Consider the following 57095-nt stretch of genomic DNA (forward strand, 5'->3'; position numbering starts at 1 on the left):
ACCGTGTCGGTCGTCATAATGGCCACCGCCGCGTCTGCCCATGCATTCGCGCGCGCGTCAGCCAGCGCCGCAGGCAGCCCGCCAACGAGCTTGTCCACCGCAAGCGGCTCCAGAATGACCCCTGTGGAAAACGGCAGCACTTCTTGCGCCGGCACGCCCACAAGCGCCGCCACGGCCGCGCAGCTTTGGCGTGCGGCAAGCAGGCCTGGGGCCCCGGTGCCTGCGTTGGCGCAGCCCGTATTGACAACCAGTGCGCGCACCGGCCCGCACTGCGCTGGCCCCAGATGTTCACGACAAACCTGTACCGGCGCCGCACAGAACCGGTTGCGCGTGAATACACCCGCAACCTGGGTGCCCGCGTCGAACAAGAACAAGGTCAGATCGGTGCGGCCCGCCTTGCGGATGCCGGCTTGCGACACGCCGATGCGCACTCCCGGCACAACATGCAAGGCAGCGGGATCGGGAGGGAGAAGGTTCACAGCCATGGCGCGCACTCCATCAGGGCCTAGGTCATCGGATCATCAGGTGAGACGGGTTTGCACGGTCGCCCAAAGCACACTCCAGGTGGCGAGAACCATGCCGCCGAGTACGCTCGTCGCAACTCAGCTCAGCTTACCGTGGCAATGCTTGTATTTCTTGCCACTGCCGCACGGGCAGGGGTCGTTGCGACCGACTTTGGGCAAGGCGTTGACGATCGGTTGCATCACCGCGGTGCCTGCGGCAGCCGCGGCCACCGCTGCATCCGCGCCTTCCAGCCCTCCATCGGCCAGCACCGCGCTCCCCGCCTCGGGATGCTGATACACGACGTTGATCAAACTCTGCGCTCGCTGCTCAATCTGCTCAGCCGCAGCGTCCGCCTGTTCCTGAGACTGCACCTGTACCGTCATGAGGGTGCGCGTGACATCGTTCTTCACGGCGTCGAGCATTTGCCCGAACAGTTCGAAAGCCTCTCGCTTGTATTCCTGCTTGGGCTGCTTTTGGGCATAGCCACGCAGATGGATACCCTGACGCAAGTAATCAAGCGCGGAGAGATGCTCGCGCCAGTGCTGGTCAAGCGACTGCAGCAACACCATGCGCTCGAAGCCAGCAAAGTTGGCCGCACCCACGCTGTCGACTTTGGCCTTGTAGTGGGCGTTGGCAGCCTCCAGGACACGCTCCAGCACATCTTCATCCGTAATGGTCTGGTCCGCCTCGATCCACTCCTTCAGGCTCAACTCGACCTGCATGTCGTCGCGCAACGCGCGCTCCATGCCAGCGACATCCCACTGCTCCTCCATGCTCTGCGGCGGCACAAACATGTGCACCAGATCCGTGACGCTGCCTTCGCGCAAGTCGGCGATTTGCGCACTCACATCCTGGTTGTCAAGAATCGCGTTGCGCTGCTCATAGAGAATCTTGCGCTGCTCATTGGCAACGTCGTCATATTCCAGGAGCTGCTTGCGCACGTCGAAATTGCGGGCCTCGACCTTGCGCTGGGCCGATTCGATCGACCGCGTGACCATGCCAGCCTCGATCGCCTCACCCTCGGGCATCTTGAGCCGATCCATGATCGCGCGCACGCGGTCACCGGCAAAAATGCGCATGAGTGAATCGTCCAGCGAGAGGTAAAAGCGCGACGAGCCCGGGTCGCCTTGGCGACCCGACCGGCCGCGCAACTGGTTGTCCACCCGACGCGACTCGCTGCGCTCGGTGCCGACGATGTGCAGGCCGCCCTCGGCGATCACATGATCGTGCAGCGCCTGCCACTCCTCGCGCAGTTGCGCGACGCGTTGGCGCTTGTCTTCATCGGCAAGATTGGCGTCGGCCTCGATGATCTCGCACTGCTTCTCCACATTGCCGCCGAGAACGATGTCGGTGCCTCGACCAGCCATGTTGGTGGCGATCGTGATCATCTTCGGCCGTCCGGCCTGCGCAACGATCTCCGCCTCGCGCGCGTGCTGCTTGGCGTTCAGCACCTGGTGCGGCAGTTTTTCGTTGTTCAGCAGCAGCGAGAGGTGCTCGCTGGCCTCAATGGAGGCCGTGCCCACGAGCACGGGCTGACCTCGCTCGTAGCACGCCTTGATATCGGCCACCACCGACAGGTCACGCTCGCGCGCGGTCTTGTAGACCTTGTCCTGATGGTCCTTGCGCTGACTGGGGCGGTTCGTGGGGATCACCACGGTTTCCAGCTTGTAGATTTCCTGGAACTCGTAGGCTTCTGTGTCGGCTGTGCCCGTCATACCCGCGAGCTTGCCGTACATGCGGAAATAGTTCTGGAACGTGATCGACGCCAGCGTCTGGTTCTCGTTCTGAATCCCGACCCCTTCCTTGGCTTCGACGGCTTGGTGAAGCCCATCCGACCAACGGCGCCCGACCATGATGCGACCGGTGAATTCGTCGACGATGATGACCTCGCCGTTCTGGACCACGTAATGCTGGTCGCGGTGATAGAGGTGATGCGCGCGAAGCGCTGCATACAGGTGATGCATCAGCGCGATGTTGGATGCGTCATACAGCGAACTGCCTTCGGGAATCAAGCCCATCTCGCCCAGAATGCGCTCGGCCTTCTCGTGGCCGGATTCGGTGAGGTAGACCTGATGACTCTTTTCGTCCACCGTGAAGTCACCGGGCTTTTCCACGCCCTTGCCTGTGATCGGGTCTTCCTCGCCGATCTGGCGATCGAGAAGCGGAACCACCTTGTCAAGCTTGATATACAGCTCAGTGTTGTCCTCGGCCTGGCCCGAGATGATGAGCGGTGTGCGTGCCTCGTCAATCAGGATCGAGTCGACCTCGTCAATCAACGCATAGTTCAGCCCGCGCTGCACGCGCTCACCGGGCTCGAAAACCATGTTGTCACGCAGATAATCAAAACCGTATTCGTTGTTCGTGCCGTAGGTCACATCCGATGCATACGCCGCCTGCTTTTCCTCCCGCGGCATATTGGGCAGGTTGATGCCCACGCTGAGTCCCAGAAAGGTGTAAAGCCGACTCATCCATTGCGCGTCGCGCTGGGCCAGGTAGTCATTCACCGTGACCACATGCACACCCTTGCCGGACAGCGCGTTGAGATAGACCGGAAGCGTGCCCACTAGAGTCTTGCCCTCACCGGTGCGCATTTCGGCGATCTTGCCGTCGTGCAGCGCCATACCCCCGATGAGTTGCACGTCGAAGTGGCGCATTTTGAGCGCTCGCTTGCCACCTTCGCGGACCACGGCAAAGGCTTCTGGCAAGATCTCGTCGAGGGAACGGCCGTTCGCGACCTGCTGCTTGAACTCAGCTGTCTTGGCGCGCAACTCGTCGTCGGAGAGTCCTTCAAACTGCGACTCCAGCGCGTTAATGCGCTGCACAACGCGGCGATATTGGCGGAGCAGGCGCTCGTTGCGGCTGCCAAAGAGACGGGTCAGGAAGGTTGCAGGCATGGGTCGTTTTGGATGCGGCACGCCGGGCAGGCCAAAGCGGCCAAACCCTGGACGGTGGAACAATCGGCGCGCATCACGCCCCGGTTGTCAGCGCAAGTCAAACTTGCATTCTACCCAGCGCTCCCACAAGACGATGCTGTCGGGCATTGCGGGACAATGGAGCCAAATCGCCACCATGTCCACCAACGCCCCCCACTGCGCAAACCCCGCAGATCCGTCACTCCTGCGCCAACGGGCCCCAGCATGGCCGCGCTGCCCCTGTGGATGCAGCGCACGCAAATCCTGGTTTCGCTCAAGGAGCAAGCACTCACGTCGAAACAGATGTGGGCGATGCTCCAGACAACGCTGCCTGCCGAACTCGCCAGTGCCGTGCAACCTGGCAAGTGGGTCGACGGGGTGTGGGCACTCACCGCATCCTCGCCTGCGGTGGCGGCCAAGCTCAAACTCTTTGGGCCGTTATTGCTGCGCCAGTTGCAAAAAGCCGGTTGGCCGCTGGTGCGCATTGCAGTGCGGGTCAAGGAACCAGGGAGAGAGCTGGGAAGCACCACTCCGGCCCCCCGGATCGCGACCGGTTCACCGGCTCCGGCCGACGTGCGCGCTCGCCTGCGCGAATTGCGCAGGCGCCATGCGAAGGCTGGAGGTTGATAAGCGTGGCGTGCGCGGCGCGTCCAGCCCTACTCAGGCAGCCACTTTGAGCGTGCTGCGGTAGCCGATGGGGGCGTCCTCCGCGTGCGCAAAACTGACCACTTCGAAAGCATCTGGATCGGCCATGACGGCGCGTAGCAGCGCGTTGTTGACTGCATGACCGCTGCGATACGCGCTGTAGGCACCAATGATGGGATGCCCCGCGACGTAAAGGTCTCCGATGGCATCGAGCATCTTGTGCTTGACAAACTCGGCGTCAAAGCGCAGCCCCTCCTGGTTCAGGATCCGCGACTCATCCATCACGATGGCATTTTCCATGCTGCCACCCTGCGCCAAGCCCCGCTCGCGCAGCGCATCCACATCGCGCATAAAACCGAATGTTCGGGCACGCGCGATTTCGCGCACGTACGCCGTCATGCTGAAGTCAAACGCGTAATCCTGCGCCGTCTGGTCAATGGCGGGATGGTCGAATTCGATGGCGAAGTGAAGGCGAAAACCATCGTAAGGCTCCAGGCGCGCCCATTTATCGCCATCACGATCGTGCGTGCGCACCTCGACCGGCTTGCGCATTCGAATGAAACGCCTTGGCGCAGGCTGGTCCTGCAGGCCCGAGGACTGCAGCAGGTAGACGAAGCTCGAGGCCGATCCATCCAGAATCGGAATCTCCTCCGCATCCACATCCACCAGCAAATTGTCAATGCCGAGACCTGCGCAAGCCGACAGCAGATGCTCGACCGTGTGAATTTTCACGTCACCCACGCCCAGCGTCGTGGCCATGCGCGTGTCCACGACCGCGTCGGGCTGCAACGCGATGCTCACCGGCATGGGCAGATCGACGCGCCGAAAGACGATACCCGTGTCGACAGCAGCTGGGTGCAACGTGAGCTCGACGCGCTCACTGCTGTGCAAACCCACGCCAACGGCGCGGTTGGTCGAGCGAATGGTGCGCTGGGACAACATGATTACCGGCTTTCCGATCAAACCTGTATTTTTTTCAATGCCACAGGACCATTTTAGGGAGGCCTCGATAACCCTGCACGCCACCGCGCGCGGGAGGCAACGCGCGCGGTGGCGTGTGGCGTGCCGCGGGCTGGGCAAGCCGCGGTACGCACCAGTGGAACGGGGTCATCCACCGGTGCTACGCCCACATCTCGACGGCGGAACCGTCGTCTTCAGTCAGCTTGCTTGCGCAGGAAGGCCGGAATCTCCATCTCGTCCATGCCGCTTTGCATCAGCGCATTGACGTGGGCAGAGGGCGCGTTGCCGCGGGGGTTGCGCCAGATTGCTGGAATCTGGGTGGAATCGATGCCCGCCCCATGACCCATGCTCAGCGGCCCCGCATCGGTGCCCGTGCGCAGAACGGTCAGGCTGGGCGCTGCCTTCACGGCGGCCTTTGCACGAGACAGTCCGGTGGCAAGAACCGTCACGCGCAGCGAGTCACCCATACTCGGATCGTTCACCGTGCCAAAAATGATGTGGGCATCGGCCGCGGCGTAGGCGCGGATCGCGTTCATGGCTTCGCGGGTTTCACTCAGTTTGAGCGAATCATCGGCGGTGATGTTGACCAGCACACCCTTTGCACCGGAGAGATCCACCCCGTCCAGAAGCGGGCAGACCACGGCCTGCTCGGCTGCCAATCGAGCGCGATCAGCGCCACTGGCCACTGCCGTACCCATCATGGCCTTGCCGGGCTCGCCCATCACCGTTTTCACGTCTTCGAAGTCGGCGTTGATCATGCCTGGCACGTTGATGATCTCGGCGATGCCGCCCGTGGCGTTTTTCAACACGTCATTGGCCTTGGCAAACGCCTCCTTCTGCGAGATGTCGTCGCCGTAAACCTCGAGGAGTTTTTCGTTAAGCACAACGATGAGCGAATCGACATTCTTCTCCAACTCCTCCAAGCCCGTTTCGGCGTTGGACAGTCGCTTGGTTCCCTCGAACTCGAATGGCTTGGTCACCACAGCCACAGTCAGGATGCCCATCTCCCGGGCGATGCGCGCAACCACCGGAGCGGCGCCGGTGCCTGTACCGCCCCCCATCCCGGCGGTGATGAACAGCATGTGCGCCCCAGCCAGCGCCTCGCGAATCTGGGCCTGGGCTTGCTCGGCTGCGTCGCGCCCCACCTGCGGCTTGCCACCGGCTCCGAGTCCCGTTTTGCCCAGCTGGATGAAGCGATGTGCGCTTGGACGCTGCAGGGCTTGTGCGTCCGTGTTGGCGCAGATGAATTCCACACCCTTCACGCCACTGGCAATCATGTGCTCAACGGCGTTTCCACCGCCGCCGCCCATGCCGATCACCTTGATGTTCGTCCCGCGGTCGAACGCGCTGTCGCCGATGTCCTCAATCATTTCAAAAGCCATGATGCACCTCCGTCGATAAAGTTGAAAAGCCCTGCCCTGCCAAACACTGCCTGCCGCCGTGAGGCTGCAGACCCCGTAAACCCGCTAAAAATTTCCCGCGAACCAATCCCGCACGCGCGCCATCAGAGTGCGGGCGCTGCCGCTTTTCTGCGCAATGCGTGCGCCGCGCTGACGCTGTGTCTGCGCTTCCACGAGCAACCCCATGGCTGTGGAGTTGCGCGGGCTGCGCACCATGTCGGAAAGCGGACCGCTGTACTGCGGCAGACCCAAGCGAACTGGCTTCAAGAAGATGTCTTCACCCAGTTCCACCATCCCCGGCATCAATGCCGCACCGCCGGTGAGCACCACTCCGGAGGACAGCACTTCCTCGTAGCCTGAGTCACGCACAACCTGCTGCACCAGGGAGAAGATCTCCTCCACGCGCGGTTCGATCACGCCGGCAAGCGCCTGGCGCGAAAGCATGCGCGGACCTCGATCACCCAAGCCGGGCACTTCAAGCCTCTCGTCAACGCCGGCCAGCAACTGCTTTGCGACACCGTGTTCGATCTTGATGTCTTCGGCATCTTTCGTGGGCGTGCGCAGCGCCATCGCGATATCGCTCGTGATGAGCTCGCCAGCGATCGGGATGATGGCTGTGTGGCGAATCGAACCCCCGGTGTAGATCGCCACGTCGGTCACCCCTGCACCGACGTCCACCAACACCACGCCGAGCTCCTTCTCATCCTCGGTCAGCACTGCGTGGCTCGATGCCAGCGGATGCAAAACGACGGCGTCGACCTCGAGCCCACAGCGACGCACGCATTTGATGACGTTCTCGGCGGCGGTTTGCGCGCCGGTGACGATGTGCACCTTGGTTTCCAGGCGGATGCCACTCATGCCCACGGGCTCCTTGACTTCCTGCCCGTCGATGATGAACTCTTGCGGCTCCACCAAAAGGAGTCGCTGATCGGTGGGAATATTCACCGCCTTGGCCGTTTCGATCACGCGCGACACATCGTTCTGCGTGACCTCGCGATCCTTGATCGCCACCATCCCTTCGGAGTTCTGACCCCGAATGTGGCTTCCGGTGATGCCTGTGATGACACGGGTAATCCGGCAATCGGCCATCAACTCGGCTTCCTTCAGCGCAGCCTGGATCGACTGCACGGTCGCCTCGATGTCCACCACCACGCCACGGCGCATCCCCGCCGTGGCGGCCTGACCCATGCCGACGACTTTGAGCGTGGCTGCCGGGCTGTCCTGTTGTGGCAGGATTTCCGCCACCATCGCAAGCACCTTGGATGTGCCGATGTCCAGCCCCACCACCAAATCTTTATAGTCCTTGGCCATTACCGAGCTCCCGTCGCCATGCCTTGTTGTTTCTTCATCGTGGTGCCGGGCTGGACGCCCGGCGCATCTACCCCTTGCAGACGCACCGCAAACCCGTTGCTGTACCGCAAATCAGCGCTTTCGATCCTGCGCCCGTAATGCGTCTGCACGCCTTGCGCCAGCGCCAAAAACCGTTGCAGCCGCTGCCGGAATGCTTGCGCATCGGCGTCGCTGCCCAAATCAAGACTGGGTCCCCCATCGATCTGCACCCGCCAGTTGCCTTCGGTGCCCAATTCCAGCGCGGAAATCTTCCATTTCATCGGGGCGAAATCCTGGGTGAGCGTGGCATACATCTGCGACACGCGCTGCTCGCTGCCTGTGGGTCCTGCAAAGCGAGGCAGGCCCATGTCCTGCACCTCGCCAAGATTGGCCTCAAATAGCTCGCCATCGGTATTGACCAGGCCTGCAGTGGTCGTGCCTTCGCTCCAGGAGGCCAACGGCTTCTGCGACTCCAGTGTGACCAGCAGGGACAGCGGCCATACCCGCTGCACCACAGCCCTGCGCACCCAAGGGACCTGGTCGAAGACCTTCTGGGCTGCGGCCAGGTTCACGGTGAACCAGTTGCCTTGCAGGCGTGGCAGGGCCTCACCGCGTAGGGCGGTCGCACTGACGTGCTGCAAGCTGCCTTCGACCTGGACGCTGCGTATGGCCCACAACGGCTGCCGCAGGAACCAGTTGCCAGCCACCAGGAACGCACCGAGCAAAAACACCCACACCAATGCGCCACTGGTGAAATTCATCAACCGGATGTCGCGCGGCAGGTCCTGGCGTGTGCTCACGAGCGTCCCCCAGATGCCGTGCCGGCGGGCGTGTCCAGACGCGCCTCGGCCAGAATGCGAAGGCACAGGTCTTCGTAGCTCAACCCGGCCACGCGAGCTGCCATCGGCACCAAGGAGTGACCCGTCATGCCCGGGCTCGTGTTCATTTCGAGCAGGAACGGCTTGCGATCGGCGGCACGGATCATGATGTCTGCACGACCCCAGCCGCGGCATCCCAGACTGCGATAGCTGGCGAGCACGAGTTGAGCGATCGCTTCCTCCTCACCTGCGGGCAGGCCCGCCGGGCAGATGTAGCGCGTCTCGTTGCTGTAGTACTTGTGCTCGAAGTCGTAATTGCCCCCGGGGGCAACGATATGAATCAGCGGCAGCGCCACGGCCGCGTCCCCCTCGCCCAGAACCCCACAAGTCACCTCGTCACCTGCGATGAACTGCTCGGCGAGAACAGCGCAGTCAAAGCGTGCCGCTTCCCGGTACGCATCGTCCACGGCGCCCATGTCATCCGCGCGTGCAAGCCCGAGCGTGGACCCTTCATGCGCCGCCTTGAACATGAGCGGCAAACCCAACTCACGCGCCGCGGCCTGGGCTTGTTCGACACTTTCGACCATGCGCCACGCCGGAGTGCTCAGGCCCTCGCATTGCCACAGGCGCTTGGTCATGTGCTTGTCGATCGCAAGCGCCGAGGCCAGCACACCGGGTCCGGTATAGGCAATCCCCAGCAGCTCCAGCGCGCCTTGCACCGTACCGTCCTCGCCATGGCGCCCATGCAGCGCGATGAACACGCGCGTAACGCCCAGTTCGGACAGCGCGCAAAGCGGTCTTTCTCCCGGGTCGAAAGCGACTGCATCCACGCCGCGCGATTGAAGCGCGGCCAGCACCCCCTTGCCTGACATGAGCGAGACTTCACGCTCGCTGGAGCTGCCACCCATGAGCACGGCCACGCGCCCGAATGCCTTCGGATTCACGATTGGAGGCTGTAGATGCGTCATGCTGCAATCTCCGCTGTGCGCGCCAGCTCCACCACCTTGTGCGGTACCGCGCCGATCGAACCGGCACCCATGCACAACACGACGTCACCATCGCGCGCGGCATCCAGGATCGCCTGCGGCATCGCGCCGATGTCGTCGACAAACACGGGCTCGGCCTTGCCCACCACGCGTAGGGCCCGTGCCAGGCTGCGCCCGTCGGCCGCCACCAGTGGCGGCTCGCCCGCTGCATACACCTCCGCCAGCAGCACGGCATCAGCCCGGCCGAGCACGGACACGAAATCCTCGAAAAGATCACGGGTACGGGTGTAGCGGTGGGGCTGGAACGCCAGCACGATGCGCCGCCCCGGATATGCGCCACGCGCCGCCTCCAGCGTGGCGGCCATCTCAACAGGGTGATGTCCGTAATCATCGATCAGCAGGAAGCTGCCGCCGGCGTTCAGCGTGATGGCCCCATAGGATTGAAAGCGCCGACCCACACCATGAAAATCAGCCAGCGCCTTGAGCACCGCGGCGTCGTCCACTCCCAATTCCGCCGCCACCGCGATGGCCGCCAGCGCGTTGCGCACATTGTGCAGACCCGGCAGGTTGAGCGTCACCGCGAGCGGCGGAAGCACCACGCCGTTGCGCCGCAGCGCCGTGAAGTGCATGCGCTGGCCTTCGGCGCGTACGTCCACAGCGCGCACCTGCGCATCCTCGCTCAGGCCATAGGGCGTGATGGGCTTGGAAACAAAGGGCAGGATGGCCCGCACCCCCGGGTCGTCCACGCAAAGGATGGCAGCGCCATAGAAGGGCAAGCGGCCGATGAACTCGACAAAGGCGTGGCGCAGCCGAGCCATGTCGTGGCCATAGGTGTCCATGTGGTCGGCGTCGATATTCGTCACCACGGCCATGACCGGTAGCAGGTTGAGGAATGATGCGTCCGACTCGTCAGCCTCCACCACGATGTAGTCGCCCTGCCCGAGCTTGGCATTCGCCCCGGCGCTTGTCAGCTTGCCACCAATGACGAAGGTCGGATCCAACCCGCCTTCGGCCAACACGCTGGCGACCAGGCTCGTTGTTGTGGTCTTGCCGTGCGTTCCAGCGATGGCAATTCCACGCTTGAGGCGCATCAATTCAGCCAGCATGACGGCGCGGGGGACGACGGGTATATGGCGCGCGCGCGCCGCGCGTACCTCCGGGTTCTCGGCCCCCACAGCAGTGGACACCACCACGGCGTCAGCGCCCGCGATATGCGCCGCGTCGTGCCCGATGGCCACACGGGCACCCAAACCGCGCAGGCGCTGCACGGCTGCGCCTTCCGCCAGGTCGCTGCCGGTGATCTCGTAGCCGAGGTTGAGCAGCACCTCGGCGATACCGCTCATCCCGGCGCCGCCGATGCCCACGAAGTGAATCTGTCGAATCGCGTGTTTCATAGCGGGCTCTCCAGGGTCTCGCAGGCGGCCACGATGCGCTCGACTGCATCGCGCCGGGCCAACCGGTGCGCCTGGAGCGCCATCGCGAGCAGGCGGGGGCGGTCCAGCGTACGCAGTTGTGCGGCGAGAGACTCAGGTGTGAAGTCAGTTTGTTGGACGAGCAAGGCAGCGCCCGGCTCCGCCAGGAAGCGGGCGTTCGCTGTCTGGTGATCGTCCACCGCGTGCGGGAACGGGACAAACAGCGCCGCCACCCCGGCGCAGGCGATCTCGCTGACGGTGGAGGCGCCAGCACGGCAGATCACAAGATCAGCCTCTGCGTAGGCCGCAGCCATGTCATCGATAAACTCGCGGCACTCGGCTTGCACGCCAAGCTGCGCGTAGCGATGTTGCAGGGCTTGCAGATGGCCACGACCGCTTTGATGCAGAACCCGAGGACGCTGCTGCGCCGACAACAGCGCCAGCGCCTGAGGTACGCGCTCATTGAGCGCCGCTGCGCCCAGGCTGCCGCCCACCACCAGCACGCGCAACGGGCCGCTGCGCGTGCCATAGCGCTGTGCTGGCGGCGACAACTCTCGAATGCTCCGGCGCACCGGATTGCCGACCCAGTCGCCGGTGGGCAGTGTGTGAGGGAATGCCGTGAGCACGCGGTCGGCCAACCGCGCCAGCAGACGATTGCTCATGCCGGCTACCGCGTTCTGTTCGTGCAGCACCAACCGGGCGCCAGCCCAGTCGCTCATCAAGCCGCCTGGAACCGTGATGTAGCCTCCCATGCCCAGCACCACGCTGGGACGCACGCGACGCAGGGCACGCAGCGCCTGCCCGAAGGCACGAAAAAGTCTCACAGGCAACAGCAACCTGGTCATCAGCCCTTTGCCACGCACGCCGCCAAAGTTCACCCAAAGCATGGGGTAGCCCTGCGCTGGCACGAGCCGCGATTCCATGCTGCCTGGCGCGCCCATCCAATGCACCGTCCAGCCGGCAGCGCGCAAGCCCTCGCCCACCGCGAGCCCAGGGAAAATATGCCCTCCGGTTCCGCCGGCCATGATGACTGCAGTCCTCGGCGCACTCATTGGCGTCCACCCGTCGGCATGATTGGACCCTGGCGGTGCATGCGCTGCACGGCAGGCCATCGGCTGTGCACGCATGCGCTCATACGTGACCTCCGCGCATGAGGACACGATTCTCGAAATCCACCCGGAGCAAGATGGCCAGGGAGAGGAGCGACACCAATGTCGCTGAACCCCCATAGCTCAGTAACGGCAGGGTCAGACCCTTCGTCGGCAAAAGACCGAGGTTGACGCCAATGTTGATGAACGCCTGCCCACCGACGAGCACTCCCACGCCCTGCGCCACGAGCGACGAGAACATGCGGTCCGCGGCCAGCGCCTGGCGACCGATGTCAAACGCGCGCTTGGTAATCCAGGCGAACACCAGGGTGACGGCCAGCACGCCTGCAAAACCCAGTTCCTCGCCGATGATGGCGAGAAGGAAGTCCGTCTGAGGCTCCGGCAGGTAATGCAGCTTTTCCACGCTCCCGCCCAGGCCCACGCCCAGCCAATGACCCCGCCCCATGGCAATGAGGGCATGCGCCAACTGGTAGGCGCTTCCCAGAGCCTGCCCCTCAGCCCAGGGATTGAGGTACGCGAAGATGCGATCGCGCCGCCATGGCGACAGCACAATCATCAGCACGAACGCGCCGATCATCACCACCGTCAGGGCGGCAAACATCTTGCCATTCACGCCGCCGAGGTACACGATGACCATGGCCACCGATGCGATGACGAGGAATGCGCCCATGTCGGGTTCGGCCAGGAGAAGCATGCCAATCACGGCAAGCGCGGCAGCCATGGGCACGAAGGCTTTGCCGAACTTCTGCTTCACATCTTGCTTACGCACGATGAAATCAGCCGCGTACAGAATGGTGGTGAGCTTGACGAGTTCCGAAGGCTGAAAATTGAACACGCCCAGCGGAATCCAGCGCCGCGAGCCGTTGACGCCCTTGCCGAGGAAGGGAACGAGCACTGCCACGAGCATGACCAGCGAGGCCACAAACAGGTAGGGCGCCCATCGCTCCCAAAATTTCATCGGAAACTGGAATACCACCCACCCGCCGATCAAGCCAAGGGCGATCGCGGCAAGATCGCGCCAGAAAAAATGAAACTGCGTCCAGTGTGCGAAGTGCGGGTCTTCCGGAATGGCCACCGTGGCCGAATACACCATGACCAACCCGAAGGCCAGGAGCAGCACGATGACCCAAAGCAAGTTTTGGTCAAAGTCCAGCATGCGGGAGGCAGCCGGGCCGACATAGCCGATGCGAACCGGCATTGGCGCGGGCTTGTCGGCGCTGCCCATGCCGCGCCACATCGGAAAGGGCAGCTTCATGGCGCCCCCTCCAGCACCACGCCATGCTCAAGAGCCCATTCGGCCACGGCCCCCGCAAAAACCTGGGCCCGGTGCGTGTAGTTCCGGAACATGTCCAAGCTGGCACACGCCGGGGACAGGAGCACGATGTCGCCCTCGCGGGCCAAGGCGGCTGCGCGTCGCACGGCCTGCTCAAGGCTCGGGGCCTGCTCGATCGGGCACACGCCATGCAATGCCTGCGCCAGACCTGGCGCATCGCGCCCAATCAGCACGGCTGCGCGCAAACGGCCCGTTGAAGCGCGCAGCAGCGGGGAGAAATCCTGGCCTTTGCCATCGCCGCCCGCAATAAGCACAACGGTACGATCCAGACCAGCCAAGGCCGCCACGGTGGCGCCTACGTTGGTGCCCTTGCTGTCTTCAATCCACTCCACGCCGGCAATCACACCGAGCGACTGCATGCGGTGCGGCTCGCCGGCATAACTACGCAGGGCATGCAACATGGGGGCAAGGGGCGTGCCCGTGCTCGCCGCCAAACCCAGCGCCGCCAGCGCATTGGCCCAGTTGTGACGGCCATGGATACGCAGTGCGTCGGCTGGCATCAGCAGCTGCATGCTCGGCGCCCCGGATGGCTCGGCAACGGTGCCCTTGCCGCGTCGCCGCGGATGATTCTGCCCCTGCTGCGCCTGACCGCGGGCAAGCCAGGACATGCCATGCTCGACCACGACTCCCCAGTCACCGGCGCGCTGCGGCGCGTCCAGACCGAAGGTCTGTTCCTGCCGGCCGGCGCGCCGCATGGCCAGAACGCGCGCATCGTCGCGGTTTAACAGCATCAGACCAGGCGACTGCCAATCGCCCACCCAGGTGCCTGCACCGTGCGTGAAGGTCTGATGACGCTCCGAAGGCGCATCGGAGCCGGGGCGCGCAGGCCAAGGCTGTGGACCGAAGATGCGTGCCTTGTCCGCACCGTACGCATCCATGCTGCCGTGCCAGTCCAAATGATCTTGTGTGAGATTAAGAACCGTTGCAGCCGTGGCGGCAAAATCATCCACGCCATGCAACTGAAAGCTCGAGAGCTCCAACACCCAGGCCTTTGGCAGACTCCCGGCGTGCATGCGCTCGCCCAGCGTGTCCAGCAAAGCGGGACCAATGTTCCCGGCGACCGCCGTGTCGACGCCCGCGCCGCGCAGGAGGTGCGCAGTCAGCGCCGTCACGGTCGTCTTGCCATTGGTTCCCGTGATGGCTAGCACCGCAGGCGCGTAGCCCCGGGTTCGGTGCAGCTCGCGTAGGGCAGCCGCAAACAAGCCGAGTTCAGTGGTTACCCTCACGCCCGAGGCACGTGCTTTGTCAAGCAACCCGGCGAATGCTGGGTCAGAGGGCGCAATGCCGGGGCTCACGCAGACACAATCCACACCGTCTGGAAGACATGTCCCGGCGCTGCCCGTGCGAACCACAACTTGCGGCAACTCGGCGCGCAATGCGGCGAGTTGGGGTGGGTCGGACCTGCTGTCGGCCACACACACCGCGGCGCCCTGGCTGGCACACCACCGCGCCATGGACAAGCCGGAGATGCCCAGTCCCAGAATCAGAACGCTATGGTCGCTTAGGCTCATCGGTGCTTCACCGCAGCTTGAGGCTGGCCAGCCCAGCGAGACACAACATCATGGTGACGATCCAAAAGCGGATCACCACCTGCGATTCCTTGACCCCAAGCTGCTCGAAGTGATGATGCAGCGGCGCCATTTTGAAAATGCGGCGTCCCTGGCCGTATTTGCGCTTGGAATACTTGAAGTAGCCGACTTGGATCATCACGGACAAGGTCTCGACCACGAACACTCCGCCCATGATGAAAAGCACGATTTCCTGACGCACGATCACGGCGATGGTCCCCAGCGCCGCCCCCAGCGCCAGCGCCCCCACATCGCCCATGAACACTTGAGCGGGGTAGGCATTGAACCAGAGAAACGCCAGACCGGCGCCGACCATGGCACCGATGAAAATGAGCAGCTCGCCGGTGCCTGGAATGTAGGGAAAAAGCAGATATTTGGAGAACACCGCATTGCCGGTGACGTAAGCAAAAATGCCCAGCGAGGCGCCGACCATGACCGTGGGCATGATTGCCAGCCCGTCGGCACCGTCAGTCAGATTCACCGCATTGCTGGCGCCGACGATGACAAAATAGGTCAGCACAATGAAACCCACGATCCCCAAGGGGTAGCTCACCGTCTTGAAGAATGGCACGATCAGGTCCGCTGCAGGCGGCAACGGCATCGAAAGCCCGCTGCGCAGCCACTCGACAAAAAGGTGCCAGACCGCGGCATTGCCCTTGCCCGATACAGCAAACGCCAGATAAAACGCTGCCAAAATACCGATCAGCGACTGCCAAAAATATTTCTCGCGCGAACGCATGCCGTTGGGGTCGCGATGCACGACCTTGCGGTAGTCATCGACCCAGCCGATGGCGCCAAATCCGAGAGTGACCAGCAACACGAGCCAGACAAATCGATTGGAAAGATCCATCCACAACACCGTGGACGCTGTGATGGCGATGAGAATCAGCACGCCGCCCATCGTGGGCGTGCCGGTCTTGATCAGATGGGTCTGCGGGCCATCCTGCCGGACGGCTTGGCCGACCTTCATGGCGGTGAGCTTTCGGATGACCCCTGGACCCGCAGCCAGCCCGATGAACAAGGCTGTCAACGTGCTCATCACCGCGCGAAACGTGATGTAGTTGAAGACGCGGAAGAAGCGCAGATCAGGCGAGGCCGTCATCAGCCACATGGCCAGGCTATGCAGCATGTGCGTCCTCCTTGAGGATCTTCGACGGTGGCTCGAATCCGCGCAGGGACTGCGCCACGCGCTCCATGCGCATGAATCGCGAACCCTTGACGAGCACGGCGTCAAAGCACCGGAGATCCTGCAGCGTAGGTGCCAAGCCCTCAATCGTTTGAGCATGGCGTACTGCCACGGCACCTCGGCCGGCAGCCTGGGCTGCATGCAGCGCCAAATCCCCCACAGCCCACAGCGCGTCGATACCACGCGCAGCAGCGTGATTGCCCGCCTCGGCATGGAACGCCGGGCCTTCGATCCCCACCTCGCCCATGTCCCCCAGGATGAGAAGGCGGCGCCCTGGCATTGCCGCGAGCGCGTCGATTGCAGCGCGCACCGAGTCCGGATTGGCGTTGTAGGAGTCATCGATCAGGGTGATGCGATGCCCATCGGAGAGGACGATTTCGCTGCGCTGCATGCGGCCTGCCACAGGTTCGAACGCCTCGAGTCCGGCGACGATCGCGTCCAGCGGGGCCCCGCAAGCCAGCGCTGTCGCAGTCGCCGCCAACGCATTGTGAGCGTTGTGCGCCCCCATGACGCGCAGGCGCAGTTGGGCCTCGCCCGCCGGGGTACGCATATGCAACCGCATTGATGATGTGGCTTCCTGCTGGGCAATCCAGCCGACGACCTCGCCCTGTGCTTGCGCCTGCCCCGGTTCGACCAACATGAACCGCATGCAGCGTCGCGTACCCGCAAGGTCGGACCAAATTGCCGTGAAGGCATCGCCGGCCGGGAACACGGCCACGCCGTCGGGCGGCAAGGCTGTCATCACGCTACCGTTTTCGCGTGCTACAGCGTCGACCGTGTGCATGAATTCCTGATGCTCGCGCTGGGCGTTATTGACCAACGCAATGGTGGGCTCGGCAATCGCTGCCAGTTGAGCCACCTCGCCGGGATGGTTCATCCCCAGCTCCACAACGCCGGCCACATGCTGCGGACGCAACTGCAACAAGGTCAACGGCAACCCGACCGCGTTGTTGAAGTTGCCCCGGGTGGCAAGCCTGCGATCGTCACCGAGCCAGGCTGCGAGGATGCTCGCGACCATCTGCGTCACGGTCGTCTTCCCGTTGCTGCCCGTGATGGCCGCAAGCGGCATGGCTGGCTGCTGGCGGCGCCAAGCACGCGCGAGCAGCCCGAGCGCCTGCAGGCTATCGTCCACCTCGACTGTGGGCAGGCCACATGCCGCGCTGCCACGCTCGGCGAGCACGGCCGCTGCACCGGCAGCCTTCGCCTGGGGCAGGAAAGAATGCGCGTCAAAGTGCTCGCCCCGAAGCGCAACGAACAGGTCACCCGGGCGCAACTGACGCGTATCGGTGCAGACGCGGGCGATCGGGGTTGCGCCATCGCCATGCAGTTGACCGCCGACCCATGCCCGCAACTCGCGCAACGCAAACAGGCCGCCAGCGCGCGCAGCGAGCGCCATGCGGGCATGGAAAACATCGGAAAACGGCGTTTTGCGCCCCTCCTGCTCCTGCATGGCCTCGTGGCCCTTGCCCGCGAGCAGCACCACGTCTTCCGCACTGGCATGCGCGATGGTCTGTGCAATGGCCTGGGCGCGATCGGCGACCACCAGCACCTGCGCTGGCGCCACGACGCCTCGCAGGAGATCGTCAATGATGGCTTGTGGTGCCTCGCTTCGCGGATTGTCGTTCGTCAGCACGACGCAATCAGCCAGGCCTTCGGCGGCGGCAGCCATCGGTGCGCGCTTGCCGGGGTCCCGATCGCCGCCGGCGCCAAAGACGCACCAGAGCTTGCCGCCGCGGCGCTGGGCAATGGGCGCAACGCCAGCAGGGCTTGCGCGATGGCGTCGGGTGTGTGCGCGTAGTCCACCACGGCAAGCGGCGCCTCGTGTCCACCCAGGCTCTGCATGCGCCCTGGCGGTGGGCTGATCGCGGCAAGCGCCGAGATGGTGGCGCCAAAATCCAGGCCGCAGGCCTGCAGCAGGCCGCAGACCACCAATATGTTGGACGCGTTGAAGCGTCCCAGCAGCGGGAGGTCCACGTCAGCTTGCCGCCCGGCGTGGCCGATGCCCAGATGCATGCCGCGGTCGTGGTGCGCGATATCCGTTGTGTGCCAGTCCGCTTCGGCCTGGAGCGACACCGTGGCAACCTGTATTTCCCGCTGGCGACAGTGCTTTGCCAGCTCCACGCCCATTGCATCGTCCACGTTCAGCACGGCAGCGGTCAGCTGCGGCCAATCAAACAGGCGGCGCTTGGCGGCGGCATAGGCCGCCATGCTTGCGTGGTAATCAAGGTGATCCTGAGTCAGGTTGGTGAACGCGGCACCATGAATGCGCAAGCCTGCCAGACGAGACTCCTCAATGCCAATTGATGAGGCCTCGATGACACAGTATTCCAGGCCCTGCGCGCGCATTGCAGCGAGCTCGCGATGCAGGCGCACGGGATCTGGCGTGGTCAGGCCCGTGAGCGTCAACTGCTCCGGCAACCCAACGCCAAGCGTCCCGATCACGCCACAGGGCCGTCCCGCCGTGGCCAACGCCTGGGCCGCCCACAATGCGCATGACGTCTTCCCGTTGGTCCCGGTGACAGCCAGCACCGTCATATGGCGCGAGGGGTGCCCGTACCAGGCATCGGCCAGCGGGCCCGCCAGCGCCTTGAGGCCACGCACGCGCACGACCTGCGCCGGCAATGCGAACGCGTCGGCTCCTTCCTCCTCCACCAACGCACATGCGGCGCCACGCGAATAGGCGTCAGCAACGAAACGCCGGCCGTCGGTGGCTGCTCCCGGCCAAGCAACGAACACATCGCCCGATCGCACATCACGGGAGTCACTGGTCCACGGCGCTGTGGCCGCCACCCCTGCTGCGCTGAGCGCATGCAGCACGGCTCCCACGGAATCCAGCGCCGCCTCGGGCCGGGCGTTCAGGGAATCCTGATCAGGATGACCCTGTGAACTCATGCTCCGCCTCCACCTGCGGCTGCGCCCTGTGTCTGCGTCATGATGGCCGGGGGCACGTCGGGTTTCACCGGAAGATCGGGTGGCACGCCGAGAATGCGCAACGCCTGCGGCACCACCTCGGCGAACACGGGCGCCGACACGTCGCCGCCGAAGTGCTTGCCGCCGCTCGGCTGATCGACCGAGATGGCCATCACGATCTTCGGATGGCTGATCGGAGCCAATCCGACGAACTGGGCCCGAAACAGGTGCTTGTCATAGCCCTTTCCTCTCCAGAGATAGGCCGTGCCCGTCTTGCCGCCCGTTGAATAGCCGGGAACGGCGGCCGCCGGGGCCGTCCCGCCCTTTTGCGTAACAAGCGCAAGCATGTCCCTCATCTCACGCGCCACTTGGGGCGACACCACCGGCACGCCATGCACGGGTGCATCAGTCTTGAGCAGGCTGGAAGGAATGATCTCGCCGTGATTGGCAAAGATCAGATACGCGTGGGCAAGCTGGAAGGTCGATGCCGAGATGCCGTAACCAAAGCCCTGGGTCACGGCGTCGATAGGGCGCCACTTTGCCCAGGGCCGCAAGATTCCACTTGCTGCGCCGGGGAACGGCACCTGCGGACGCTGACCGAGGCCCACGGCGGTGTACATGTCCCACTGCATATGCGCGTTCATGCGCATGACGATCTTGCTCGTGGCCACGTTGCTCGAGTACTGGATCACCTGGGGCAGCGCAATGGTGCCGTTATCCGAGTCATCGCAAATGTTGTTGCCATACACGCGCAAGCAACCAGGCGCGGTGTGAAACACCGACTGCGGCGTAACGAGACCGGCCTGTAGCGCCGCGCTGATCGTGATGGGCTTCATCACCGAGCCAGGTTCATAGCTGTCAGTCAGCGCGTAGTTGCGCATGTCCGCCTGCGTCATCCCGTGTCGGCTGTTCGGATCGAAGCTCGGATAATTGGCCATGGCCAGAACCTCGCCATTCGTGGCGTCGAGCATGACAGCGCTCCCATTCTTGGCCTTGTTGTTCACCACGGCACTCTTCAGTGCTTGGTAGGTCAGGTACTGGATCTTGCTGTCGATCGACAACTGCACGTCCTGGCCATTGACCGGCGGCACCCCACCGTCGACGTCTTCGATCACATTGCCCAAGCGGTCACGCATCACCTTGCGTGTGCCGGGGTGTCCGGCGAGGTCTTTCTGAAAGGTGAGTTCGATGCCACTCTGACCCAGGTTCTCGATATCCGTGAAGCCGACCAACTGGGCAGCGGCGGCACCTTCCGGGTAATAGCGCTTGTAGCTCGGCGAAAAGTAGATGCCCTTAATGCCTAAAGCTTGCACTTTGCGCGCGGTATCAATGTCCACCTGACGCATCACGTAGACGAATTGCTTGTCTAGGCTCAGACGATGCTGCAGTTCGGCGGCGTTCAGGCCCAGAATCGTCGCCAGATCGGCAACCTTCTGCGGGTCCGCCTCAAGCGTCTCGGGATCCGCCCAGATCGTCTTGACCGGAATGCTGGACGCCAGGATGTTGCCATGCCGGTCGAGGATGCGTCCGCGCATCGCAGGCAGTTCGATGGTTCGAATGAAGCGCAGGTCGCCCTGCTGCTGGTAGAAGTTGGTGGTGATTACCTGAACCCAAAGCGCCCGGCCGGTCAGCACGACAAAGGCGAGATACAGAAGGCTCCTGACAAGCCAGGCACGCCCAGGCGGCAGGCGCAGGCGCAGGAGATGGCCCTCCTTGCGATGGGAGGGCGTATACGTACCGAACGCACGCGAGGCACGTTTCATGGCTGCATGCTCATCGCGTGGGAATCGACGCCGGCAGACTCGGCAACTGCGCCGCGCTGATGTAGTCCGTGCGCGCAGGTGTGGCGGCCACGAACCCCAGTGTCTTGCGCGCCAACTCCTCGATGCGACCGGGCACCGACAATGCGCGCACCTCCACCTGCAAGCGGTCATGGTCAATCTGCAATTGCACGGCGCGCTGTCGCGCTGCATCCAGCGTTGCGAAGGTGCGGCGCGCCTCATACTGGGCTCGTACCACGCTCATCGCGCTGGCCATTGCGATCACCAGGAGCAGGAGGTTGAGTCGGGTCATGCGGCCGCCACTTGCGGGAGGCGCTCGGCAGCGCGCAGCACGGCCGAGCGCGACCGTGGGTTGGCCGCGACCTCGTCGGCTCCCGCGCGCAACCTGGCCAAGACTTTCAGACCTGGCCGAAACACGGCCGGCTTGACGGGAAGGCGGCGCTGCTCACGGCTCAGCTCGGGCGCGCGAGCGTGGCGCGCCATGAAATGCTTGACGACACGGTCTTCGAGGGAATGGAAGCTGATGACCACGAGCCGTCCTCCATCAGCCAGCCTGTCCATCACCTGCGCGAGTGCCGCCTCGAGTTCGGCGAGTTCGGCATTGACGTGAATCCGAAGAGCCTGAAAGGTGCGCGTGGCCGGATCTTGCCCCGGTTCGCGACTGCGCACCGCTTGCGCCACAAGGGCGGCAAGCTCTGCAGTGCGGGTGACGGGCTCGCCGCGTTCGCGGCGAGCCACAAGCGCCTTTGCAATCGGGAAAGCAGCCCGTTCGTCCCCATAGTCCCTCAGCACCTTGGTGATTTCATCGACGCTGGCCTGTGCCAGAAATTGCGCCGCAGTCATGCCGCGCGTGGTATCCATGCGCATATCCAGAGGGGCATCGCCGCGAAAGCTGAAACCGCGCTGCGCATCGTCCAACTGCGGTGAGGACACCCCCAGGTCGAACAACATGCCCTGCACTCGACCCAATCCCAAGTGGTCCAGCACCGCGCCATAGTCCGAGAAGGCCGCATGCACGAGCGAGAGGCGCGCATCGGAGTGCGCCAGATCTTGCCCAGCGGCGATTGCCTGGGGGTCGCGGTCCAGCGCCACCACTCGGGCCTGTGGCGCCAGACGCGAAAGCAGTTCGCGCGTGTGCCCGCCACGACCGAAGGTCGCGTCCAGATAGACACCCGCCGGGTCCGTGACCAGCAGGTTGACGGCTTCGTGCAGCAACACGGTGCGGTGCTGCAGCGGCTGTGCAGCTTTGAATCGGGGAGTGGGCATCGTGGCTCACCTTCACACCACGATTTCGCGCACGGCATCGGGCATACCGGCCTCGATCACCGCCGCTTCGCGCGACTGGTGGGTGGCACGGTCCCACACTTCAAAATGCGAACCCATGCCGATGAGATCGATTTCGCGTTCGATCCGCGCCGCCGCACGCAACTCGGGGGACAGCAGGACGCGACCCGTCGCGTCGATCTCGGTTTCGGTTGCATGCCCCAGATAAATGCGCTTCCAGCCCTGCGCTGCCATGGGCAAGGCGGCAATCTTGGCACGAAATTCCTGCCACTGGGGGTCGGCGAACAAAAGCAGACAACCCTCGGGGCTTTTCGTAATCGTGAGGCGACCCGCCGCCTGCGCAAGCAGCATGTCGCGGTGGCGCGCAGGCACGGTCATACGACCTTTGCCGTCCAGCGTCAACGCCGATATGCCGATGAACACGCGTTTCTCCGATTGCCGTCAGTGCAGGGATACGTCCCTGCACTTTCACCCACTTTTTTGCACTTGGCTGCACTGTATGGGGCAAAAAGGGCAGCGTCAATAGGGAAAAGTGAAAAATTCGCTTTTCAAACAAGCACTTAGCGGCAGCATGAAAACTGTTTTTGTTTACAGCATATATGAAAAAAAACGCCATAAATGAACCACTTGAAGCATCACTTGAAAGTGTTGGTTTTAGATCTGAGGCGCTCCAGCATGCAGCCCGGCGGAGCCCGCACGCCCGCACAGGCCTGTGATTGAGGCGTGAGCGCGCCATTGCGGATCGGTTGCAGGTTCGGACTGCCGACAACCTTCATCCGTTGCTTATATGGATGCCTCCCGGCGATCAAGAGCAATCGGCGTTGTGCTGTGAAGAGTCGGCTGCCGCCTTATATCCGGCCTCGATCGCGGGTTGTCTGGTTGCCCAGACGCGCCGCCGGCCCCGATGTCATTCGCGGACAAGCGCCTCATCTCCTAGAGCGGACTGTTGAAGTCCGACAACGGATTCAGGTTTGGCTTGCCCCGGTCCGACCGGTTCACATCACGCTGCGTCTTGCTGCCTCATCGCCTACAAAGGCGGTCCATTCCTTTCATCAAGTAAGAGTTGATCCATGGTCACCGTTCGTTCAGGCCGCTTGCGGCCGCACGCTGCGGTGGCCCCTCTGGTAATCCTGTTGTCTGGCCGTGACGGCCCAGATCGTCCGCGCCATCTTGGCCGCCTGGGCCACGATGACCACGTTGGCCGGGCGCCGCTGCCGGATCTGCTCCAACCATGGCCCCGGTTCCTTGGCGTGCGTGAGCACGGATCGCGCGCCATGGATCAACAGCGTGCGCACGTAGGCGTCGCCGCGTTTGGAGATGCCCTGCAGGCGGATCTTGCCGCCCGTGCCTCGCTGTGCGGGCACCAGGCCCAGCCAGGCGCAGAACTGGCGCGCCGAGCCGAAAGCGCGGGCGTCGCCCATGGTGGCGATCGCCGCTGTGGCGGTGAGCACCCCGACGCCGGGGATCTCGGCAATGCGCCGCATGTCCGGATCCTGGCGGAGTTGCCATGCCAGACGCTTGTCGATGGCGGCGATGTCCTCGCCCAGCGCCTTGATCCTTTGCACCTGCTCGCGCAGACTGTCGGCCACCATCTGCGGCAGCGCCGTCGAGAGTGCCTCCAGCGCCGCCTCGACCTCGCCCAGCATGGCCCGGCTGCCCTTGGCGAAGACGGTGCCGAACTCGTACAGCAATCCGCGCAGCGCGTTGGTCTGCATGACGCGCATCTTCATCAGCAGCTCGCGCTGGCGATGCAGCGTCAGCGTGGCCTGCTGCGCCAGCGACTTGACTCCGACGAACTTGGTGCCCGGCTGCTGCACCGCCAGCCAGATCGCTCGCGCGTCCGTCGCATCGGTCTTGTTGCCCGACACGAACGGCCGCACCGCCCGGGCGTGCAGCAGCCTCACCTCATGGCCCAGCGCGCGCAGCTCGCGCGCCCAGTGGTGCGCCCCGCCGCAGGCCTCGATGCCGACCAGGCACCGCGCCCGGTTGGCGAAGTGCTCCAGCACCTTGGCCCGCTTGATCTGCACATTGGCAATCTCGCCCGTGAACATGTCGACCGTGTGCATCTGAAACACCAGCTTGGCGATGTCCAGCCCCACCACCTGCAGGCCGTCCATCGTGCCGATGATTTGCCCTGCGCTCATGCCTGTCTTACGATTCATGTCGGGTCTCCGAGGGTGTTTGTGAAGACCGTGGTCTATCACGTCCTGGGCACATCGATGCCGTATCCACTCGGGGACCCACCCCGCCACCCTGGCGGCCAGGTCGACTCCGAACGGCCTCGCGTTCATCTCCATACTCCTGTCTCAGTCCCCGCAGGGAGGGAGGCATCCATCACATCTCCGAGAAACCCCGCCGTTCAGGGCGGGGAGGAAAGGAGCGCCGATCGAAGATCGGTGCTGTGTTGACAATTTACACGGAAAACGCATAGCATGTGAGGCATGCAGGTCAAGCGCGCCTATCGCTTTCGCTTCTACCCGACGCCCGAGCAAGTTGACGCACTGGCTCGAACCTTCGGGTGCGCACGCTTCGCTTACAACCACATGTTGCGACTGCGCAGCGACGCCTGGATGCTGCGCCAGGAGCGCGTGGGCTACCACGAAACCTCCGCCGCGCTGACCATGCTCAAGAAGACGCCCGAGCATGCGTGGCTGAACGAAGTCAGCAGCGTGCCCGTGCAGCAGGCGCTGCGGCACCTGAACACCGCGTTCTCGAACTTCTTCGCCAAGCGAGCCCGGTACCCGTCCTTCAAGCGCAAGGACGGGCCGCAGGCGGCCGAGTACACCACCAGCGCATTCCGGTGGGACGCGGGCCGGCGCGAGTTGCGTCTGGCGAAGATGGACACGCCGCTGGACATCCGCTGGTCGCGCACCTTACCCAAGGTGGCCAAGCTCACGACCGTGACCATCTCGCGCGACACTGCGGGGCGGTACTTCGCCGCGCTGCTGTGCGACGACGTGGTCACGTCCAGGAAGGCCGCATCCGGCCAGGTCGGCATCGACCTGGGGCTCACCCACTTCGCGGTCCTCTCCAGTGGCGAGAAGGTCGCATCCCCCAAGGCCTTTCGCCGCTGCGAAGCGCGACTGGCCGTGCGCCAGCGCCGGCTGGCGCGAGCCAAGCTCGGCTCGAAGAACCGGGCGAAGTTGAAGTTGAAAGTTGCTGCGCTGCATGCGCACATCACGGACGCGCGCAGGGACTTCCTGCACAAGCTCTCGACCCGACTGATCAGCGAAAACCAAGTGATCGCCGTCGAGACGCTGTCCGTGTCGAACATGCAGCGCAACCGCAGCCTGGCGAAATCCATCAGCGACGCCAGCTGGGCGGAGTTCGTCAGGCAGCTCGAGTACAAAGCGCAGTGGTACGGGCGCACATTGATCGGCATCGATCGCTGGTATCCATCCAGCAAGCGATGCTCCGTGTGCGGCCACACCAAGACGACGATGCCGCTGTGCGTGCGCACCTGGGCTTGCCCAGAGTGTGGCACGACCCACGACCGCGACATCAACGCCGCGCGCAACGTCTTGGCCGCAGGACTTGCGGTGTCAGCCCATGGAGAGGCTGTAAGTCCCGTCTCGCTGTAAAGCGGCATGGGCTGGACTCTGCGAAGTGGGAATCTCCTCCCTTTAGGGAGGGGAGCAGTCAAGACTTTGCTGCTTCATGCATCGTGGCCCGCCGCGCCCCATGTGGCAGGCATCACGGAACTGGATGGCGCGCCTGCGTGGAGTCCCGATAGGCTCCCGTTGACGGCGGTTCGCGCGGGAACGGGGAGCGCCAGGGGATGCGCGGGACGGCCTGAGCCGCACCGCTCACTGGTTTTGACGCCCCGCGGGTGCGACAGCCCGCGCCAACGACACGTTCGCCACGATGAGCGTGCAATGCCCGCGAGTGGTTCTCACCCTCGGCGATCTGCGGGCATCCCGCCTTTCGTATTCTCGCGTGGCTCACGCCAACATTCGGGTCGCCCGATGCCTGCAGCATTGCAAGGAGCACACGCATGCTTGGCGGCTTGCGCTTGGTGCGCCTGCACAGCATCGCTGGATGCTGTCTATCGTGCCATCTCTGCCATCCTTGTTAGACTTTTGCTTTAAATCGCTTCGCAGCATGTGCGGCAATCCAATCGGCTGCAAAGCCTGCACGATGCAGGCGCTCGTGACGGCACTTTGCCGCGGCTGATCGCTGTTGCTAAAGCGTCTTGGGGCAACAGCCGGTTCGTCCGCCTGCCGGATGCTGCGCGGATCCAGAAATCCATCGGAGCGGCTGCACCACGCACAACGCACCACGCAACGCCGTCGCAGGAACCCCACAATACATGCGGGGAAGATGCCAATCTCTGCCCGCACTCGCCATGACCCTACTCTACGTTGCCGTGTTCGCGATTTTCGGGGCTTTTGCCCGATATGGGCAGTCCATCGCCGTCCAAGCCCTGCTCGGGCGGTCGTTTCCCTTCGCCACCTTGTCGATCAACGTGATCGGTTCGTTTCTCATGGGGTTTTTGTTTTTCGCGACCCTGGAGCGTATAAACATCAGCCCCGAACTGCGCACCGGCTTACTGTCCGGGGGATTGGGGGCCTATACGACCTTTTCCACCTTCTCGCTTGAGTGCCTCAACCTGATCGAAGGCGGTGAACTCCTCAAGGCCGGACTGTATGTCGCAGGCTCAGTGATCCTCTCCATCGCGGCGGCGATTTTGGGCGCCTACCTGGCTCGTAACCTCGGAGTCTCGACATGAAAACCATCACCATGGTGCGCATCTACATCCGCGAGGGCGACAAGGTCGAAAAACAGGATCTGATGCGCGCGCTATTCAAGCATTTGCATGAGCAGCACAAAGTGCGCGGGTTGACCGTGTTTCGCGGCGTAGCCGGATTTGGCAGCAAGGGCGAAGTGCACGCGGACGACCTGCTGCGGCTGACGGTCCATCTGCCGCTTGTCCTGGAGTTCTTTGACGCGCCGGAAGTCATCAATGCGGTGCTGCCCCAGGTGCAATTGATGGTGCCGGCTGAGCACATCGTGTGCTGGCAAGCGCAGTGCGGGTTTGACTGACCAGGCCGTCGGCGCATCAGTATTTTTGGCGTGCTGGAATGACCCCGCGCACGCCGCCCAGCGGATCGTCCATGTCACCGCGGTAGCGGGGAATGAGATGCATGTGAACGTGGAAAATGCTTTGCCCAGCCGCTTCCCCGCAGTTCACCCCGAAGTTGAAGCCGTCGGGCCGGCGCTCGCGTCGCAGAAGAGTGCGTGAAAGCTCCAGCAACGCGAGCATGGCGCTCTGTTCCTGGGGCGTTGTGTCGAACCAGTCGGCCACGTGGCGACGCGGGATGATGAGCATGTGGCCTGGCGCCACTGGCGCGCGGTCGTAGATCGCAAAGGCAAGGTCATTGCGAAGGACCGCCTCGCTGGCCATGCAAAATGGACAATTTGCCGTGGTGGACATCCTCGCCTCCTTGCCGGAACAAGCGGGCGCACCGGTGTCGTTCGCGCCCGCGCACCGCCCCAAAGCCAAGAAAAGTGCGAAGTGGGCCTGTAGGCCGGATTCTGTGCGTCGGTTGCCCGACGTGGCAGCCATTCCTCTGGGCCGCGCGTTACCGCATCGGCTCGGTGCCACCTACCCGCAGACTCGCGCGAGCCGCGCTTTCACGAGGCCCGGAGGCCCCGCATCGTCTGCCTATTTGGTGTTGCTCCGGGTGGAGGTTGCCGCGTTTCACGTCCGCGCAACTTGCGCTGCGCATACTCGTCTCTGTGGTCCTGTTCGTCGCGTCACCGCGCACGGCCGTTAGCCGTCACCCTGCCCTCTGGAGTCCGGACCTTCCTCACTGCGTGAGTTGCTCCACGCCAGCGCGGCTGCCCAGCCCACTTCGCAGGGTCCATTATGCGCTATGAACTCTCCCACCGCTAAACCTAACCTCTTGCGCGGTTGTAGCGGCGGTTTCGCGGGTCAAGGACTTGGACTTTCCACGTTGCCGTGGCAGAGGTTTGGGTCTCGCCGTCACGCCCGTCCCAGGCGTGTGTTGCGTATTGAACGCTTCGATGAGAACCACCAACGCACTGTTTTGGTCGCGCTGCATAACGTGCCCGCAGTGCGGGCAGACATGCGTGCGGTCTGCGAGCGTCTTGGGCACGATCTCCCAACAGGCCGAGCAGCGCTGCGACGGTTTGAGTTGGCGCGTGTGGCTCAGGTGCAGGCGCGTACCAGCTTCTTCCGCTTTGTACGCGAGCATCTGATGCGCCATGCCGAACCGCGCCGAGAGGATCTCGCGGTTGAGTCCGGCCTTCTGCCGCACACGCCGCCCCGGCAGGCCCGTCGTCATGCGCGACGTCCTTTGCATGCCAAGCACTGCCATGCGTGCGCTCGCGCTCAGGCGCTGAGCGCGCGGGTGAAAACGCAGCGCACATGATCAACCGGGAAGCGAGCCACTCCGCTCAAGCCGCCAGTCCAGCGTTCGTCCCGCATCCAGGGGCACGATATCGCCATCGACATAAGGCAGCCGCTCGGGCACGGTACTCCCCCCTCGAAGCAGGGTCACGCGTGAATCGTTGCGCTTCAATCCATAGAAGTCCGCACCGTAAAAGCTCGCAAAACCTTCCAACCTGTGCAACGCGCCGCATTGCTCGAAGGCGTGCGCGTAAAGCTCCAGCGCGTGTGGAGCGGTGAGGCAGCCCGCGCAGCCGCAGGCGGCCTCCTTCAACACCCGCGCATGCGGAGCCGAGTCGGTGCCGAGAAAGAAGCGTGCATCACCGCTGGTGGCTGCCTCAAGGAGCGCCTGCCGGTGCTGCTCGCGCTTGAGAATGGGCAGGCAGTAGTAGTGAGGTCGCATGCCGCCGGCAAACATGGCGTTGCGGTTGTAGAGCAAATGGTGAGCGGTGATCGTGGCCGCAAGCAGTGGGGTCCCACGTGCATCCAGTGCAGTCTGATCACGCACATAACGGACCGCCTGCGCAGTGGTCACGTGCTCCAGGACGATCTTGAGCGCCGGGAAATCCCGCCTGATGCGCACCAAGTGGCGCTCGATAAACACGGCTTCGCGGTCGAACACGTCCACCTGCGAGTCTGTAACTTCGCCGTGGATCAGAAGCGGCATCCCCTCGGCCTGCATGACCTCGAAGACCGGATAGACCCGTTCCAGGTCAGTCACCCCACTGTCTGAATTCGTTGTCGCGCCGGCCGGATAGAGCTTCACCGCATGCACCACGCCACTGGCCCGGGCTCGAACGATTTCCGCTGGCGGCGTGGAGTCCGTCAGGTATAAGGTCATGAGCGGCTCAAACACCGAGCCGTACGGCCGCGAGGAAAGAATGCGCATGCGGTAATCGAGCGCCTGGGCAGTGCTGACTACTGCGGGCCTGAGATTGGGCATCACAATGGCACGTGCGAACTGTGCGGCGCTCCACGGCACCGTGTAGGCCAGCGCTGCGTCGTCACGCAGGTGCAGATGCCAATCGTCGGGGCGGGTGATCGTGAGGGTTTGCGGCTGGGTCATGGATCGGTGCGGGAGGATCGGCAATGATGGTACGGCCACTGCAGGACGCGCCGGCGGTCCGCCCCGTGATCGGGCCGTGATCTTGTGGAGCGCAGGATGGAAACCCGGACGTTGGTGCTGCAGCAAAGTTCGCGCATCGCCCGCATTCGCGTCAACTCAAGCCGCCTGCAGGATTCCAGGCGACTGCGGGACATTCGCCTGCTCCTGCTGCAAGGCCCACATTCGCGCATAGACGCCGCCGAGTTCCAGCAACTGCGCATGGGTACCGCGCTCCTTGATGCGCCCGTCGTCGAGAACCAAGATCTGGTGGGCGTCCACAACTGTTGACAGGCGGTGTGCGATGATCAAAGTCGTGCGATTGCGGGCCGCCAGGCGAATCTCACCCTGAATCGCCTTTTCATTGGCAGAGTCGAGCTGTGACGTGGCTTCATCGAAGATCAGCACGGGTGGATTCTTCAGCAACGCGCGCGCAATCGCCACCCGCTGCTTTTCACCACCCGACAGCTTCAGCCCGCGTTCGCCAACCTGGGTCTCGTAGCCCAGGGGCTGGCGCACAATGAAATCGTGAATCTGTGCAGCGCGCGCCACCGCCTCCACGTCCGCTTGGCTGGCGCCCGGCCTCCCATACGCAATGTTGTAGCCAATGGTGTCATTGAACAACACCGTGTCCTGAGGCACCAGACCCAGAGCCGCACGCAAGCTGGCCTGGCTGACCTTTGCGATGTCCTGCCCGTCGATGGTGATGCGCCCGGTATCCACGTCATAAAAGCGGAACAGCAGGCGTGACAGTGTGGATTTACCGGCCCCCGACGGGCCGACAATGGCCAGGGTCTCACCCCCCGCCAACTCGAAACTCAGGCCTCGGAGTACCTGCCGGCCCGGTGCGTAGCCGAAATGCACGTCCTCGAATCGCAGGGTGCCACGGGAGACAACAAGTGGTTTCGCGTCGGGCGCGTCGGCGATGTCGCGGTTCTGCTCCAGGATGATGAACATGCGCTCGATATCGGTGAGCGACTGGCGGATCTCACGGTAAATCACGCCAAGAAAGTTCAGTGGCGCGTAGAGCTGGATCATGAAGGCATTGACGAGCACCAGGTCGCCGAGATTCATCGTGCCGCTGACCACGCCTGCGGTGGCGCGCCACACGAGCAGCGTCACGGCCACGGCAATAATGAAACTCTGCCCCAAATTGAGCAGCGACAGCGAATTCTGCGACTTCACGGCGGCTGTCATCCAGCGATGCAGGTTCTCGTCGTAGCGCCGCGCCTCATGCGCTTCGTTGCCGAAGATCTTCACCGTCTCGTAGTTCAACAAGGCATCCACAGCGCGCTGGTTGGCGCGCGAGTCTTGTTCATTCATCGTGCGGCGAAGATTCGTGCGCCATTCGGTGACCACCACCGTGAATCCGATGTACAACGCGAGCGCGACCAGTGCAATGCCGGCGAACCACCAGTCGTACTTCACCATCAGGATCCCGATCACCAGCGTCATCTCCACCAGCGTGGGCAGGATGCTGTATAAGGTGTAGGACACCAAGCTTGAAATCCCGCGCGTGCCGCGCTCGATGTCGCGCGACATGCCACCCGTCTGCCGCTCCAGGTGATAGCGCAACGGCAACGAGAAGAGGTGGTCGAACACCTCAAGTGCGATCTTGCGTACAGCGCCTTGCGTGACACGCGAGAAAACGATTTCGCGCAACTCGGTGAAGAGCGACACGCAAAGGCGCAGCGCCCCGTACGCCACGAGTAGCGCCACCGGCACCACGAGCACGGCGCGCGCATCCCCAGGCTTGACGTCGAGGGCATTCACGATATCCTTCAGCACCACCGGAACACCGACGTTGGCGACCTTCGCAGCGACCAGCATGAGCAGCGCAATCAGGACGCGCGCACGGTATTGCCAGAGATAGGGAGCGAGATTGCGCAAGGCCGCCCGGCGCGAATGGCCCTGCGTGCTGGAAGTCGGGGGTGGGAGCTCGGTCGAACCGTGGTGTCGCATAGCGTGCAATGAGAATCAGCTGGCCCTGTCCCGCAGGCCACCGATCCCCGGCGGCGGAACAGCAAAGCAGCGCGGCACACGCATCGCGTGCCGCTCAACGGCAAAATCATGCATTATTCAGGGGAAACCCCAACCATTGCAGAAAGAGAGAAATTCCGTGAACCAACTTGATCGCCTTCCCCCGCACCGCGAACCCGTGCTGCGCATCCAACCCAAGCCTGCCGATGTGAATATGCACGGCGATATTTTTGGCGGCTGGATCATGGCCCAGGTCGACATGGCTGCGGGGATTGTTGCGGCGCGTCGGGCCAAGGGGCGAGTCGCGACTGTGGCGGTCAACCAATTCGTCTTCAAGCACCCGGTCTTCGTCGGTGATCTTCTGTCACTGTATGCCGATGTCATCCGGGTGGGACGCACCTCGATCACCATCGAGGTCGAGGTCTTTGCCGAGCGTGGCATACCCGACACCCAGGTGTTTCGCGTGACCGAGGCCACACTCACCTTCGTTGCGGTCGGCGAAGACCGTCGCCCGCGGCCCGTCCCCGAACCTTGACGCACACACGCTCCAAAGCGGAGCCCGCGCACACGTCTGTGCACAAGCAAAACGCCACCCATGGTGGCGTTTTGCTGTACTACGGCCGACCGACGCCGCCTAAAAGCGCAGTGCAGACGCCGGCGTCGAGGCCCTTGATTACTTTTTCTCGGCTTCCGGTGCGGCTGCGGTTTCCGCCGACGCTTCAGCGGAAGCTTCCGCTGCCTGCGTGAGCACAGTGGCGATGACCGGATTGTCGGTGCCGTGAGTGACCACAGTGACCGAGCCAGGAAGCTTCAGATCGTTGGCGTGCAACGAATGACCCTTGTGCATGCCACTCAGGTCAACTGCGATGAACTCGGGCAAATCCCCCGGCAGGCAGCTGATTTCAAGTTCGCTCAGCACATGGCTGATCATGCCACCCTCAACCTTGACCGCTGGGGATTCCTCGGCGCCCACAAAGTGCAGGGGCACCTTCATCGTGATCTTGCGGTCCGCCGCCACGCGCATGAAATCCACGTGCAGGACGATCGGCTTGAAGGGGTGGACTTGGTAATCCTTGAGCAAAACCTTGGTTTGCGCTTCACCCACCGTCAAGTCAAGGATGGATGAATGGAACTGTTCCTTCTTCAGCGCGTGATACAGCGCGTTGTGATCGAGCTCGATCATCTGCGCCTTTTGTTCACCACCGTAGATGATGCCGGGAACCTTGCCAGCACGGCGCATGCGGCGGCTCGCACCAGTACCTTGCGCCTGACGTTCAAATGCGACGACTTTCATGTCGACTCCTCAAAGGGGGCCATAGGCCCCGGATTACAAATCGGGATGCTCGCGACCAGCATCCCGCAGGGTTCGCGTCAGCCCCTCGGGCTCACGCGAATGCGGAAAGGCGCGGAGCATCGTGCGACCGCGCCGGATGATCAAAACAGGGTTTCCTGCTCGTTGAACAACTGCAGCACGGACCCGCCCTGAGCAATGCGCAGCATGGTCTGCGCAATGAGCTGGGCAGCTGAGAGCTGACGAATCTTGGTGCACTTCAGTGCGTTCTCGCGCAGCGGAATGGTATTGGTGACGACCACTTCATCCAGGTCGCTGGCGTTGATGCGTTCAATGGCCGGCCCTGAAAACACGGGGTGGGTACAGTAAGCGACAACCCGTTTGGCGCCACGATCCTTCAACACTTCCGCGGCCTTGGTCAAGGTGCCGGCCGTGTCCACCATGTCGTCCATGATGATGCAATTGCGGCCATCAATCTCGCCGATCACGTTCATCACCTCCGACACGTTGGGCTTGGGACGGCGCTTGTCGATGATGGCCAGATCGCAATCCATCAGCTTGGCTAGCGCACGCGCTCGCACCACACCGCCGATGTCGGGCGACACAACGATCAAATTGGCATAATTCTTGGCGCGCAGATCACCCAGCAGGATCGGCGAGGCGTAGATGTTGTCAACCGGGATGTCGAAAAAACCCTGGATCTGGTCAGCGTGCAGATCCATGGTGACCACGCGGGCGATGCCCACCGCCTGCAGCATATTAGCCACGACCTTGGCGGTGATGGGAACGCGGGACGAACGCGGGCGGCGATCCTGACGCGAATAGCCGAAATACGGGATCACCGCAGTGATGCGCTCCGCGGACGCGCGCTTGAGGGCGTCCGCCATCACAAGGAGCTCCATCAGGCTGTCATTCGTCGGGGCACAGGTCGACTGGATGATGAAGACTTCGCGTGCACGGACATTTTGCTGAATCTCAACCGTCACTTCGCCGTCGGAGAACCGCCCGACGAAAGCATGCCCCAGACCAATGCCCAGTTGCTCAACCACCTGCTGCGCCAGCGCCGGATTGGCATTACCGGTGAAAACGACAAAGTCAGCCGCGTTCTGATTCATGGTTTGGATGGGGAACTGCAGTGGGCAGCCGTTGATGAGGGTTGTGGCACGCCACTGGAGAGCAATCAGACGGGTTTCCGCGCAACCTCAAAGTTTGCCAAGGGAGCCAGGGTCGCGCAAACATCCACGCGAGCACAGCCCACAACACACGCCGACCTGAGGTGGCTGGGGAGGAAGGACTCGAACCCTCGAATGCCGGAATCAAAATCCGGTGCCTTAACCAACTTGGCGACTCCCCAACGGCACAACGCTGACCACCTTGCCCGACGCACGTCAAACCTTCACGCAAGGCGGTCGAAAATTGAACTTCAAGACTGCTTCAACATGGACACCGCAAAACAGAATCCGAAATTGTACGAAATTTCCAAGCCGCATCCACGATGCACCCCACAAACAACATCCGACTGCCAGCGCTGGCTCACTCCTGCTGCCGATCGCTTGCCCAGCCCAGCAACGGGTGACCCAGCAAGGCGCGGCACTTGCGCACCCTCCAAGCCGGCGCCATCGCAACGTGCCCAAACTCAACACCGGGGTCGCATGGAGCAAACATCGCCGAACCGGAACCGCTCATGGCGACAAAGCGACTGCCAGTACGCGCCTTGAGCCAGGCTGCGAGTGCGCCGATTTCAGGCAACGCCGCCATGGCCACAGGCTGCAGATCGTTATGACCAAATTCAAGCCCCAGCGTACGCGCCAAACCTGCATCATGGGACTCGGCTGGTTCAACCGCGTCGGCGCGAGCGCCCTGCGCACTTCTGAGGAATTCAGCAAAGCCTGAAATTGTCTCGGCAGGCGTATTTCTTGTCAAGCGATCCGAGCCAAACATCGCCGCCGTGGACAGCCCCGTACCCGGCCAGCCGACCAGCAAACTCCAAGCGGGCAGCTCGACGGCGGCAAGCTGCTCTCCCACACCCTGGGCAAAGGCATTGCGACCAAACACGAAAACCGGCACGTCGGCGCCGAGCTCCAAGGCCAGATCCATCAGCTGTGCGCGCCGCAGGCCCAGGCCCCACATCAAGTTCAGGGCCAGCAAGGTACTGGCCGCATCCGAGCTGCCGCCACCCAGGCCGGCCTGAGCGGGTATGGCCTTGCGTAGGCGAATGTGCACCCCGAGGCGGCATGCGCTATGCGCTTGCAGCAGGCGTGCCGCCTTGACGCTGAGGTCTTCGGCGGGCAGACCGTCGCCACCTTCACGCGATACGACTCCATCGTCACGGCGCTCAAAATCCAGCCAGTCGCACCAATCGATGAACTGGAACACGGTTTGCAGATCGTGATAGCCATCGGCCCGCCGGCCGAGCACATGCACGAACCAGTTCACCTTGGCAGGTGCTGGAACGTTGTAGAGCGCAGCGAAGCCAGCACCTGAGGCCGTGCAGCAACCATCTGCTCGACTCATGGGGCCGAAACCGCGGAAGCCGCAGGCGCAGAAGCGGCCGCCTCGGGCCGCACACGATCCACCACCAAACTGAGTTCGGCGGGTGGGCCCTGCACGCGGCTGGCGCGCAACAGGTAAAGCTGGCCATCGCGCAGGCGGGGCTGCACACGCCAGCCCACTTGCTCGAAAGCCCCATCGCCCAGCGTCTCGAATGGAAGGTCTGCCGCGGGCATGCCTCGCACCCAGTCCTGCAGTGCTGCGCGCGGCAAGGCAAGCCCCAGCGCCGCAAAAGTCATGTCTTCGAAGGAGGTAAAGCGTCGAGTTTGCTTGCCATCGTCAAGCCTTGCCGACCGTGTGGACCATTGGGCTTGCGCCAGCATTTGGCCCAGCGGCGAGTACACGTCGAACTCCCCATCCCCGCCGGGAAAGAGTTCAAGCCGGAACCCGCCGTAGACGCTGTGCTGGTCTGGCGGTATCCCCGTGACCACGGAAATGCGCCCGTGAATGTCTTGCGCTGCCGGCACTGCTTGTGCGGCCCGATCTCGCGCTGCAGGCGTGGCGCACCCCCCGAGCGTGAGCGCCACAGCCAGCATGAAGGCCCACACGGCGCATCCATGACTCTGGCCGGGAATGGGCCTCCGCGGGCTCCCAGTGCCCAGCAGCGTGCCCGGGTTGAGAAGCCACGCCCTCAAAACCGTACACCCATGCGCTGCATCGCCGCCTGAACACCCCCGTCCTGTGGCGCGCGTTCGAAGGCCTGCCGCAGAATGGCACGCGCACGCGCCTTGTCCCCGCGCTGCCATAGCACCTCGGCCAGATGCGCGGCGATTTCGGGATCGGGTCGCGCCGCAAAAGCCGCCTCCAGGGTCGCCGCGGCCTGCTTCAGATCCCCCATGCGGAACTGCACCCAACCCAGGCTATCGAGCACGAAGGGGTTGCCAGGGGACAGTTTCAAAGCACGGGCGATGAGCTTCATCGCCTCTGGCAGTTGTCGACCCTCATCGGCCAGGGTATAGCCCAGCGCGTTGTACGCGGGCTGGTATTGGGGGTGATCCGCAATCAACTTGCGCAGCATCCTTTGCATTTCATGCGGTCGTCCGCTTTTCTCGGCCATCATCGCCGTTTCGTACGCGTAGTCGGGGTCAGCTCCGAATTGCGACAGGCCCGCTGCGAGAACAGCATAGGCTTTGCCGTACTGCTTGGCCGTACGGTAGAGCTGGGCGCGGGCCAGAAGCTGCTCGCGCTGCTGCTGCGCCGTCCCCGCGGAGAACTTGTCCAGCAGGCTCAAGCCGGATTCGAGCTTGCCCTGCCGCACCAGGATGGTGGCCTGTTGCAAAATGGTGACGATCGTTCGTTGACCGGTCGGGATATTTTCCAACCATCGCTCGGCCTGTGGATAGTCGCCCTGTTGCAGCGCCGCGTCGGACAAGGCCACATAGGCGCGTTCCAGGGCCGGCGGTGGTGCAGCAGGCTTGGACTCTCCGATCAGGCTCAGGTACCGGAGGAGCGCGCTTTGAGCCTGAACGGGTTGATCCTGTCGGAGTTGCAATGACCCAAGAACCAACCAGACATCCGGGACGTCTGGCTTGACCTTGGACAGCGCCTCGGTCTGCGCCAGAGCAATGCCGTCCCGCTGCTGACCAAGTGCCGCCTGGATCCACGCCATCCGCAAATCGGCGTCTTGCGGCTTCGCAGCGACATACTGTGCAAGCAACTGGTCGGCCCGCCCAGGATCTGCCGTATAGGTTTGCAGCACCAGCTCAGCTGCCTCGCGCATGCCCGGCTCCGCAACCAGTGCCCTCGAGGCACGGGCGAACGCAGCATTGGCGCTTCCCGCTCGCGCGTACAACTGCCCGATCACCACGCTCGATTGGGGAATACCCTCATAGGGTGCCAAAGCCCTTTTTGCCAAAACCACCGCGACTTGCCCGTCACCCGCGCGCGCGAAAAGCCCCGCCAGGGAAAGGATGGTCTTGGGACGCTGCGGCTGGGGCGTCAGCGCGATCAGCCGTGAAATGGCTCCGACGGCTTCGGTATTGCGACCGAGCGCCACGAGGATCTGGGCCGTCCAACTCTGCGCTTTCAGGGAATCGGGTTGGTCTGCGCGCCAAGCGTTTACAGCGTCCAACGCCTGTTGCGGAGCCCCGGCAGTGAGCGCGATTTCAGCGGCACGCTGGAACAGCGCTTCGGAGTGCAAGTCGCGCGCCGCCTTGAGCAATTCGGCATAGGCCGTGCCCGGATGGCCCGTGTGAGCCGCAATTTCTCCAGCCAGTACCGCATAGAACCAACGGGCCAGATCCTGCGCGTCGGGCCGCTGATCATTGACGGATGCGGAAGCCCGTTCGGCGATCTGACCGGGTTTGGCTGTGGCGCCTGGCGCTTCGGCATGGGCCTGGGACGCCCAGGCTGTGAAAACGAACGCGGCGGCAAATACGGCTAGGCGCATGGGCGAATCCTGGTTATCAGCGCGATTTTAGGTGCCGCACCAGGCGCATCCATGACGTGGGGACGTACGGTACGCCAGACGCCACCACCTGCGGCCTGCCATCAGCGACGGCTTCTGCGGCTCAAGCACAATGTCGGCATGCCAGAACTTCCCGAAGTTGAGGTCACCCGCCTGGGTCTGCAAGCCGCGCTCACCGGCAGCGAGATCACGGGATTGAACATGGGCAAGCCCCTGCGCTGGCCGCTGGGCTGCGACCCGCAAACGCTGGTTGGGCAGCGCATTGAGCGCCTGGAGCGCCGGGGCAAATACCTGCTGCTGCAATTGCAGCGTGGCCAACTCATCTTCCATCTGGGCATGTCCGGCTCGCTGCGCTGGATTGCGGCGGAATGCCAGGATTCCCTGCCGCGGGCGCACGAGCACTGCACCGTGCACACCGATCGCGGCCAGTTGCGCCTGCGTGACCCGCGCCGCTTCGGCGCCGTCATGTGGCACGCCTCAGGCGCAGCTCCGCACCCCCTGCTTGCGCGGCTGGGTCCGGAGCCGCTGAATGACGATTTTGACGGCCCCGCCCTGCACCGGCAACTGAAGGGCCGCTCGGCCGCAATCAAGCTCCTGCTGCTTGACCAATCCATCGTTGCAGGAGTGGGCAACATTTACGCCAGCGAGGCCCTGTTTCGCGCAGGGATCAACCCACGCACCCCTGGCGGAAAGCTCTCACAGCCCCGTTGTACACGCCTGGCAGCCGAAATCCGCGCGACCCTGCGCGAAGCGGTGGCTTCCGGCGGGACGTCCCTGCGCGACTTCGCCCATGCAGACGGCGAGCTCGGCTATTTTCAGCACGCCACGCGCGTCTACGGGCGCACGGGTGAACCGTGCCTTGTATGCGGCGCTTCCATTGCGCACATCACCCAAGGGCAACGCAGCACGTATTTCTGCAGGCATTGCCAGAAGCGCTGACGGGCGGCGGGCCGATTGACCAAGGCCCCCGCTGTCACGATACGCTATAGGGTCGCACATCCAACCGCGCCGCCTCGCTCGCATCCTATCTATGAATGACCAGGCCTTACCCGTCGAATTGCAAGCCGAATGGACGCGCTTCGGCCCTTGGCGCGAGCAGCGCCTGGCTCGCCTGGCCTTGCTGTCGAATTGGCTGCGCCAGTCAGGATTTGATCCGTCGCTTTGGCAAGACTCGCTCAGTGGGCTGGAACAGCGCTTGCGACAAGATCTGGTGCAGTTGGCTTTTGTCGCAGAATTCTCACGCGGCAAGTCCGAGCTGATTAACGCCATCTTCTTTTCGGGTCACGGGCAGCGCATCCTGCCTGCTGGCGCCGGGCGCACAACGATGTGTCCGATGGAGCTCGCGAGCGACCCGCGCCTTCCAACCGGACTGCGCCTGTTGCCCATTGAAACCCGGCTCGACGCAGCAACGCTGGCCCAGTGGAAGGCGCGCCACGACGCTTGGCAAGACCATCCGTTTGCCGCAAACGACGCTGCGGATATGAGCGCATGCCTGGCAAGACTATCGGACACGCTGGCCGTGCCGATTCAGCGCGCACAGGAGCTGGGGTTTTACCTGGACGATGCAGCGCGTGCCACGATCGTGCGCACCGAAGACGGTTTGGTCGAAATTCCGCGCTGGCGCCATGCCCTCCTTAATGTGGATCACCCTCTGCTCTCGCAGGGGCTCACCATTCTGGACACGCCAGGCCTGAATGCGCTCGGAGCCGAGCCGGAACTCACGCTCTCGTTGATTCCCGCCGCACAAGCTGTTGTGTTTCTGCTCGGCGCCGATACCGGTGTGACCCGCAGCGATCTTGAGCTTTGGACCCAGCATGTGGGGGAGGCTGGAAGGCTGCGCAGCTTCGTTGTGCTCAATAAGGTCGACACGCTATGGGACCCGCTGCTGAGCGCGGCGCAAGTTCAGGCGCAGATCGAGCGCCAGCGCGAATCGGTCGCATCCATTTTGCAGATTCCCCTTCATCGGGTCTTTGCCCTCAGCGCGCGCAAGGCATTGCTGGCGCGCATCCAGCACGATCCCGAGCTGCTCGAGATCTCGGGTGTACCGGCCCTGGAGGCCGCTCTGAGCAAGGTGGCTGATCAGGAGCGGCGCGACCTCATCGACAGCGGCTGGCGCGCCACCTTGCTCGACACGCTGATGCTTCTGGAGCGGCAGTTCCAGCAGCAGATCCAACAAGCCGACGAACAGCGCCTTGAACTCGCAGCGCTGGAAGGCAAGAACAAGCATGTGGTGCGCAATCTTGTCATGCGCATTGCCATGGAGCGCAAGGAGTTCGACGCAGGCCTTGCCAAGGTCAGGGCGCTGCATGCAGTCAACGCCAGGCAGCTCGAAGACATCGCCCAACTGCTCGACGCCCAGACGGCGCTCGCTCCATTGGCCGAATTACGTCAGCGCGTCAAGACTTCGGTACTCAAGACCGGCGTGCGTGCCGCCTTGGAGGCCACATTCGCCGAAGTGCGCGGACGCATCGAGGCGGCCGAGCGGCAGCTCGAGGAAAACCGCGCCATGCTGACTGGAGCTTGCGACCAACTCAACATGGAGTTCGCCTTCTCCGTGCCGAGCCCGAAGGCCCTCAAACTCGAAGGCATACGGCTGGAGCTCGACAGCATGCAACAGGACTATCTGCGCTACCTGACTCCCGCGCGCTGGCTCAGGTTGCAGAACACCGCACACGCCGAGCGTCTGCTTCTGTCCGCGCTGGCGCGACTGCGCAGTGTGCTGGAGCGCGGCGTACGTGACACCCAACATTGGAACCGCGCAGCGCTTGCGCAGCTCGACGTGCAGGTTCGCGAGCGCAAGCGCAACATGAACCGCCGCATGCAAAGCCTGGAGTTGGTGGAGCACGCCGAAGGCGAACTGGGTCAGCGCATTGCACAACTGCGCAAGCAAGCCAGCGAGCTTCGCAACCAGCGCACCCAATTGCGCGTGCACTTCGAGGGCGCGATGCGGTGAGCAGCGCACAGGCTGCGGCGAGTACCGTTCCCGGGCCACCGCGCTTCGCGCAGCGGCTCATCGCATGGCAGCGCGCCTATGGCCGCCATGACCTGCCCTGGCAAGCAAGCCGCGACCCATACCGTGTATGGCTGTCGGAGATCATGCTGCAACAAACCCAGGTGCGCGTCGTGCACGCGTATTACGAGCGTTTTCTGCAACGCTTCCCCACGGTGGGTGATCTGGCGGCCGCCAGCATCGACGATGTCCTCGCCCAATGGAGCGGCTTGGGCTATTACCGGCGCGCGCGCTACCTGCATCTGTGCGCGCAGCAGGTGTGTACCCGACACGCTGGAGAGTTTCCCCGCACCCAGCGCGAGCTGCAGCTCCTCGCCGGCATCGGCCGATCAACGGCCGCCGCCATCGCGGCGTTCTGTTTCGGTGAGCGGTCAGCCATCCTTGACGGCAATGTCAAACGGGTGCTCGGCCGTGCCTTCGCCCTGCCTGCCAGAGCCACGCAGGCAGCCCAACACAGGGCCCTCTGGGAACTTGCTGAGGCTCTGCTTCCCGAAGAACACCTCGCCGCCTACACGCAGGGCCTGATGGACCTGGGCTCGACGGTGTGCAAGCCGCGCAATCCGCAATGTGCCGCCTGCCCTTTTGCGCTCGACTGCCAGGCCCGCCTCGCACAGCACCGCGCTGCAGCCCTTTCCGACACGGGGGCATCCATCAGGCCCCACGCGCGCCCAGCAGGCACACCCGCCCGCAAAGCCCAACACTGGGTGCTGTTGTGGGCCGAAGATGCGCAGGCCCCAGAGCCCCGGGTCTGGCTTGAGCGCCGCGATACTCAGGGCATCTGGCCAGGGCTATGGTGTCTGCCTCAGTTCCATTCCGTCACCGAAGCCCTGCGCCGGGCTGCGCTGCTCGGCGCGGTCAGGGAACAAAGCGAGCTTGCGTGCGCCACCCACGCGCTGACCCATCTGGATCTGCAACTGCAGCCCTTGCTCGTTCGCCTCGACCGCGTATCAAGTACGCAGGAGCATGCAGGCCAGTGGTACGCGCTTGGCGCGGCGCTTGCCCTCGGGCTCCCGGCACCGATCCGCCGACTTCTTCAAAGCCGCAGGCACAGCCAAGCGCCGGTGCAGCACGCCGGCTTGCTCTGAGAGCCGGCATGGACGCCGGAGTCACGAGCGCGTTGCAGGCCGCGCGCAACCTCCACGCTTATTGCAGCGCATGAGCACCGACCAATATCCCGTGCTGGCGGAGATAGCGCTCCACCACGTCCAGGCGCTGGGTCCCATCCGGCAATTCCATCAGTCGCTGTCGGGCCAGTTGACCAATCGGCAGAACCTCGGCCCAGCGATTTGCCACCCAGCCCGGAAGGTCCAGCCGATACGGTGGCAAGAAAGGTTTCTGACCCTGGGCGTCGAGCGCCGCGATCGCGCGCCCCAAGGCCATCGCGGCGGCGGCATGGCGCGCGTCGAGTACCGCCGGCAGGTCATCGACCATCGCCTGAATCCGCCCGGTCTGCAGGCCTAGCGCCCCTGGTGCGTGGCTGTGCAGCATGAAGCGGCCACCGCCCCTGCATCGCACCAGCAGGAGGCCGGGCTGCTGCATGTCGACGTCCAGGACACGTGCGCGGCAACCCACGGCTGCGAGCCGGAGCGTCGTGCCAGGCTCGTGCACCTCGTTGCCGTCGAGGATGAGCACGACCCCAAATTCTTCGCCGGTCTTCAAACAGCGGGTGACGAGATCCATATAGCGCGCCTCGAACACGCGCAGCGCGAGCAGGCCGCCGGGGAACAACACGGTGCGCAAGGGAAACAGGGCGAGCTCGTGCACATCCTCGATCATGCCAGCCTCCGGCACCCGCGCCGCTTGCGGCTTCCCCGCCTCTGTAGCGGCGCGCTGCCATGAGGCCCGCTCATGTCGCCCCGCCTGGCAGCTGGATTGTGCCGATGGTGGCACCGGCATCGAGTTCACGGTGCCGCACCAGCACGCTGTAGCGACGGCCGAAGTAACGGCCGAGCTCTTCGGTCAGGAACACCGAGCGATGCTGGCCTCCGGTGCAGCCAATGGCCACGACCACATAGCTGCGCTGGTCTTCAGCCATCGCCGGGAGCCATGTGTCGAGGAAGGTGGAAATATCGCCGAGCATCCGCATGACTGATGCCTGCGTGCGCAAAAAGGCGGCCACCGGCTCGTCGCGCCCGGTCATGCCACGCAGCAACGGGTCGTAGTGGGGGTTCGGGAGCATGCGTACATCGAACACAAAGTCCGCGTCCAGCGCGACGCCGCGTTTGAAGGCGAAGGACTCAAACAGGAGCGTCAGTTGCGCAGCCCCCACGCCGACAGCCTGTCGGACCCAGGCTCGCAACTGGGCCGGGCGAAGGCCGCTGGTGTCGATGTGCAGCCCCAGACGCGCCACGGGCGCGAGCAACTCGCGCTCAAGCTCGATCGCCTCGATCAAGGCTGGCGCCGAGACCGGGAGAGGCTGATCCGGCGCGAGCGACTTCACGCCGCGAGCCGTCAGGGGATGGGCGCGGCGGGTTTCGGAGAAACGCTGGACCAGCGTGTCGGTACCACAATCGAGGTAAATGAAATGCAGGTCGCAGCGACTGCGCAAGCGTTGCGCCAGTTCGGGCAAAAGGCCCAGACTCTCGACGCTGCGCACATCCATCGCAATGGCCACACGCGTGTGGCCCGCCTCCGTGGCAGCCTTGAGCAATTCGTCAACGAGCTGCGGCGGCAAATTGTCCACGCAGTAGTAACCCGCGTCTTCCAACGCATTGAGCGCGATGGATTTGCCGGACCCGGAGACCCCGGACAGGAGGACGACACGCAGATGCGCGGGCCAGTCCGGCGCGGGTGGCCGGTTCACACCTGCACCTGCACGGTATCGCCGCGGCCAACACGGCTGGAATGCAGAAGCTCGCGTGCATGCGCCTGTGCCACCGGTGATTCGGCATCGCCACCAAGCATGCGTGCAATCTCGGCCACGCGCTGCTCAGGGCCCAGTAGCTCGATCTGGCTTTGCGTGCCGGTGCTGGCGCTGCATTTGCTGACCTGAAGGTGACTGGCGGCGCATGCCGCGACCTGAGCCAGATGCGTCACGGCCAGCACCTGTCCGCTTTGGCCCAGGCTCGCCAGCAGACGCCCCACAGTATGCGCAACGCTGCCACCAATGCCAGCATCCACTTCGTCAAAAATCAGCGTCCCGACGGGTTGCTGCGCGGCCGTGGTGGCAGCAACGGCCAAGGCGATGCGTGAAAGCTCGCCACCGGAAGCCACGCGTGCAAGCGGGCGCAGCGCAGCACCGGGATGACCAGCCACCAAGAGCTCAACGCCTTCGGCTCCCGAGACCTGGATGTCGCCAAGCGGCTGCAACGCCACATCGAATCGTCCGCCCTTCATGCCGAGTTGCTGCATCAACGCCTGCACGCCTTGGGTCAGTGCGGGAGCCGCCGCGGCGCGCAGTGCGCTCAGGCGTGCGGCCGCTGTGCCCAAGGCCTCCTGCGCAGCCTGAACCTGTTTTTCAAGAGCGGGCAGGTCCGCCCCAAGCTCCAGCTCCGCCCATCGGGACTGCAAGCCCTGCCAAAGCGCAGGCAGTTCAGAGGGCGACACACGATGACGCCGCGCCACGCCCATCCATGCCGAAAGGCGTGCGTCGACTTCGGCCATCCGATCAGGGTCCACGTCGGCTTGGCGCAGTTTGGCGCCAAGCTCATGCGCCAGGTCACGCGTGATGGATTGAGCCGATTCCAGTTGATCCGCCAACGCGACCAGTTGCGGATCGATCTGCGCCGCAGCCTGCAGCAACTGATGCGCGCGCGCCAATTGGCGGTTGGCACCGGCTTCCTCATCATCCAATAATTGATCCACCGCCTGCAGTTGTTCGATCAGCTCGGCGGCATGCGCCAACCTGTGGTGCTCCGCATTCAGCGGCTCCCACTCCTGGGCAAGCGGGGCCAGCCGTGCAAGCTCAGCGATCTGCGCTGAAAGTTGCTCGCGCTCCTCAACCAGGCGCCCGGCATTCACCCGCGCCGCGTGCAGCCGCTCGCTGAGCAGCTTCCAGTGATGCCAGGCGCTGGCGCAGGCTTGCCGCGCATCCTTGGCTTGTGCGTACGCATCGAGCAGGTCGCGCGCGGCGTCGCTGCGCGCCAAGCTCTGCCAGGCATGCTGGCCATGAATGTCCACAAGCATGGCGCCTGCCGCCCGCAACTGCGTGAGGGTGGCCGGGCTGCCATTGATGAAGCCGCGCGAGCGGCCCTGAGCGTCAATGACGCGCCGCAGCAAGATGGTGTCCTGTACCTCAAAACCCTGCTCATCGACCCAGTCGGCAAGCGCCAGCGGCACGTCAAATTCTGCGCTGATCTCGGCTCGCATGCTGCCCGGGCGCAGCACCGAGGCGTCCCCACGTTCGCCCAGGGCAAGTTTGAGCGCGTCGATGAGGATTGATTTGCCCGCGCCTGTCTCGCCTGTGAGCACGGTGAAGCCCGCGCCGAGATCGAGCTCCAGCGCATTGACGAGGACGAAGTCGCGGATATGCAGACGGCGCAGCATGACGCGTTAGTCCTCCGCACCGAGAATTTCGTGCCAGTGCAGCTTCTTGCGCAAGGTGGCGTAATAGCTCCAGCCTGGCGGATGAAGAAAAACGGCACGATGGGGAGACACATGCAGGGTGATGCGATCGCCACCAAGAAGATCGGCAAAATGCTGCATGTCAAAATTCACGCCCACGTCCTTTGGCGAGACCACCTCAATGTCGATGCGCACGTGCTCAGGAAGCACGATGGGCCGGTTGGAGAGCGTGTGCGCCGCGATCGGCACCAACACGAGGCCGGGCACGCTGGGATGCAGGATGGGGCCGCCAGCGGACATGGCATACGCTGTGGATCCCGTCGGCGTGGCCACGATCAGGCCGTCGGCTCGCTGCACGTACATGAAGCGCTCGTCAACATCCACGCGAAGCTCGACCAGCCCATAGGCGCCGCTGCGGTTGACGACCACGTCGTTGATGGCGATCCCCTCAAAAATGCGTTGACCGTCGCGCACGACCTCGCCGGCCAACACCGCCCGCTGCTCGCGCTCAAAACGCCCGGCGAGCATCGCGCCAAGGGCCAAGCGCCAGTCAGCCTCGGTGATGTCGGTGATGAAGCCCAAGCGCCCGGCGTTAATGCCCACCAGAGGGATTCCGAACGGCGCGAGTTGGCGCGACGCCCCGAGCATCGTGCCATCGCCTCCGACCACCACCGCCACCCAGCCGCCAGTGGCGGCACGCTGGCCGACCTCGGCCAAGCTGAGATCGGCATGGCCCGGAAGGTCACAATGGTGGGCGGTCTGGCGCTCCACGTACACCTCCACCCCGTTTTCCGCCAACCAGCCACCAATCTCGGCCAAGGTGCGGCTGACGCCCGCAGCTTGGTACTTGCCGATGAGAATCACCTGCTGAAACACGGGGGTTGGCATGGGACTGGGCTGGGTGGCGTAGGGCCGTTGCGTTCGGGTTTTTCCGGGCGTGGTGCGGGGCGCCTGCCATGGATTACATCACAGCGCCGCTGACCCTGGGATCTCGCGCCAATCGCTCAGCGTCCGGCTTGAGCATCGTGGGCGGATCCCTGTGCCAGGGGCTTGGTGCTCGAGCGTGCGGCTACCGATGCATGCACATGCAGCCCCAAGTTCGACAGGCACCTAAAATGAGCCAATGGACGAACGTGCGCGCGTACTGCTCAAGACACTGATCGAACGGTATATCGCCGATGGTCAACCTATCGGGTCGCGCACTTTGTCGCGGGCTTCGGGCCTTGAGCTTTCTGCGGCGACCATCCGCAACGTCATGGCCGACCTGGAAGACCTGGGTCTCATTACGAGCCCGCATACCTCGGCGGGGCGGGTGCCCACCCCGCGCGGTTATCGGCTGTTCGTCGACACCATGCTCACTGTGCATCCTGTGACTGGCACAGATGACGTCGGGGAAAATTTCAGGTCGCAGCTTGCCACCGTCGAGCCACAAAAGGTCATTGTGCAGGCGGCGCAACTGCTGTCGAATCTGTCCCATTTCGTCGGCGTGGTGATGAGCCCACGGCGCAATGCGGCGTTCCGGCACATCGAATTCCTGCGCCTTTCGGAGCAGCGCATTTTGGTCATTCTTGTCGATGCCGGCGGCGATGTGCAAAACCGCATCATTCTGACGGACCAGCCCTACACCCAGAGCCAGTTGACGGAGGCCGCCAATTACCTCAATGCCAATTACAGCGGCCTGAGTTTCGAACAAGTCGCGGGGCATCTTCGCGGCGAGGTGGAACATTTGCGCAGCGAAATCGTCACGTTGATGCAGGCAGCCGTTGCCGTAGGCAGCCAAGCGCTGGCCGAACAACAGGAACAGGTTGTCATCTCCGGGCAGCAGCAGCTGCTCAACGTGGAGGATCTTTCCGGTAACCTCGCCAGTCTGCGCCGCCTGTTTGACCTTTTTGAACAGAAATCACACCTGCTCAAGTTGCTCGACGTTTCGGCGCGTGCCGAGGGGGTGCGCATTTATATTGGCGGCGAAAATGATGTCGTGCCGTTCGAGGAACTCTCGGTGATCACGGCACCCTACGAGGTCGACGGCAAAGTGGTGGGCACGCTCGGTGTCATTGGCCCAACCCGCATGGCCTATGATCGGATGATCCAGATCGTCGACATTACCGCCAAGCTTGTGAGCAACGCGCTGAGCCAGCGCTGAGTTTGACATCCCGCTGGGCCCGGGGAACGCTGCGAAAGAACGGAGATTTCTGCGGCGATCGACGGAATCGGGATTCATCGCACAATCAGCACCGGTACGCGGCACGAAGCCAACACCTTGGTCGCGACCGAACCAAGGGCCACACCGCCGAGAGCCGTGTGACCGTGCGAGCCCATGACGATCAGGTCAATCGCATGTTCAAGCGCGAACTGGGTGATGCGTGCCGCCGCATCGCCCACCAGATGGTGGGGCCGCACGTCCAGGCCAGAAGCAGCCAAGGCGGATTGCGCGGGAGCCAGAACCGCCTCACTTTGCTCGGCGTAATAGCCATCGAGCACCTCGCGCGAAAGATAGGAGCGTGCCAGCGCCGTCCCCACAGGCGGTTCGACGTGGAGCAAATCCACCTGCGGCAACTCCCGCCACCACGCAAGCCGCTGCAGGAGAAAATCCACCGCGCGTTGCGTGAAAGGCGATCCATCAATCGGGAGAAGGCAGCGAATTGTCGGGTTCATTTTTCAATTATGTCAAAGCGACTCTCTCCACACAATACAAACCAACTGTTGCTCTCTCCTGCCTGTTACCACTCGCTTAGAATCGGCGCCTCGCTTACCGACACCCTGAGGGGCCGTTAGCTCAGTTGGTTAGAGCAGAGGACTCATAATCCTTTGGTCGTTGGTTCAAGTCCAACACGGCCTACCAATTTTTTCATAGTTAATACAAGTAGTTAGAGAAAATTCCGCTTGCAAGACGTAAAGATTCGGTGATGACGTCGGCAGCTGCTACCGACGCAGGATGGCTGCGTAGTCGGGACGCAGCGGGTACAGCCAGATGTCTTTGACCGGCAGGGCTTGTTGGTGCGACAGGCTCTTCTTGCCGCGGCCGGTTGTTTTGCCCACGAGGACCCAGTTGGCGGCCTTGTAGCAGGTGCCTTTGTGGCGGGGGCTTTCGACGAAGGTCTCCAGCATCACGGGCTGGTAGCCATAGCGCTGCTGCCAATCCTTGGGCAGGCGACGCGCGGCGAGGGCCAGATCGAGCGGGTCTTGCGTGGCATCGTCGCTGGCCAGCGCGGCAGCGCGCAGCACGGCGTTTTCATCCGCGCCCTGCACGAGCGCCGTGGCGCCCGCATAGCGCAGGCTGTTCTGCGTGAGCGTGCCGGTCTTGTCGGACACCAGCGTGTCCATCGCCCCAGCCTCCTCCACTGCGGGCAGCCGCGTGACCAGTACGCCCTGGTGCGCCAGCAACTGGCTGCTTACGGCCGTGGCCAGGGTGTAGGTGACAGGCAGCGCCACCGGCACGGAGGCCACCAGCAGCATGAGCGCGAACACCGCCGTGTCGAGTAAGGGCCGGTGATGCCACAGCGCGAAGCCGATGACGATGGCCACGAGCGCGAGGTCGAATACCACCAGCCGTTTGACGATGGCGAAGATGGTGCTTTGCATGTGGCTGGGCGCGTTGGAGGTACGCACCAGTTCGGCGGTGTGGCCGAAGAAGGTGCGTGCGCCGGTAGCGGTGACGACGCCCGTGGCCTCGCCCTGTCGCACGATGGCGCCGGTGTAGGCCGGTTTTCCGGCGCCCGCGTCCACCGGCAGCGATTCGCCGGTGAGCGCCGACTCATCGAGTGACACGGCGCCATCGAGCAGCCGCAGATCGGCCGGCACGATATCGCCAGCGCGGATGTGCACCACATCGCCCGGTACCACCTGCTCGGCGGCAATCTGCTGCCACTGCGCGTCGCGCAGCACGCGCGCGTTGACATGCAACTGCTTGCGCAACAGAGCCAGCGCATCCTTGGCGCGCTATTCCTGCACGAACGCCACCACGGCGATGACCAGCGATTCCAGCCCGCGCCCGAGCAGCCATTGCAGCACGATGACGGCTTCAAGCATCCACGGCACTGGCGCCCAGAACTTCGCCAGCAGTTGCCGCCACGGCGCCACCGTCTGCTCGGCGATGGACACGGGCCAGCCGTGCGGCGGCCTCGCTCGCGCTCAGCCCATTGCTTGGATCTGTCTCAGGCCAGTCGCCCGACTGCACGGGCTCGGCTTCAGCTTGGGCAGGGGTCGTTGCGGCCATCGTGGGTTCCTAAAACTTGAAGGCGCGTGCGGCCTTGTTGATGCCTTCGCTGAGCATGGGATGCGGAAACACCGTATCGGCCAAGGCCTTTGCGCCGAGCCCTTGTTCGAGCGCCAGCGCCAGCGGGGCGATCAGTTGCGCGGCGTCCATGCCGGCGATCTGCGCCCCCAACAGGCGGGCGTCCTGGCGATTGAACACCAGTTTGATGAACCCTTGCGTCTCGGCATAGATCTGCGCCCGCGAATCTTCGGCGTAGTCGTAGCGCATCACGGCCACGGCATCGGCACCGAGCGCCGCTTCGGCCTGCGCTGCGGTCTGTCCTGCATGCGCCAGTTCGGGCTCGGTGAACACCGTCATCGGCACGGCGTGGAACAGCATGCGATCCACCGCCTGCCCGCCAGCAGCGATGCAGTGCGCGGCCACCAGGCTTTGCCGCACGGCGGAATGGAACAACATGCTGCGTCCATTGACATCTCCCGGCGCCCATACCTGCGGGTTGGACGTGCGCAGGGTGTCGTCCACCCGCACATGCCCGCGCTCCATCGCCAGACCGAGGTGCTCCACGCCTTCAGGCAGCACGGCCACGCGGCCGGTGGCGATGAGCACGGCGTCGCCCTGCATGCTGCGCTCGCCGCCGTCTTGCTTGTATCGCACGTGATAGCCATCGCCCTCGCGCGCGATGCTCAGCACCTGCGCGGAGCGTTCGATGCGCACGCGCTGCGACAGACTGGCGTGCAGAAAAGACGCCAGCTCAGCATCGAACCCGGGCAGCACCTGAGGCGCATATTCGAGAATGCTGCACTGGGCGCCGAGGGCCTGCAGCATCGACGCCGTCTCCACCCCGATGTAGCCGCCGCCGATGATGACGAGGTGTTGCGGCAGCGGCAGATTGGCGCCGAGGCGGAAGAAGTCGTGCGAAGTCAGTGCCAGATCCGCCCCGAGTATGGGCAGGCGCGCGGGAGCCGAGCCCGTGCCGAGTATCAATTGGCGAAAGCGTACTTCGCGCGAGCCGCTGCCATCGCCAGCATCGATGCGCGCGCGATCCGGCGCGATGATCACGCCGCGCCCCTGCACGAAGGCGACGCCGCCCGCAGCGATCTCGCGCGCATGCTGCGCGTAGCGGGTGTTCTGCACCCGATCCTTGTGCGCCAGCACCGCGCCCCAGTCCACCGCGGGCTTGCCGCCGCGCAGACCGAAGCCGTCGAATTTGTCCGCCAGACCGCGCACCAGCGCCGCCTCGCGCACCGCCTTCGAAGGCACGCAACCCTCGGCCAGACAGTCGCCACCGAGATTGCCGATCGGGTCGACCATCAGCACCGACCGCCCGGCCTGGGCGAGAAAAAAGGCCCCTGGATACCCAGCGCCTCCAGCGCCGAGCACGAGCACATCCACGTCGTTGCTCAGGGCGGTCAGCGGGGTTAAAAATTTGAGTGCCATTCCATCCTCCAAACTCCATGCAGAATGCAAAGCATTGGATTGCGGCGGCGCAACATGGCGTTTGACTTGCATCAAGGTCGTCAGACCTGTGAATGTCAGACACGCTCCAAAATGCAACGCGAGCACCGATAGCGCGAACAGGCCCTAATCGTTGCCCGGCGGCATGTTTTCAGGTTGTTCCAGACCCAATGCTGCGCGTCGGCGCAACGCCAGCCAAGGCAGCACGCAGCCAACGATCTACGCCACTGCGCGCGCGGCCAGCAGCATGCCCGGAGAAAACCCGGTCAGAGTGTCGCCCCCGAATTCCTGAACCAAGCGTGGATCGACCACGCCCGAGGTCAGTGCGCTGATCAGTGCAATCAGCAGCAGGCTGACAGATAGTTCCATGCTGCCTCGGTCAGCAAGCGCCGCGCGTGAGCATTGCCGGTCTTGGTGATCGAGCCGCGCCGCACACTGTTGCCGCTGGAATGCTCCGAAGGCACGAGTCCAAGGTAGCCCATGAGCTGGCGCGCCGTGCCGAAGCGGCTGATGTCTCCGACCTCGCACACCAGGCCGATGGCGCTGACGGTGTCGATGCCGCGCAGCGCCCGCAGCGCCGCCACGACCGGCTCGAAGCGCCAGCCTTGGACTATCTGCTGCAGCGCAGCCGTCAACCGCTGCACTCGCTCCTCGGTCGCTTGCACAGCCAGTTGGTATTCCGTCAGCGCGATCTGATCTGCAGGGTGAGCAAAGTGCTGATCGGCGATCCAGCGCTGATGCATCTTGGTCCAGGACGTCTTGCCGGCATAGCGGCGGTCCAGACGCAGCAGGAACGCCTTGAGCTGTTGACGCACCTTCAGGCGCAGGTTGACCGCGTCCTCGCGTGCCCGCCAGAGATTGCGCATCGCTTCGTGGGCCTCGTCGGGCACCCAGATGGCCTTGAGCTCGCCGGCGCGCGACAGCTCGGCCAGCCGGGCGCAATCGCGCCGATCAGTCTTGATTCGTGCGCCTGCTCGCCGCGGTATCAACGAGGGTGCAATGATCTCGCAGCGATAGCCGCGCCGAGTCAGCTCTCGATGCAGCCCGTAGCCGGTGGGCCCGGCCTCGTAGACCACGCTCACCTGCCGCGCCGGACTGTACTTGCGCAGCGTCTTGAGAACCCCCTGCACGTCGGGCCCGAGGGTGCCCACGAAACGGCTCGGCTCTCGCCCGGCTTCGCACACAGCAACCGCGATGCTGTCCTTGGGCGCATCCAGACCAACGAAGAACTTGATACTCTCGTCCATGGCTCGTCTCCATACGGTTTGCGGCTGGGGAAACCCGCCGCATGTGGCTCGGCACACTCTCAGAGTGCGCAATCCACGATACCGGAGACGGGCCTTCCTTCGCCTATAGAGCGACCATCATGTCTAGGCTGGCGTCAGGCGAGACCATCGCCACGCGCCCGCCCGGGATGCTCTGGAATTGCCGCACCGGTTTGTCTGTTCGGAGATCGATCACTTCGGTGGTCCCGGCGAAACTCGGGATGAAAGCCTGGTGGTCCTGCGCATTCACACCGACATAAAAGCTATTTCCCTTGGGTGTGCCAGCCTGGCCAAAAGCCACAACATGCGCCGCGCCTTTGGGCCAGCGCACCACCGCCATCTTGCCCGGGCCACTCCCCATGGGTGGGGCTGGGAAGGCTCCGACCAAAAGCGCGGCGGTGCCTGCCGGGGAGGCATATACGGGAGCAGCGGGTACCCCCACAGCCGTCAGTGCGACCAAGACGATGCTGGACAGACGCAAGCGGGGTTTCATCGGGCAAAGCTCCTTAAGATTGGATGTCTTGGGTGCAAGACAGCTGCATGAGCTCCAATGACCTGGAGCAAGCTCAAATCAGCCGACGTGAAGAGCAGCGAGCGCATACTCTCCACTGGATCGGTCGGATGAGGCTCCGGTTCCTGACACCCCAATGGGCATTGAGGTGTATCCGCGTGTTTCCGTCGCTTGGGGCAAGGGTGTTGCGATCACATCACGCAAGCGTGGCGCTGTAGGAACCACAGCTCTTCCCGCGCAAGCGGTGGCCGCACGCGAAGGACAACGCGAGGGGCAACACCCATGCGCTGCACGCCGCTCGCGTGGATGATCTGGCCGAATCCGCTATGGCAACATCCCCAGCGCATCTGGTCGTCATCGAGACCGCGTCTTGCGAGCATTCACGCTTGCGTGGTTTGCGCTCTCGCACCCGGCTGGATCGACCATTGGGCGGTGACATCGCACCCTCAGCTTCCTGGCACCGATGCAGGCTGCTTTGGCCCTTGCCAGATCCTGACCGCCCCACCCCCAGCTGACTGTGCGGCTAGGGACGGTGTCAGGAATGCACGCCGCCGGCGACCAAATACGCAAGGGATGGACTGTGCGCATGCCGCGCTCAGGCGACCTCCCGATTCGCCCCAAGGAGTTTGTCATGCAATCACGCACCCGTCGTTCCCTGTCCCATGCCTTGCCCGCTCTCGCCGTTGCCGCTGCCATGGTCAGCCCGATGCCGACGGCACTGTCCTCCCTCGCACCCATTCAGGCTGCCCAGGCCGCGAGCAACCCCTGCGCCCCGGCGAGCCCTTGCGCCCCGGCGGGCAAGGTGTCCACCAAGATTGAGCACAAGGCTGCCAACCCCTGTGCGCCGACTGGCAAAAAGGCCATGAATCCGTGTGCTCCATCAAAGTGAACGCTTGCCGGCTCGATGTCAGCGCCGCAAACCCCACAAGGATCGAAGAGGACAAGAGGATCCCGCCATGAACGCGAAAGCCAGAACCCCACCGGCTCGATCCACCCGGATCGCTGGCAGAAAAGTTGAGCGGCCCAAGCTGCCTGGCCAAGTGGTTCTGGTGCTGCAAGGCGGCGGTGCCCTCGGCGCATACCAGGCGGGCGTCTACCAAGCCCTGTCCGAAGCGGGCATCGAACCCGATTGGGTGATTGGCACCTCCATTGGCGCCGTGAATGGAGCAATCATCGCGGGCAGCGTTGCGTCGGAGAGGCTACAGCGGCTGAAAGCGTTCTGGCGCGCGGTATCGCATGGCGGCTGGCCTCGCTTCACCGGCAGCTGGTCCCGCCTGGAGTCCGTATTGCAAGGGGTTCCAGGGTTTTTTCACCCGAACCCTGCCGCATGGCTCTACCCGGACATTGAACTCGGAGAAGAGGCGGCGGGGTATTACCGTGCCGACGCGCTTCGCAAAACCCTGGGCGGCTTGGTCGATACCCAGCAATTGAGCACTGGCACGATGCGGCTTACGCTCGGGGCGGTGAACGTGCGGAGCGGGCAAGTACGCTATTTCGATTCGCGCGATGAGCCCATCACCCTTGACCATGTTTTGGCTTCGGGTGCACTACCACCCGCCTTCGCGCCCGTTCGCATCGGCGAGGAGCTGTACTGGGATGGTGGCATTGCGTCCAACACCCCCATCGAAGCTGTGTTCGACGACCGTCAGCGACATGACGCGCGCATCTTTGCAGTGCAGGTCTGGAATCCGCATGGCGAGGCACCAACCACCATGCGCCAAGTCTTCGCGCGCCATAAAGACATCCAGTTCGCCAGCCGCGCAGACAGCCATGTCATGCGGCCGAAGCAGTTGCACATGATGCGGCACATCATCCGCCAACTCGCCCAGTGCATGTCTCCCGCACAACGCGCCCGCAAGGATGTGGCAGAGATGCTGGATTACGGGTGCGGCACCACCATGCGCATCGTCAAGCTGCTCTCACCTGCGCTGGCAGGCGATGACCACACCAAAGATCTGGACTTCACGCCCGAGGGCATCGAAGCCCGTTGGCAGGCCGGCCATGCCGACACACAGCGAGCACTGCTGGCTGAACCCTGGCTTAAGCCTGTCGATCCGATCGAGGGCGTTGCCGTATACGACGTCTCTCTGCTGCAGCCGCAATCCGCGGCGGCTTGACGCCGCCACCAAGGAGCCATGATGAAGCGCAACCTCTTCCTTTTGATGGTCCTGGCCAATCTGGCCTGGGTGCAGTCTCCCGTCTGGGCGGCGTCGCCCAGTGCCGAGCAACTGGCTGCCCGCATGCTGGACCGTATTCATGAGGCCACGGCCGTACCCGAAGGTCAAGGTCAGCGGGTGGTCAATATTTTTTTCGATCCCGACTGCCCTTACTGCCACAAGCTCTACAACGATCTGCGCCCCTGGGTCGGCAAGGACAACCTGCAACTGCGCTGGATTCCCGTCGCTGTTCTTACTCCAAGCAGCATGACCAAGGCCGCGGCCATCCTGCAAGCACCGAACCGGTTGCAGGCCTTCTATGAGAACGAAAACAACTACGACTTGAACGCCAGCGGCTCTCCGGGCGGAGGCATCGATCCGGCCAAGGTCGTCGAGCCCCAGACCCGCAAATGGATTGATGCGAACGACGCGGTGCTCAAGCGCGCCGGAATCTACTACGCCATCCCGCTGGTGGTATTCAGCGATAAGGCTGGCAAGGCTGAATTGTTCATCGGCGCACCGCAGTCCGCCGATCAGCTGAGGGCCATGCTCGCATCCGTGCGGTGACATCTCGTTGAGCCTGGCGCCGAGCGCGTCGAGAAGAAACGTTATGAATCGTCTCTTGTCAGCGACCGGTTCCGCTCTGGCGCGCTATCTGTCTGCACCCAGCCATTGCGCTCCGGTACGCCCCCCGACAAACCTGCAACACCTCAAAGCCAGGATCCGACCGGGCGACGTCTTGCTGGTCGAAGGCCGAAGCCGTTTCAGCAGCGCCATCAAATACCTGACCCACTCGGTGTGGTCGCACGCAGCCCTGTATGTCGGCCCGCTTGATGGGTCGGCGCCACAGGACGACCACAGCCCATGCTTTGTCGAAGCTGATGTCATCGAAGGTGTGCGCGCTGTGGGCATTGCCGAATTCGCCGGTTACAACGTACGGCTATGTCGGCCTGTCGCGCTGCGAACGGACGATGTGGTGCACGTCGTGGCCGAAGCGCGTGGCCGGATCGGGCATCGCTACGATCTGCGCCACATCATCGATCTGCTGCGCTATCTACTGCCCACACCGCCAGTGCCGGGACGCTGGCGCCGACGCATGCTCGCCCTTGGCAGTGGCGACCCGACGCGAGCCATCTGTTCCAGCTTGATCGCGCAATCCTTTCAGGCCGTTCGTTATCCCATTCTGCCGCAGATCGAGACGATTCGGTCCGACGAATGAACTCTCCCGCCACTAAACCGCTTATATGGATGCCTCCCGGATAGCAAGCAGATTTTGCTTGTGATGAGAAGAAGTCGGCTGCGTCCTTATATCCGGCCTCATTGCAGTTGCCCAGTTGCCTGGGATCTGCGGGCCCCGATGCTTATTCGCTGGCGAACACCTCATCTCTCGCGAGGACTTTTTACGTCCGAGCGGTTTACCAGGTTTTGCTCACCCGCGGTCTGACCACTTTCACATCACTTCGCTTGTGCTGCCTGCTATCTATTCACACCTCCTGTCAGCGGATTGGCACCATTGTTTGGCGCCGGCGATTCACGCCATTTCGGGTTTCACACTCACATGGTTGCTTTCATACTCCTGCGCTTTGGCAGTAAGTGCCCAGATCGTTCTCGCCATCTTGGCTGCCTGCGCCACGCAGACGACATTCGAATGGCGTCGTACTTTCAGCCCCGCCATCCAGGGACTTGGTTGCCTGACGTTGTGCACTACGCCTCTGGCACCATTGACCAGCAGGGTACGTAGGTAGGTGTCCCCTCGTTTGGAGATGCTGCCCAGCCGAACTTTGCCACCGGTGCCACTTTGTGACGGCACAAGGCCCAGCCAGGCACAGAATTCACGTCCGGACTTGAATGCGCTGGCTTCCCCCATGGTTGCTATGGCCGCTGTGGCGGTCAGCAATCCGACGCCTGGAATCTTGGCAATGCGCTGCATCTGGGGGTCTTGCTGGAGTTGCAATTTCAGTCGACCCTCTATGGCCAGAATGTCCACTTCAAAAGCCTTGACACGCATGACCTGCTCCCGCAAGCTGTCGACGACCACCTGCGGGAGGGTGCTTGCCAGCGCCTCAAGTGCCGACTCAATTTCGCTGAACAGCGCTTTAT

General features: G+C 63.6%; 50 protein-coding genes, 2 tRNA genes, 1 other RNA gene and 2 pseudogenes (2 of these 55 running past the window's edge). 14 read left to right on the forward strand and 41 right to left on the reverse strand.

Annotation, left to right across the window (positions count from 1 at the left end):
• Together argJ and secA are read right to left on the reverse strand one after the other, a co-directional pair.
• A protein-coding gene (gene argJ / locus CD04_RS0110185) for a bifunctional glutamate N-acetyltransferase/amino-acid acetyltransferase ArgJ (RefSeq protein ID WP_031406458.1) crosses the window boundary here: on the reverse strand, nucleotides 1-485 show its 5' end (the start). The gene continues 751 nt to the left of window position 1, outside the view; 485 of the gene's 1236 nt are visible here — the first part of the coding sequence; it begins with the start codon at nucleotides 483-485; its stop codon lies off the left edge, out of view.
• A 117-nt stretch (nucleotides 486-602) separates the two neighbouring features.
• Nucleotides 603-3398 carry a preprotein translocase subunit SecA gene (gene secA, locus CD04_RS0110190; protein WP_031406461.1) on the reverse strand — a complete coding sequence of 932 codons (2796 nt, stop codon included), beginning with the start codon at nucleotides 3396-3398 and terminating at the stop codon, nucleotides 603-605.
• 243 nt (nucleotides 3399-3641) lie between these two features.
• On the opposite strand from secA, the gene CD04_RS24150 reads away from it, so the two are divergent.
• Entirely contained in the window at nucleotides 3642-4043 is a 402-nt protein-coding gene (locus tag CD04_RS24150) for a DciA family protein (RefSeq protein WP_197033073.1), read from the forward strand.
• A 33-nt stretch (nucleotides 4044-4076) separates the two neighbouring features.
• On the opposite strand, the gene lpxC is transcribed toward CD04_RS24150, so the two are convergent.
• From lpxC to CD04_RS0110285, 16 genes and pseudogenes are all read right to left on the reverse strand, one after another.
• On the reverse strand, nucleotides 4077-5003 hold the full coding sequence (gene lpxC / locus CD04_RS0110200) for a UDP-3-O-acyl-N-acetylglucosamine deacetylase (RefSeq protein WP_031406465.1): 927 nt from the start codon (nucleotides 5001-5003) through the stop codon (nucleotides 4077-4079).
• A 212-nt stretch (nucleotides 5004-5215) separates the two neighbouring features.
• Entirely contained in the window at nucleotides 5216-6403 is a 1188-nt protein-coding gene (ftsZ, locus tag CD04_RS0110205) for a cell division protein FtsZ (protein WP_031406467.1), read from the reverse strand.
• Between the two features lie 84 nt (nucleotides 6404-6487).
• The gene (gene ftsA, locus CD04_RS0110210) at nucleotides 6488-7732 is read right to left on the reverse strand and encodes a cell division protein FtsA (protein WP_031406469.1); all 1245 of its coding nucleotides are present in this window, start codon (nucleotides 7730-7732) and stop codon (nucleotides 6488-6490) included.
• The gene (locus tag CD04_RS0110215) at nucleotides 7732-8550 is read right to left on the reverse strand and encodes a cell division protein FtsQ/DivIB (protein WP_038167699.1); all 819 of its coding nucleotides are present in this window, start codon (nucleotides 8548-8550) and stop codon (nucleotides 7732-7734) included. Before CD04_RS0110215 ends, ftsA begins: the two co-directional genes overlap by 1 nt.
• On the reverse strand, nucleotides 8547-9536 hold the full coding sequence (locus tag CD04_RS0110220; protein ID WP_031406473.1) for a D-alanine--D-alanine ligase: 990 nt from the start codon (nucleotides 9534-9536) through the stop codon (nucleotides 8547-8549). The genes CD04_RS0110215 and CD04_RS0110220 overlap by 4 nt, the downstream gene beginning before the upstream one ends.
• Nucleotides 9533-10948 carry a UDP-N-acetylmuramate--L-alanine ligase gene (gene murC / locus CD04_RS0110225; protein WP_031406475.1) on the reverse strand — a complete coding sequence of 472 codons (1416 nt, stop codon included), beginning with the start codon at nucleotides 10946-10948 and terminating at the stop codon, nucleotides 9533-9535. Before murC ends, CD04_RS0110220 begins: the two co-directional genes overlap by 4 nt.
• A complete protein-coding gene (murG, locus tag CD04_RS0110230; RefSeq protein WP_031406477.1) occupies nucleotides 10945-12018 on the reverse strand; it encodes an undecaprenyldiphospho-muramoylpentapeptide beta-N-acetylglucosaminyltransferase in 1074 nt (357 codons plus the stop codon). The genes murC and murG overlap by 4 nt, the downstream gene beginning before the upstream one ends.
• 79 nt (nucleotides 12019-12097) lie before the next feature.
• Entirely contained in the window at nucleotides 12098-13312 is a 1215-nt protein-coding gene (ftsW, locus tag CD04_RS0110235) for a putative lipid II flippase FtsW (RefSeq protein ID WP_031406479.1), read from the reverse strand.
• Between the two features lie 14 nt (nucleotides 13313-13326).
• The gene (gene murD / locus CD04_RS0110240) at nucleotides 13327-14919 is read right to left on the reverse strand and encodes a UDP-N-acetylmuramoyl-L-alanine--D-glutamate ligase (RefSeq protein ID WP_031406481.1); all 1593 of its coding nucleotides are present in this window, start codon (nucleotides 14917-14919) and stop codon (nucleotides 13327-13329) included.
• Nucleotides 14920-14926: 7 nt separating this feature from the next.
• On the reverse strand, nucleotides 14927-16105 hold the full coding sequence (gene mraY / locus CD04_RS0110245; protein ID WP_031406483.1) for a phospho-N-acetylmuramoyl-pentapeptide-transferase: 1179 nt from the start codon (nucleotides 16103-16105) through the stop codon (nucleotides 14927-14929).
• Nucleotides 16095-19054, reverse strand: a pseudogene (gene murF / locus CD04_RS25245) (bifunctional UDP-N-acetylmuramoyl-L-alanyl-D-glutamate--2,6-diaminopimelate ligase MurE/UDP-N-acetylmuramoyl-tripeptide--D-alanyl-D-alanine ligase MurF). Before murF ends, mraY begins: the two are co-directional and overlap by 11 nt.
• Nucleotides 19051-20835: a penicillin-binding protein 2 gene (locus CD04_RS0110260; RefSeq protein ID WP_031406485.1), complete on the reverse strand. Its 1785-nt coding sequence runs from the start codon at nucleotides 20833-20835 to the stop codon at nucleotides 19051-19053. The pseudogene murF and the gene CD04_RS0110260 overlap by 4 nt, the downstream one beginning before the upstream one ends.
• Before the next feature lie 10 nt (nucleotides 20836-20845).
• Entirely contained in the window at nucleotides 20846-21145 is a 300-nt protein-coding gene (ftsL, locus tag CD04_RS0110265) for a cell division protein FtsL (RefSeq protein ID WP_031406487.1), read from the reverse strand.
• The gene (rsmH, locus tag CD04_RS0110270) at nucleotides 21142-22119 is read right to left on the reverse strand and encodes a 16S rRNA (cytosine(1402)-N(4))-methyltransferase RsmH (protein WP_038167701.1); all 978 of its coding nucleotides are present in this window, start codon (nucleotides 22117-22119) and stop codon (nucleotides 21142-21144) included. Before rsmH ends, ftsL begins: the two co-directional genes overlap by 4 nt.
• A gap of 12 nt (nucleotides 22120-22131) precedes the next feature.
• The gene (gene mraZ, locus CD04_RS0110275) at nucleotides 22132-22560 is read right to left on the reverse strand and encodes a division/cell wall cluster transcriptional repressor MraZ (protein ID WP_031406492.1); all 429 of its coding nucleotides are present in this window, start codon (nucleotides 22558-22560) and stop codon (nucleotides 22132-22134) included.
• A 662-nt stretch (nucleotides 22561-23222) separates the two neighbouring features.
• Nucleotides 23223-24254 (reverse strand): IS110 family transposase, encoded by a 1032-nt coding sequence (locus CD04_RS0110285; RefSeq protein ID WP_031404313.1) that lies wholly within the window; start codon nucleotides 24252-24254, stop codon nucleotides 23223-23225.
• A gap of 324 nt (nucleotides 24255-24578) precedes the next feature.
• Here CD04_RS0110285 and CD04_RS0110290 point away from each other — a divergent pair, with 324 nt between their 5' ends.
• The 3 genes from CD04_RS0110290 (at nucleotide 24579) to CD04_RS0110305 (ending at nucleotide 27180) form a co-directional block, all read left to right on the forward strand.
• Nucleotides 24579-25718 carry an RNA-guided endonuclease TnpB family protein gene (locus tag CD04_RS0110290; protein WP_031406494.1) on the forward strand — a complete coding sequence of 380 codons (1140 nt, stop codon included), beginning with the start codon at nucleotides 24579-24581 and terminating at the stop codon, nucleotides 25716-25718.
• A 764-nt stretch (nucleotides 25719-26482) separates the two neighbouring features.
• Nucleotides 26483-26866 (forward strand): fluoride efflux transporter CrcB, encoded by a 384-nt coding sequence (gene crcB / locus CD04_RS0110300; protein WP_031406498.1) that lies wholly within the window; start codon nucleotides 26483-26485, stop codon nucleotides 26864-26866.
• Nucleotides 26863-27180, forward strand: a complete 318-nt coding sequence (locus tag CD04_RS0110305) for a DUF190 domain-containing protein (RefSeq protein ID WP_031406500.1) — start codon at nucleotides 26863-26865, stop codon at nucleotides 27178-27180. The genes crcB and CD04_RS0110305 overlap by 4 nt, the downstream gene beginning before the upstream one ends.
• Before the next feature lie 16 nt (nucleotides 27181-27196).
• Here CD04_RS0110305 and CD04_RS0110310 read toward each other — a convergent pair whose 3' ends face one another.
• The 5 genes from CD04_RS0110310 to CD04_RS0110325 all read right to left on the reverse strand — a co-directional run bounded on the left by CD04_RS0110310 (nucleotide 27197) and on the right by CD04_RS0110325 (nucleotide 31613).
• On the reverse strand, nucleotides 27197-27571 hold the full coding sequence (locus CD04_RS0110310) for an HIT family protein (protein ID WP_031406502.1): 375 nt from the start codon (nucleotides 27569-27571) through the stop codon (nucleotides 27197-27199).
• Nucleotides 27572-27645: 74 nt separating this feature from the next.
• An RNA gene (gene rnpB / locus CD04_RS22675) (RNase P RNA component class A) lies at nucleotides 27646-27994 on the reverse strand.
• A gap of 10 nt (nucleotides 27995-28004) precedes the next feature.
• Entirely contained in the window at nucleotides 28005-28445 is a 441-nt protein-coding gene (locus tag CD04_RS23165; RefSeq protein ID WP_231480527.1) for a transposase, read from the reverse strand.
• An 87-nt stretch (nucleotides 28446-28532) separates the two neighbouring features.
• Nucleotides 28533-29615 (reverse strand): dihydroorotase, encoded by a 1083-nt coding sequence (gene pyrC, locus CD04_RS0110320; RefSeq protein ID WP_031406506.1) that lies wholly within the window; start codon nucleotides 29613-29615, stop codon nucleotides 28533-28535.
• A 156-nt stretch (nucleotides 29616-29771) separates the two neighbouring features.
• Nucleotides 29772-31613, reverse strand: a complete 1842-nt coding sequence (locus CD04_RS0110325) for an ABC transporter ATP-binding protein/permease (protein ID WP_031406509.1) — start codon at nucleotides 31611-31613, stop codon at nucleotides 29772-29774.
• A gap of 157 nt (nucleotides 31614-31770) precedes the next feature.
• On the opposite strand from CD04_RS0110325, the gene CD04_RS0110330 reads away from it, so the two are divergent.
• Nucleotides 31771-32166, forward strand: a complete 396-nt coding sequence (locus CD04_RS0110330; RefSeq protein ID WP_031406511.1) for an acyl-CoA thioesterase — start codon at nucleotides 31771-31773, stop codon at nucleotides 32164-32166.
• A gap of 138 nt (nucleotides 32167-32304) precedes the next feature.
• Here CD04_RS0110330 and CD04_RS0110335 read toward each other — a convergent pair whose 3' ends face one another.
• From CD04_RS0110335 to CD04_RS0110360, 6 genes are all read right to left on the reverse strand, one after another.
• Complete coding sequence (locus tag CD04_RS0110335; RefSeq protein ID WP_031406513.1) at nucleotides 32305-32925, reverse strand: 50S ribosomal protein L25/general stress protein Ctc; 621 nt, start codon at nucleotides 32923-32925, stop codon at nucleotides 32305-32307.
• 140 nt (nucleotides 32926-33065) lie between these two features.
• Nucleotides 33066-34037 carry a ribose-phosphate pyrophosphokinase gene (locus CD04_RS0110340; RefSeq protein WP_031406515.1) on the reverse strand — a complete coding sequence of 324 codons (972 nt, stop codon included), beginning with the start codon at nucleotides 34035-34037 and terminating at the stop codon, nucleotides 33066-33068.
• Nucleotides 34038-34199: 162 nt separating this feature from the next.
• Nucleotides 34200-34276 (reverse strand) — tRNA-Gln (locus CD04_RS0110345).
• Nucleotides 34277-34455: 179 nt separating this feature from the next.
• Nucleotides 34456-35436 (reverse strand): 4-(cytidine 5'-diphospho)-2-C-methyl-D-erythritol kinase, encoded by a 981-nt coding sequence (gene ispE, locus CD04_RS0110350; RefSeq protein ID WP_038167705.1) that lies wholly within the window; start codon nucleotides 35434-35436, stop codon nucleotides 34456-34458.
• Complete coding sequence (locus tag CD04_RS0110355; RefSeq protein WP_038167708.1) at nucleotides 35433-36020, reverse strand: lipoprotein insertase outer membrane protein LolB; 588 nt, start codon at nucleotides 36018-36020, stop codon at nucleotides 35433-35435. Before CD04_RS0110355 ends, ispE begins: the two co-directional genes overlap by 4 nt.
• Nucleotides 36021-36103: 83 nt before the next feature.
• Complete coding sequence (locus CD04_RS0110360; protein ID WP_051849088.1) at nucleotides 36104-37861, reverse strand: tetratricopeptide repeat protein; 1758 nt, start codon at nucleotides 37859-37861, stop codon at nucleotides 36104-36106.
• Nucleotides 37862-37999: 138 nt separating this feature from the next.
• Between CD04_RS0110360 and mutM the strand changes: the two genes are divergently transcribed.
• The 3 genes from mutM to mutY all read left to right on the forward strand — a co-directional run bounded on the left by mutM (nucleotide 38000) and on the right by mutY (nucleotide 41974).
• Nucleotides 38000-38818 (forward strand): bifunctional DNA-formamidopyrimidine glycosylase/DNA-(apurinic or apyrimidinic site) lyase, encoded by an 819-nt coding sequence (gene mutM, locus CD04_RS0110365; RefSeq protein WP_031406523.1) that lies wholly within the window; start codon nucleotides 38000-38002, stop codon nucleotides 38816-38818.
• Between the two features lie 91 nt (nucleotides 38819-38909).
• Nucleotides 38910-40832, forward strand: coding sequence for a dynamin family protein (locus CD04_RS0110370; protein ID WP_051849089.1), 1923 nt, complete (start codon nucleotides 38910-38912; stop codon nucleotides 40830-40832).
• Nucleotides 40829-41974: an A/G-specific adenine glycosylase gene (gene mutY, locus CD04_RS0110375; protein ID WP_051849090.1), complete on the forward strand. Its 1146-nt coding sequence runs from the start codon at nucleotides 40829-40831 to the stop codon at nucleotides 41972-41974. The genes CD04_RS0110370 and mutY overlap by 4 nt, the downstream gene beginning before the upstream one ends.
• Before the next feature lie 58 nt (nucleotides 41975-42032).
• Here mutY and CD04_RS0110380 read toward each other — a convergent pair whose 3' ends face one another.
• The 4 genes from CD04_RS0110380 to CD04_RS0110395 form a co-directional block, all read right to left on the reverse strand.
• On the reverse strand, nucleotides 42033-42665 hold the full coding sequence (locus CD04_RS0110380) for an LON peptidase substrate-binding domain-containing protein (RefSeq protein WP_031406530.1): 633 nt from the start codon (nucleotides 42663-42665) through the stop codon (nucleotides 42033-42035).
• Nucleotides 42666-42735: 70 nt separating this feature from the next.
• Entirely contained in the window at nucleotides 42736-43692 is a 957-nt protein-coding gene (gene rapZ / locus CD04_RS0110385; RefSeq protein ID WP_231480528.1) for an RNase adapter RapZ, read from the reverse strand.
• Nucleotides 43689-45374, reverse strand: coding sequence for a DNA repair protein RecN (recN, locus tag CD04_RS0110390; RefSeq protein ID WP_038167726.1), 1686 nt, complete (start codon nucleotides 45372-45374; stop codon nucleotides 43689-43691). Before recN ends, rapZ begins: the two co-directional genes overlap by 4 nt.
• Before the next feature lie 6 nt (nucleotides 45375-45380).
• On the reverse strand, nucleotides 45381-46280 hold the full coding sequence (locus tag CD04_RS0110395) for an NAD kinase (RefSeq protein WP_031406535.1): 900 nt from the start codon (nucleotides 46278-46280) through the stop codon (nucleotides 45381-45383).
• Between the two features lie 235 nt (nucleotides 46281-46515).
• Here CD04_RS0110395 and hrcA point away from each other — a divergent pair, with 235 nt between their 5' ends.
• Complete coding sequence (hrcA, locus tag CD04_RS0110400; protein ID WP_031406538.1) at nucleotides 46516-47535, forward strand: heat-inducible transcriptional repressor HrcA; 1020 nt, start codon at nucleotides 46516-46518, stop codon at nucleotides 47533-47535.
• Nucleotides 47536-47609: 74 nt separating this feature from the next.
• Here the strand turns inward: hrcA and CD04_RS0110405 are convergent, their stop codons facing one another.
• Nucleotides 47610-48047: a universal stress protein gene (locus tag CD04_RS0110405; protein WP_031406540.1), complete on the reverse strand. Its 438-nt coding sequence runs from the start codon at nucleotides 48045-48047 to the stop codon at nucleotides 47610-47612.
• A 110-nt stretch (nucleotides 48048-48157) separates the two neighbouring features.
• On the opposite strand from CD04_RS0110405, the gene CD04_RS0110410 reads away from it, so the two are divergent.
• Nucleotides 48158-48234: transfer RNA gene (locus tag CD04_RS0110410), tRNA-Ile, on the forward strand.
• A gap of 80 nt (nucleotides 48235-48314) precedes the next feature.
• On the opposite strand, the gene CD04_RS21690 is transcribed toward CD04_RS0110410, so the two are convergent.
• From CD04_RS21690 to CD04_RS0110435, 6 genes and pseudogenes are all read right to left on the reverse strand, one after another.
• Nucleotides 48315-49277, reverse strand: a complete 963-nt coding sequence (locus CD04_RS21690; protein WP_231480529.1) for an HAD-IC family P-type ATPase — start codon at nucleotides 49275-49277, stop codon at nucleotides 48315-48317.
• A 54-nt stretch (nucleotides 49278-49331) separates the two neighbouring features.
• Nucleotides 49332-49493: a hypothetical protein gene (locus CD04_RS24535; RefSeq protein WP_231480530.1), complete on the reverse strand. Its 162-nt coding sequence runs from the start codon at nucleotides 49491-49493 to the stop codon at nucleotides 49332-49334.
• Between the two features lie 124 nt (nucleotides 49494-49617).
• Nucleotides 49618-51045, reverse strand: a complete 1428-nt coding sequence (locus CD04_RS0110420) for a dihydrolipoyl dehydrogenase (protein WP_031406542.1) — start codon at nucleotides 51043-51045, stop codon at nucleotides 49618-49620.
• A gap of 237 nt (nucleotides 51046-51282) precedes the next feature.
• Complete coding sequence (locus tag CD04_RS24540) at nucleotides 51283-51432, reverse strand: hypothetical protein (protein ID WP_231480531.1); 150 nt, start codon at nucleotides 51430-51432, stop codon at nucleotides 51283-51285.
• Nucleotides 51423-52310, reverse strand: a pseudogene (locus CD04_RS21695) (IS110-like element ISCARN28 family transposase); the annotation flags it as partial. The gene CD04_RS24540 and the pseudogene CD04_RS21695, both read right to left, overlap by 10 nt.
• Nucleotides 52311-52413: 103 nt before the next feature.
• Nucleotides 52414-52821 carry a hypothetical protein gene (locus tag CD04_RS0110435; protein WP_031406544.1) on the reverse strand — a complete coding sequence of 136 codons (408 nt, stop codon included), beginning with the start codon at nucleotides 52819-52821 and terminating at the stop codon, nucleotides 52414-52416.
• A 649-nt stretch (nucleotides 52822-53470) separates the two neighbouring features.
• Here CD04_RS0110435 and CD04_RS0110440 point away from each other — a divergent pair.
• The 4 genes from CD04_RS0110440 to CD04_RS0110455 all read left to right on the forward strand — a co-directional run bounded on the left by CD04_RS0110440 (nucleotide 53471) and on the right by CD04_RS0110455 (nucleotide 56214).
• Nucleotides 53471-53728 (forward strand): hypothetical protein, encoded by a 258-nt coding sequence (locus CD04_RS0110440; protein WP_031406545.1) that lies wholly within the window; start codon nucleotides 53471-53473, stop codon nucleotides 53726-53728.
• Between the two features lie 109 nt (nucleotides 53729-53837).
• Entirely contained in the window at nucleotides 53838-54956 is a 1119-nt protein-coding gene (locus tag CD04_RS0110445; RefSeq protein ID WP_031406546.1) for a patatin-like phospholipase family protein, read from the forward strand.
• Between the two features lie 18 nt (nucleotides 54957-54974).
• Nucleotides 54975-55562: a thioredoxin fold domain-containing protein gene (locus tag CD04_RS0110450; RefSeq protein WP_051849091.1), complete on the forward strand. Its 588-nt coding sequence runs from the start codon at nucleotides 54975-54977 to the stop codon at nucleotides 55560-55562.
• Nucleotides 55563-55605: 43 nt separating this feature from the next.
• A complete protein-coding gene (locus tag CD04_RS0110455) occupies nucleotides 55606-56214 on the forward strand; it encodes a YiiX/YebB-like N1pC/P60 family cysteine hydrolase (protein ID WP_051849092.1) in 609 nt (202 codons plus the stop codon).
• 312 nt (nucleotides 56215-56526) lie between these two features.
• Here CD04_RS0110455 and CD04_RS0110460 read toward each other — a convergent pair whose 3' ends face one another.
• Nucleotides 56527-57095 carry the 3' portion of an IS110 family transposase gene (locus CD04_RS0110460; RefSeq protein WP_031404103.1) on the reverse strand. The gene runs 463 nt beyond the window's last position, so 569 of the gene's 1032 nt are visible here — the last part of the coding sequence; its start codon lies beyond the right edge, outside the window — the gene reads right to left on this strand; it ends in the stop codon at nucleotides 56527-56529.

Origin of the sequence: Thiomonas sp. FB-Cd, assembly GCF_000733775.1 — a bacterium.
In the GTDB taxonomy this organism is placed as follows: Bacteria; Pseudomonadota; Gammaproteobacteria; order Burkholderiales; family Burkholderiaceae_C; genus Thiomonas_A.

Excerpts from the sequence above, each read along its gene's own strand:
- secA (WP_031406461.1), bottom strand. The coding sequence starts at position 3,398 with ATGCCTGCAACCTTCCTGACCCGTCTCTTTGGCAGCCGCAACGAGCGC.
- CD04_RS24150 (WP_197033073.1), top strand. The coding sequence starts at position 3,642 with ATGGCCGCGCTGCCCCTGTGGATGCAGCGCACGCAAATCCTGGTTTCG.
- lpxC (WP_031406465.1), bottom strand. The coding sequence starts at position 5,003 with ATGTTGTCCCAGCGCACCATTCGCTCGACCAACCGCGCCGTTGGCGTG.
- ftsZ (WP_031406467.1), bottom strand. The coding sequence starts at position 6,403 with ATGGCTTTTGAAATGATTGAGGACATCGGCGACAGCGCGTTCGACCGC.
- ftsA (WP_031406469.1), bottom strand. The coding sequence starts at position 7,732 with ATGGCCAAGGACTATAAAGATTTGGTGGTGGGGCTGGACATCGGCACA.
- CD04_RS0110220 (WP_031406473.1), bottom strand. The coding sequence starts at position 9,536 with ATGACGCATCTACAGCCTCCAATCGTGAATCCGAAGGCATTCGGGCGC.
- murC (WP_031406475.1), bottom strand. The coding sequence starts at position 10,948 with ATGAAACACGCGATTCGACAGATTCACTTCGTGGGCATCGGCGGCGCC.
- murG (WP_031406477.1), bottom strand. The coding sequence starts at position 12,018 with ATGAGTGCGCCGAGGACTGCAGTCATCATGGCCGGCGGAACCGGAGGG.
- ftsW (WP_031406479.1), bottom strand. The coding sequence starts at position 13,312 with ATGTGGCGCGGCATGGGCAGCGCCGACAAGCCCGCGCCAATGCCGGTT.
- murD (WP_031406481.1), bottom strand. The coding sequence starts at position 14,919 with ATGAGCCTAAGCGACCATAGCGTTCTGATTCTGGGACTGGGCATCTCC.
- mraY (WP_031406483.1), bottom strand. The coding sequence starts at position 16,105 with ATGCTGCATAGCCTGGCCATGTGGCTGATGACGGCCTCGCCTGATCTG.
- CD04_RS0110260 (WP_031406485.1), bottom strand. The coding sequence starts at position 20,835 with ATGAAACGTGCCTCGCGTGCGTTCGGTACGTATACGCCCTCCCATCGC.
- ftsL (WP_031406487.1), bottom strand. The coding sequence starts at position 21,145 with ATGACCCGACTCAACCTCCTGCTCCTGGTGATCGCAATGGCCAGCGCG.
- rsmH (WP_038167701.1), bottom strand. The coding sequence starts at position 22,119 with ATGCCCACTCCCCGATTCAAAGCTGCACAGCCGCTGCAGCACCGCACC.
- CD04_RS0110285 (WP_031404313.1), bottom strand. The coding sequence starts at position 24,254 with ATGGACGGCCTGCAGGTGGTGGGGCTGGACATCGCCAAGCTGGTGTTT.
- CD04_RS0110290 (WP_031406494.1), top strand. The coding sequence starts at position 24,579 with ATGCAGGTCAAGCGCGCCTATCGCTTTCGCTTCTACCCGACGCCCGAG.
- crcB (WP_031406498.1), top strand. The coding sequence starts at position 26,483 with ATGACCCTACTCTACGTTGCCGTGTTCGCGATTTTCGGGGCTTTTGCC.
- CD04_RS0110305 (WP_031406500.1), top strand. The coding sequence starts at position 26,863 with ATGAAAACCATCACCATGGTGCGCATCTACATCCGCGAGGGCGACAAG.
- CD04_RS0110310 (WP_031406502.1), bottom strand. The coding sequence starts at position 27,571 with ATGTCCACCACGGCAAATTGTCCATTTTGCATGGCCAGCGAGGCGGTC.
- CD04_RS23165 (WP_231480527.1), bottom strand. The coding sequence starts at position 28,445 with ATGACGACGGGCCTGCCGGGGCGGCGTGTGCGGCAGAAGGCCGGACTC.
- pyrC (WP_031406506.1), bottom strand. The coding sequence starts at position 29,615 with ATGACCCAGCCGCAAACCCTCACGATCACCCGCCCCGACGATTGGCAT.
- CD04_RS0110325 (WP_031406509.1), bottom strand. The coding sequence starts at position 31,613 with ATGCGACACCACGGTTCGACCGAGCTCCCACCCCCGACTTCCAGCACG.
- CD04_RS0110335 (WP_031406513.1), bottom strand. The coding sequence starts at position 32,925 with ATGAAAGTCGTCGCATTTGAACGTCAGGCGCAAGGTACTGGTGCGAGC.
- CD04_RS0110340 (WP_031406515.1), bottom strand. The coding sequence starts at position 34,037 with ATGAATCAGAACGCGGCTGACTTTGTCGTTTTCACCGGTAATGCCAAT.
- ispE (WP_038167705.1), bottom strand. The coding sequence starts at position 35,436 with ATGAGTCGAGCAGATGGTTGCTGCACGGCCTCAGGTGCTGGCTTCGCT.
- CD04_RS0110360 (WP_051849088.1), bottom strand. The coding sequence starts at position 37,861 with ATGCGCCTAGCCGTATTTGCCGCCGCGTTCGTTTTCACAGCCTGGGCG.
- mutM (WP_031406523.1), top strand. The coding sequence starts at position 38,000 with ATGCCAGAACTTCCCGAAGTTGAGGTCACCCGCCTGGGTCTGCAAGCC.
- CD04_RS0110370 (WP_051849089.1), top strand. The coding sequence starts at position 38,910 with ATGAATGACCAGGCCTTACCCGTCGAATTGCAAGCCGAATGGACGCGC.
- CD04_RS0110380 (WP_031406530.1), bottom strand. The coding sequence starts at position 42,665 with ATGATCGAGGATGTGCACGAGCTCGCCCTGTTTCCCTTGCGCACCGTG.
- recN (WP_038167726.1), bottom strand. The coding sequence starts at position 45,374 with ATGCTGCGCCGTCTGCATATCCGCGACTTCGTCCTCGTCAATGCGCTG.
- CD04_RS0110395 (WP_031406535.1), bottom strand. The coding sequence starts at position 46,280 with ATGCCAACCCCCGTGTTTCAGCAGGTGATTCTCATCGGCAAGTACCAA.
- hrcA (WP_031406538.1), top strand. The coding sequence starts at position 46,516 with ATGGACGAACGTGCGCGCGTACTGCTCAAGACACTGATCGAACGGTAT.
- CD04_RS0110405 (WP_031406540.1), bottom strand. The coding sequence starts at position 48,047 with ATGAACCCGACAATTCGCTGCCTTCTCCCGATTGATGGATCGCCTTTC.
- CD04_RS0110420 (WP_031406542.1), bottom strand. The coding sequence starts at position 51,045 with ATGGCACTCAAATTTTTAACCCCGCTGACCGCCCTGAGCAACGACGTG.
- CD04_RS24540 (WP_231480531.1), bottom strand. The coding sequence starts at position 51,432 with ATGGAACTATCTGTCAGCCTGCTGCTGATTGCACTGATCAGCGCACTG.
- CD04_RS0110435 (WP_031406544.1), bottom strand. The coding sequence starts at position 52,821 with ATGAAACCCCGCTTGCGTCTGTCCAGCATCGTCTTGGTCGCACTGACG.
- CD04_RS0110440 (WP_031406545.1), top strand. The coding sequence starts at position 53,471 with ATGCAATCACGCACCCGTCGTTCCCTGTCCCATGCCTTGCCCGCTCTC.
- CD04_RS0110450 (WP_051849091.1), top strand. The coding sequence starts at position 54,975 with ATGATGAAGCGCAACCTCTTCCTTTTGATGGTCCTGGCCAATCTGGCC.
- CD04_RS0110455 (WP_051849092.1), top strand. The coding sequence starts at position 55,606 with ATGAATCGTCTCTTGTCAGCGACCGGTTCCGCTCTGGCGCGCTATCTG.